At 36.4% G+C, this 57671-nt stretch carries 61 protein-coding genes and 1 other RNA gene (1 of these 62 running past the window's edge); 31 read left to right on the top strand and 31 right to left on the bottom strand.

Annotated features, from left to right (window positions below):
* From J2Y40_RS21395 to J2Y40_RS21320, 16 genes are all read right to left on the bottom strand, one after another.
* Positions 1-697, bottom strand: partial view of a glycosyltransferase family 4 protein gene (locus tag J2Y40_RS21395; protein WP_153394956.1) — the 5' portion only. Its footprint begins 374 nt before the window's first position; 697 of the gene's 1071 nt are visible here — the first part of the coding sequence; it begins with the start codon at positions 695-697; its stop codon lies off the left edge, out of view.
* On the bottom strand, positions 697-1860 hold the full coding sequence (locus tag J2Y40_RS21390; protein WP_153394959.1) for an EpsG family protein: 1164 nt from the start codon (positions 1858-1860) through the stop codon (positions 697-699). Before J2Y40_RS21390 ends, J2Y40_RS21395 begins: the two co-directional genes overlap by 1 nt.
* A 4-nt stretch (positions 1861-1864) precedes the next feature.
* On the bottom strand, positions 1865-2710 hold the full coding sequence (locus J2Y40_RS21385; RefSeq protein WP_153394961.1) for a glycosyltransferase family 2 protein: 846 nt from the start codon (positions 2708-2710) through the stop codon (positions 1865-1867).
* Positions 2707-3432, bottom strand: coding sequence for a hypothetical protein (locus tag J2Y40_RS21380; RefSeq protein ID WP_153394963.1), 726 nt, complete (start codon positions 3430-3432; stop codon positions 2707-2709). The genes J2Y40_RS21385 and J2Y40_RS21380 overlap by 4 nt, the downstream gene beginning before the upstream one ends.
* Positions 3422-4678: a flippase gene (locus tag J2Y40_RS21375; RefSeq protein ID WP_185151962.1), complete on the bottom strand. Its 1257-nt coding sequence runs from the start codon at positions 4676-4678 to the stop codon at positions 3422-3424. The genes J2Y40_RS21380 and J2Y40_RS21375 overlap by 11 nt, the downstream gene beginning before the upstream one ends.
* 12 nt (positions 4679-4690) lie before the next feature.
* Positions 4691-5767 carry a GDP-L-fucose synthase gene (locus J2Y40_RS21370; protein WP_153394966.1) on the bottom strand — a complete coding sequence of 359 codons (1077 nt, stop codon included), beginning with the start codon at positions 5765-5767 and terminating at the stop codon, positions 4691-4693.
* Positions 5768-5773: 6 nt separating this feature from the next.
* Positions 5774-6832, bottom strand: coding sequence for a GDP-mannose 4,6-dehydratase (gmd, locus tag J2Y40_RS21365; protein ID WP_153394968.1), 1059 nt, complete (start codon positions 6830-6832; stop codon positions 5774-5776).
* 76 nt (positions 6833-6908) lie between these two features.
* On the bottom strand, positions 6909-7907 hold the full coding sequence (locus tag J2Y40_RS21360; protein WP_153394970.1) for a mannose-1-phosphate guanylyltransferase: 999 nt from the start codon (positions 7905-7907) through the stop codon (positions 6909-6911).
* 3 nt (positions 7908-7910) lie between these two features.
* On the bottom strand, positions 7911-10274 hold the full coding sequence (locus J2Y40_RS21355) for a polysaccharide biosynthesis tyrosine autokinase (RefSeq protein ID WP_310001236.1): 2364 nt from the start codon (positions 10272-10274) through the stop codon (positions 7911-7913).
* A 62-nt stretch (positions 10275-10336) separates the two neighbouring features.
* Positions 10337-11638, bottom strand: a complete 1302-nt coding sequence (locus J2Y40_RS21350; RefSeq protein ID WP_153394974.1) for a nucleotide sugar dehydrogenase — start codon at positions 11636-11638, stop codon at positions 10337-10339.
* A gap of 46 nt (positions 11639-11684) precedes the next feature.
* Positions 11685-12503, bottom strand: a complete 819-nt coding sequence (locus J2Y40_RS21345; RefSeq protein ID WP_310001232.1) for a polysaccharide biosynthesis/export family protein — start codon at positions 12501-12503, stop codon at positions 11685-11687.
* Positions 12504-12536: 33 nt separating this feature from the next.
* Positions 12537-14465: a nucleoside-diphosphate sugar epimerase/dehydratase gene (locus J2Y40_RS21340; RefSeq protein WP_153394977.1), complete on the bottom strand. Its 1929-nt coding sequence runs from the start codon at positions 14463-14465 to the stop codon at positions 12537-12539.
* Positions 14466-14594: 129 nt separating this feature from the next.
* Positions 14595-15677, bottom strand: a complete 1083-nt coding sequence (locus J2Y40_RS21335) for a DegT/DnrJ/EryC1/StrS aminotransferase family protein (protein ID WP_153399855.1) — start codon at positions 15675-15677, stop codon at positions 14595-14597.
* 43 nt (positions 15678-15720) lie between these two features.
* A complete protein-coding gene (locus J2Y40_RS21330) occupies positions 15721-16185 on the bottom strand; it encodes a regulatory protein RecX (RefSeq protein WP_185151963.1) in 465 nt (154 codons plus the stop codon).
* Positions 16186-16244: 59 nt separating this feature from the next.
* Positions 16245-17513, bottom strand: coding sequence for a serine hydroxymethyltransferase (gene glyA / locus J2Y40_RS21325; protein ID WP_310001294.1), 1269 nt, complete (start codon positions 17511-17513; stop codon positions 16245-16247).
* Between the two features lie 141 nt (positions 17514-17654).
* A complete protein-coding gene (locus J2Y40_RS21320; protein ID WP_310001230.1) occupies positions 17655-18554 on the bottom strand; it encodes an NAD(P)/FAD-dependent oxidoreductase in 900 nt (299 codons plus the stop codon).
* Between the two features lie 107 nt (positions 18555-18661).
* Here J2Y40_RS21320 and J2Y40_RS21315 point away from each other — a divergent pair, with 107 nt between their 5' ends.
* On the top strand, positions 18662-19045 hold the full coding sequence (locus J2Y40_RS21315) for a transcriptional repressor (protein ID WP_310001229.1): 384 nt from the start codon (positions 18662-18664) through the stop codon (positions 19043-19045).
* Between the two features lie 168 nt (positions 19046-19213).
* Here J2Y40_RS21315 and J2Y40_RS21310 read toward each other — a convergent pair whose 3' ends face one another.
* The 7 genes from J2Y40_RS21310 to J2Y40_RS21280 all read right to left on the bottom strand — a co-directional run bounded on the left by J2Y40_RS21310 (position 19214) and on the right by J2Y40_RS21280 (position 26560).
* Positions 19214-20737: a glycosyltransferase family 39 protein gene (locus J2Y40_RS21310; RefSeq protein WP_310001228.1), complete on the bottom strand. Its 1524-nt coding sequence runs from the start codon at positions 20735-20737 to the stop codon at positions 19214-19216.
* An 11-nt stretch (positions 20738-20748) separates the two neighbouring features.
* Positions 20749-21312, bottom strand: coding sequence for a hypothetical protein (locus tag J2Y40_RS21305; protein WP_310001225.1), 564 nt, complete (start codon positions 21310-21312; stop codon positions 20749-20751).
* 139 nt (positions 21313-21451) lie between these two features.
* Positions 21452-22645, bottom strand: coding sequence for an efflux RND transporter periplasmic adaptor subunit (locus tag J2Y40_RS21300; protein ID WP_310001223.1), 1194 nt, complete (start codon positions 22643-22645; stop codon positions 21452-21454).
* A 102-nt stretch (positions 22646-22747) separates the two neighbouring features.
* The gene (locus J2Y40_RS21295) at positions 22748-24019 is read right to left on the bottom strand and encodes an ABC transporter permease (RefSeq protein ID WP_153394991.1); all 1272 of its coding nucleotides are present in this window, start codon (positions 24017-24019) and stop codon (positions 22748-22750) included.
* A 48-nt stretch (positions 24020-24067) separates the two neighbouring features.
* Positions 24068-25297, bottom strand: coding sequence for an ABC transporter permease (locus tag J2Y40_RS21290; protein ID WP_153394993.1), 1230 nt, complete (start codon positions 25295-25297; stop codon positions 24068-24070).
* A gap of 130 nt (positions 25298-25427) precedes the next feature.
* Entirely contained in the window at positions 25428-25778 is a 351-nt protein-coding gene (locus tag J2Y40_RS21285) for a four helix bundle protein (protein WP_153394995.1), read from the bottom strand.
* Positions 25779-25870: 92 nt separating this feature from the next.
* Positions 25871-26560: an ABC transporter ATP-binding protein gene (locus J2Y40_RS21280; protein WP_153394997.1), complete on the bottom strand. Its 690-nt coding sequence runs from the start codon at positions 26558-26560 to the stop codon at positions 25871-25873.
* A 426-nt stretch (positions 26561-26986) separates the two neighbouring features.
* Between J2Y40_RS21280 and J2Y40_RS21275 the strand changes: the two genes are divergently transcribed.
* From J2Y40_RS21275 to J2Y40_RS21245, 7 genes are all read left to right on the top strand, one after another.
* Positions 26987-27961, top strand: coding sequence for a ribonucleotide-diphosphate reductase subunit beta (locus J2Y40_RS21275; RefSeq protein ID WP_153394999.1), 975 nt, complete (start codon positions 26987-26989; stop codon positions 27959-27961).
* 105 nt (positions 27962-28066) lie between these two features.
* Positions 28067-28354: a hypothetical protein gene (locus J2Y40_RS21270; protein WP_153395001.1), complete on the top strand. Its 288-nt coding sequence runs from the start codon at positions 28067-28069 to the stop codon at positions 28352-28354.
* 45 nt (positions 28355-28399) lie between these two features.
* Positions 28400-30067 carry a ribonucleoside-diphosphate reductase subunit alpha gene (locus tag J2Y40_RS21265; RefSeq protein WP_262885797.1) on the top strand — a complete coding sequence of 556 codons (1668 nt, stop codon included), beginning with the start codon at positions 28400-28402 and terminating at the stop codon, positions 30065-30067.
* A 490-nt stretch (positions 30068-30557) separates the two neighbouring features.
* Complete coding sequence (locus J2Y40_RS21260) at positions 30558-31130, top strand: hypothetical protein (RefSeq protein WP_153395005.1); 573 nt, start codon at positions 30558-30560, stop codon at positions 31128-31130.
* Positions 31131-31136: 6 nt separating this feature from the next.
* Positions 31137-32705 carry a hypothetical protein gene (locus tag J2Y40_RS21255; RefSeq protein ID WP_153395007.1) on the top strand — a complete coding sequence of 523 codons (1569 nt, stop codon included), beginning with the start codon at positions 31137-31139 and terminating at the stop codon, positions 32703-32705.
* 164 nt (positions 32706-32869) lie between these two features.
* Complete coding sequence (locus J2Y40_RS21250) at positions 32870-33760, top strand: DUF72 domain-containing protein (protein WP_153395009.1); 891 nt, start codon at positions 32870-32872, stop codon at positions 33758-33760.
* Between the two features lie 140 nt (positions 33761-33900).
* Complete coding sequence (locus tag J2Y40_RS21245; protein WP_153395011.1) at positions 33901-34131, top strand: hypothetical protein; 231 nt, start codon at positions 33901-33903, stop codon at positions 34129-34131.
* 43 nt (positions 34132-34174) lie between these two features.
* Here the strand turns inward: J2Y40_RS21245 and J2Y40_RS21240 are convergent, their stop codons facing one another.
* From J2Y40_RS21240 to J2Y40_RS21215, 6 genes are all read right to left on the bottom strand, one after another.
* On the bottom strand, positions 34175-34693 hold the full coding sequence (locus tag J2Y40_RS21240; protein WP_231128666.1) for a hypothetical protein: 519 nt from the start codon (positions 34691-34693) through the stop codon (positions 34175-34177).
* 263 nt (positions 34694-34956) lie between these two features.
* Positions 34957-35601 (bottom strand): HD domain-containing protein, encoded by a 645-nt coding sequence (locus J2Y40_RS21235; protein ID WP_310001218.1) that lies wholly within the window; start codon positions 35599-35601, stop codon positions 34957-34959.
* Entirely contained in the window at positions 35598-36443 is an 846-nt protein-coding gene (locus tag J2Y40_RS21230; protein WP_153395017.1) for an alpha/beta fold hydrolase, read from the bottom strand. Before J2Y40_RS21230 ends, J2Y40_RS21235 begins: the two co-directional genes overlap by 4 nt.
* Positions 36444-36534: 91 nt before the next feature.
* Positions 36535-37422: a PfkB family carbohydrate kinase gene (locus J2Y40_RS21225; RefSeq protein ID WP_153395019.1), complete on the bottom strand. Its 888-nt coding sequence runs from the start codon at positions 37420-37422 to the stop codon at positions 36535-36537.
* Between the two features lie 66 nt (positions 37423-37488).
* Entirely contained in the window at positions 37489-38124 is a 636-nt protein-coding gene (locus J2Y40_RS21220) for a DUF4241 domain-containing protein (RefSeq protein ID WP_153395021.1), read from the bottom strand.
* Positions 38125-38202: 78 nt separating this feature from the next.
* On the bottom strand, positions 38203-40818 hold the full coding sequence (locus tag J2Y40_RS21215) for a valine--tRNA ligase (RefSeq protein WP_310001215.1): 2616 nt from the start codon (positions 40816-40818) through the stop codon (positions 38203-38205).
* A gap of 128 nt (positions 40819-40946) precedes the next feature.
* Between J2Y40_RS21215 and J2Y40_RS21210 the strand changes: the two genes are divergently transcribed.
* From J2Y40_RS21210 to J2Y40_RS21115, 20 genes are all read left to right on the top strand, one after another.
* Positions 40947-41411 (top strand): DUF1573 domain-containing protein, encoded by a 465-nt coding sequence (locus J2Y40_RS21210; RefSeq protein ID WP_153395025.1) that lies wholly within the window; start codon positions 40947-40949, stop codon positions 41409-41411.
* A gap of 150 nt (positions 41412-41561) precedes the next feature.
* A complete protein-coding gene (locus J2Y40_RS21205; RefSeq protein ID WP_310001213.1) occupies positions 41562-42431 on the top strand; it encodes a polyphosphate kinase 2 family protein in 870 nt (289 codons plus the stop codon).
* A gap of 150 nt (positions 42432-42581) precedes the next feature.
* On the top strand, positions 42582-42956 hold the full coding sequence (locus J2Y40_RS21200; RefSeq protein WP_153395029.1) for a hypothetical protein: 375 nt from the start codon (positions 42582-42584) through the stop codon (positions 42954-42956).
* Positions 42957-42959: 3 nt separating this feature from the next.
* The gene (locus J2Y40_RS21195) at positions 42960-43511 is read left to right on the top strand and encodes a hypothetical protein (protein WP_153395031.1); all 552 of its coding nucleotides are present in this window, start codon (positions 42960-42962) and stop codon (positions 43509-43511) included.
* A gap of 21 nt (positions 43512-43532) precedes the next feature.
* Entirely contained in the window at positions 43533-44060 is a 528-nt protein-coding gene (locus J2Y40_RS21190; RefSeq protein WP_153395033.1) for a hypothetical protein, read from the top strand.
* A 131-nt stretch (positions 44061-44191) separates the two neighbouring features.
* A complete protein-coding gene (locus J2Y40_RS21185; RefSeq protein ID WP_153395035.1) occupies positions 44192-44569 on the top strand; it encodes a hypothetical protein in 378 nt (125 codons plus the stop codon).
* A gap of 6 nt (positions 44570-44575) precedes the next feature.
* Complete coding sequence (locus J2Y40_RS21180; RefSeq protein ID WP_153395037.1) at positions 44576-45118, top strand: hypothetical protein; 543 nt, start codon at positions 44576-44578, stop codon at positions 45116-45118.
* Between the two features lie 10 nt (positions 45119-45128).
* Positions 45129-45659: a hypothetical protein gene (locus J2Y40_RS21175; RefSeq protein WP_153395038.1), complete on the top strand. Its 531-nt coding sequence runs from the start codon at positions 45129-45131 to the stop codon at positions 45657-45659.
* Positions 45660-45691: 32 nt separating this feature from the next.
* Positions 45692-46069 carry a hypothetical protein gene (locus J2Y40_RS21170; RefSeq protein WP_310001210.1) on the top strand — a complete coding sequence of 126 codons (378 nt, stop codon included), beginning with the start codon at positions 45692-45694 and terminating at the stop codon, positions 46067-46069.
* Between the two features lie 6 nt (positions 46070-46075).
* Positions 46076-46639 (top strand): hypothetical protein, encoded by a 564-nt coding sequence (locus tag J2Y40_RS21165; RefSeq protein ID WP_153395042.1) that lies wholly within the window; start codon positions 46076-46078, stop codon positions 46637-46639.
* Between the two features lie 42 nt (positions 46640-46681).
* Entirely contained in the window at positions 46682-47059 is a 378-nt protein-coding gene (locus J2Y40_RS21160) for a hypothetical protein (RefSeq protein ID WP_153395044.1), read from the top strand.
* A 6-nt stretch (positions 47060-47065) separates the two neighbouring features.
* Complete coding sequence (locus tag J2Y40_RS21155) at positions 47066-47623, top strand: hypothetical protein (RefSeq protein WP_310001207.1); 558 nt, start codon at positions 47066-47068, stop codon at positions 47621-47623.
* Between the two features lie 37 nt (positions 47624-47660).
* Positions 47661-48038, top strand: coding sequence for a hypothetical protein (locus tag J2Y40_RS21150; protein WP_310001204.1), 378 nt, complete (start codon positions 47661-47663; stop codon positions 48036-48038).
* 6 nt (positions 48039-48044) lie between these two features.
* Positions 48045-48605: a hypothetical protein gene (locus J2Y40_RS21145; RefSeq protein WP_153395050.1), complete on the top strand. Its 561-nt coding sequence runs from the start codon at positions 48045-48047 to the stop codon at positions 48603-48605.
* 38 nt (positions 48606-48643) lie between these two features.
* Positions 48644-49021 (top strand): hypothetical protein, encoded by a 378-nt coding sequence (locus J2Y40_RS21140; protein ID WP_153395058.1) that lies wholly within the window; start codon positions 48644-48646, stop codon positions 49019-49021.
* Positions 49022-49086: 65 nt separating this feature from the next.
* A complete protein-coding gene (locus tag J2Y40_RS21135) occupies positions 49087-49623 on the top strand; it encodes a hypothetical protein (protein ID WP_153395060.1) in 537 nt (178 codons plus the stop codon).
* Between the two features lie 23 nt (positions 49624-49646).
* Positions 49647-50192, top strand: coding sequence for a hypothetical protein (locus J2Y40_RS21130; RefSeq protein ID WP_153395062.1), 546 nt, complete (start codon positions 49647-49649; stop codon positions 50190-50192).
* A 77-nt stretch (positions 50193-50269) separates the two neighbouring features.
* Positions 50270-50647 carry a hypothetical protein gene (locus tag J2Y40_RS21125; protein ID WP_153395064.1) on the top strand — a complete coding sequence of 126 codons (378 nt, stop codon included), beginning with the start codon at positions 50270-50272 and terminating at the stop codon, positions 50645-50647.
* Between the two features lie 5 nt (positions 50648-50652).
* Positions 50653-51210: a hypothetical protein gene (locus J2Y40_RS21120; protein ID WP_153395066.1), complete on the top strand. Its 558-nt coding sequence runs from the start codon at positions 50653-50655 to the stop codon at positions 51208-51210.
* Positions 51211-51222: 12 nt separating this feature from the next.
* Entirely contained in the window at positions 51223-51753 is a 531-nt protein-coding gene (locus J2Y40_RS21115; protein WP_310001199.1) for a hypothetical protein, read from the top strand.
* 131 nt (positions 51754-51884) lie between these two features.
* Here J2Y40_RS21115 and rnpB read toward each other — a convergent pair.
* Positions 51885-52209, bottom strand: an RNA gene (gene rnpB, locus J2Y40_RS21110) — RNase P RNA component class A.
* A gap of 391 nt (positions 52210-52600) precedes the next feature.
* Here rnpB and J2Y40_RS21105 point away from each other — a divergent pair.
* The 3 genes from J2Y40_RS21105 to J2Y40_RS21095 are packed head-to-tail and all read left to right on the top strand — an operon-like array spanning position 52601 to position 55445.
* The gene (locus J2Y40_RS21105; RefSeq protein WP_062702945.1) at positions 52601-53092 is read left to right on the top strand and encodes an RNA polymerase sigma factor; all 492 of its coding nucleotides are present in this window, start codon (positions 52601-52603) and stop codon (positions 53090-53092) included.
* Positions 53085-53759, top strand: coding sequence for a beta-carotene 15,15'-monooxygenase (locus tag J2Y40_RS21100; protein ID WP_153395070.1), 675 nt, complete (start codon positions 53085-53087; stop codon positions 53757-53759). Before J2Y40_RS21105 ends, J2Y40_RS21100 begins: the two co-directional genes overlap by 8 nt.
* A 60-nt stretch (positions 53760-53819) precedes the next feature.
* The gene (locus J2Y40_RS21095) at positions 53820-55445 is read left to right on the top strand and encodes an AMP-binding protein (protein WP_310001195.1); all 1626 of its coding nucleotides are present in this window, start codon (positions 53820-53822) and stop codon (positions 55443-55445) included.
* Between the two features lie 532 nt (positions 55446-55977).
* On the opposite strand, the gene rpoN is transcribed toward J2Y40_RS21095, so the two are convergent.
* Positions 55978-57441: an RNA polymerase factor sigma-54 gene (gene rpoN, locus J2Y40_RS21090; protein ID WP_153395074.1), complete on the bottom strand. Its 1464-nt coding sequence runs from the start codon at positions 57439-57441 to the stop codon at positions 55978-55980.
* Positions 57442-57671: the final 230 nt, after the last annotated feature.

Raw genomic sequence — 57671 nt, 5'->3', positions numbered from 1 at the left:
CTGGCTTCGGAAAAGTTCCAAATAAATTTACCTGTAATTCTGGTATTTCTTTTTTTACAAGGTCTAAAGATTTAAATCCATTTGCAACACCTTTATTGGGCGAAGTATGATAAAGCATTAAAACATTTGTATTTTGCCTGCTTTCCACAGGAACATCAAGATCAAAAACATTAAAATCAAATCCGTTTTCTACCAAATAAACTATTTCATTATTTTTTTTGATCAGTTCCATAAGCCATTCCGAAATAGTAACTTTTTTCATATTAAACTTCCATGTCTCATGAACCATATCATTCCCCCATTTCCAGTTTTCATAGCCCTGTATAAAATAGATTTTATCTGAATTTTTGCATTTGAATTCATTTAGATAATAAGCCGTTTCTATACTTGTACAAATATATTTATCTGCTTTTAAGATCCTCCGTTCTTCTAAATTCCAATTAAAATATAGTTTTATACTTCTATCAAGATCAAACCAGCCATAGGGTCTAAAATCACCAATTGTTTTAAAATAAATATACCTAGCTAGAGATTTTATTTTATTCTTAAAACTCTCTTTTCCAAAAAGACAACTTGAACCATATACTATAGAAACTTCATGTCCTTCCTTCACAAAATAATTCGCGTATTCATAGATAATTTTGTGCCCACCGATTGGCTTTTTGCCGTGTCCAGGCAATAAAAACATAATATGCATTAGTCTAAAAGTTTTCTATAATAAAACTCAATGATTTTAGTTCTTTCTTCAAAACTAGTTATTCCAAAAATAACATTATCATACTTGTTAAGTATAGGAGTATTTGTAAGTACTAATTTACTAACAAAAACTACTAATAAAAAATTAACAATCAGTATTCTATTGATCTTAATTCTGTTAAATAAATACATTAACGGAAATAATACACACAAGCTAAATGAAAACAATGCCGAAAATCTTGCTCTAAATACCAATACTTCTGAAAAATATAAGGTTGAAAAGCAGTACAAAAAAAATAGGTTTACAAAAATCAAATTATTTTCATTGATATTGATAATTTTTTTATAATTTTTAAAAACCCAATAGAGAGGAATTAATATATATAAAACCCCAAAAGTTATACCGGAAGATTCTGAAGTAATATAATGATCATTTTTTTTAGCAAACATTCCTCCAAGAAAGCCTGCCATTGCATTCGTAATAGTATTTAAATAATGGATCTGGAAAAAATAAATTATTAGTCCAATAATGGTAAATATAAAATATACTTTCTGATTATTTTTATGAATAAAAAAATAAAGCGGGAAATAAAAAATCGCAGAATTATGAAATGACAACCCCACAAGATTAATCAACATGAAAGGTAAAATTTTTCTTTCACTAATATATTTAATAGACAGCAGAAAAAGAAATATGGCTTTGATATTTCTAAGCATATTAATTTCTATTTCGCCACAGAATACAAAATATATAGTCAAAGCAAAAATAAAATATCCCTGACAATATCGTTTAATAAGTATTCTAAGTAAAAGAAGATCAACAAGAGAATTTACAAAGGAATAAAATATATAATTATCAGAAAATGTTTTAATAAGGGAAGTGAACACTAAAAAGCCAGGTTCGTAAGTAATGGTTTTGAATGTTTTTAGCGAGAGCTGGTTTATTGGAACTATATCTCTGTATAAATGTGTATAAGATATCCAGTCACTTGCTACATAACCTCTTAATCCGAAGAAAAGCAGAACTAAAATAAAGGCAAAGTTTCTTAGTTTATTTCTGGAGATAATCCTATCAATATTCTTTTGTTCTAAAATTGCACAGGCAAATAAAATTAAAAATATGAAGACGTAGGGAATACTATATTCTATACTGCTAAATTTCATCACATCATTTATTATTATAGAATTTCATTAAGTCAGGAAACAAAACAAATAAATGAGTAATAGTAAAAGACTTTATGGCTTTACCAAGAGAATAATGCCTTTTTAAAAATGAAAACCGCATAAACGGGTCATCTCCAAGTGGAGTATAGAGATTTTTAAACCTTTTTCTTAAAGAATTTTTTTTATCATAGCATGCTTCAATCTTTTCATGATCTTCACACTCTCCTACATAGTCTTTTGATAAAACAACTTCTAAATTCTGTTTTATTGCTCTTAATCCATAATCATAATCTCCAATTGCATGCCAGAATGTGCTATCCAGCATTCCGATTTTTTCATATACATATTCCGGAACAAAAACAAGATTACCATTCATCCATTCAATCTTTTGCAGAGTTCCATCCGGGTCCAAATTAACAGTTTGTCCTTTCAGTCTCCCTCCATAAGTTGTACGATTAGTTGCTGCAGATTTAAATGCTCCGCTTATAACTGCCTTATTATTTTTCTCTTCTGATTGGTTAATAAGACTAATCAATGAGTTTGGAAAAATATAACTATCATTATTAAGCCAAAAATATCCATCGTATTTTTTTTCTGATTTTTCAGCATACTTCCAGGAATTAATCATTCCTCTACACCAAAACAAGTCTCCTGTACCATCAAGTATTTTTACAGAAGGAAATAGCTTTCCAATAACTTCTTTTGTATTATCGGTTGAATGATCATCAGTTAAAATTATATCAAACTCACAATCCGGGCATAGAGCTATTGCCTCTTCAAGCTGTGAGAGACATTTTTTTGTAAAATCAATCCGATTAAAAACAGTTAACAATACTGCAAATTGTTTCATTTTAAAAAGTTTTTTAAATAAAAATTTTTAATCTTAAAAATAAGTAATTGTATAATATTATAGTTTTTGGTATATTCTTTCCCCGTAGACCCCGATATTCCTTCGATAATAACAGTTCTTTTCAAACCTAAAAAAGGGAAGCCTTTTTTATTCATATCCTTTATCTGTTCTGCAAGTAAATGTTCAAAATACATTCCTTTTGAATCATTAATATTTTCTTTTCTTTCTACAAAGGACTTCAAAAAATTATAATTACTTATAAAGAAATGAGAATATGCCTTATCTTTCTTCCACGTCATTTCAGCCATAATATAATTCTTATTCTCAACAGGAAGATCTTTAATGAGATTATTTAAGTTGATTACACATAACCTTCCTGTAATTTTAATGATATATGCTTTTTCATTTTTTAAAAAATAAGAATTTTGTAATGCATGTTCTATAATTAAAGCTTCACCATAACCTTTTCCTAAAGCTTTATCAAAATTATTGCCATCAAATGTCAGATATTCAATTCTTTCATTTTGTAAAAAAACAGGATCAATATTAAATAAAGTATTTTCAACTATTAAAATCTTATGATCAGTAGTATTTAAATAATAGGTAATTGCATTGTAATATTGTTTTATCCTTGTATTTTCATCATTAATCTTAGTAAAAGACATACCTGCCGGATTTACGCAACAAGTAAGAAGTATAATGATATCTTTTTTATGATTCATGTAGCAAGTTACTTTTCTTTATTGTAAATAACAATAAAATAAATATAATAATTTCTGTAAGTGTAGCACATATAACCGCTCCATTTTCTTTAAATATGATAACAAGAGGAGCAATAAAAGTTAAACTAAACACACAACCTATCATAACTATATTAAGCAGCTTCTTTTTCAAGCCAAATGTTATAAAAATGTTGATAGCAATAACACCATTAATTACAGAAAATAGAGGCAATAGTACCGAAAACCTTAACACTTCAGCTGATTTCATAAATTCTCCAGTTTTAAACATCAATGATATGATTAAATCAGAAAAATAAAAAATCCCAACTCCTAATACTAAACATATTACAGCAATTGCATAAACGATTTGATTTACAAATTGCAAACATTTTTTCTTCGAAGTATTATAGTAAACATTTACTCTCGGAAAAACAACTTGTGTAACGGAAGAAAGCAGTGCTATCAAAGCTCTTATAATTTTATCTGCTGCGGAATAAATTCCTACAGAAGTATTACCAGCAATTAAGCCTAAGATTATTGTATTAGTTGTTGTATAAAGATTACTAGAAAGACTGGTTGCAAAAATATGCCAGCTATTAGCAATTTGTTTTTTAACACTTTTAATGCTGGGCCTGATAAAGATTACTAATCTCAAGTAAAATAATAAAGCCAGACTTAAAATGGCAGATAAAAATGTTGATAAAACCTGAATTAACAGAGCTAAATTATAATCAGAAACTTTTTTCACCAACCAGAAAGTTATTAAACACATTACAACTCTTGGAATAGTATTAATAATTGTAATAAAGCCCATCTTTTCAGTTCCTTGAAAAAACCAAACAGGAAATAACACTGCAGATACTACATTAACAAAGCTTATAAAAAAAAGAGTACTATCTTCTCTAAATCTCCCAAACAGGAGTAATATTGCTCCAAAGACAATAAAACTGATAATAAGCAACAAGGACTTTGCAAACATTGTATTCCAAAATGTTTCACTTATTTTAATTTTATCTCCCAAAGCATCTGCAATTTCTTTTGTTGATGAAACATTAAAACCAAAATCGGTAAATAATGTAAAATATGCAACAAATGCTTGGGCAAACATAATTCGTCCAAAATTTTCTGATCCTAATACTGTTCCTAAGTACGGAAATAAAAAGAGAGGAATAATATAATTTGCAATTTGCAATACAAAAAGATACGAAAAATTTTTGCGAAGGACTTTATCAGAAAGAAGTTTCAATTTAATAAATAATTATTTAATACTCTTTAAATACCAGTTATAAATCTTATTAATTCCATCTGTAATTTCAATACGATTCTTCCATCCTAATGAATTTAACTTTGATACATCAACCAGTTTTCTCATTGTTCCATCTGGTTTAGAAGCATCAAAAAGAATATTTCCCGAAAATCCTATTTCCTTAGCAATCAGGTAAGATAGATCTTTTATTGACAAATCTTTCCCGGTTCCAATATTGATATGGGTGTTTCTTATCTCTTTTTTATTGGAAATAAGATCTGCAAAGTCTATATTTTCCATTAAGAAAATACAGGCATCTGCCATATCTTCACTCCATAAAAACTCCCTCATAGGTTTACCTGTTCCCCACAATTCTACTCTGTCTTTAAATATCCCGTATTTTGACAACGTTTTTTCTATCGTCTCATTAGTGTCGGCTCCTGAAACAGACTCTACAGGTCTTTTATGTAAATCATTCCGAACGGCATCCCAATCGTCATTCATTAATGAATTAGCTAAATAAATTTTCCTGATCATTGCTGGTAAAACATGGCTTTTTTCCAGATCAAAATTATCATTAGGACCATACAGATTAGTAGGCATTACCGAAATAAAGTTCGTTCCATATTGGATGTTAAAGCTTTCACATAACTTTATTCCAGCTATTTTAGCAATAGCATAAGGCTCGTTAGTATACTCTAATACATCTGTAAGAAGTTCATTTTCATCAATAGGCTGATGGGCTTCTTTAGGATAAATACATGTACTTCCTAAAAAAAGAAGCTTTTTTACGTTATGTTTATATGACTGGTAAATTACATTCTGCTGAATCTGGAGGTTATTGTATATAAAATCCGCCCTGTAAGTATTATTTGCCATAATTCCTCCCACATACGCAGCTGCCAAAAATACATATTCAGGTTTTTCTTCTTCAAAGAATTTTTGTGTAGCTTCTGCATCCATCAGATTGAGTTCTTTGGAAGTTCTCCCGATCAGATTTGTAAATCCATTTTCAGAAAGCTGTTTCCAAATTGCAGAGCCTACTAATCCTTTATGCCCTGCTATATATATCTTACTATCCTTTTTCATTAAATACTAACGTTTTTTTACATATTCCAGGTCATGTTTTACCATAATTTCTACCAATTCATCAAATGATGTCTGTGTTGGATTCCATCCTAACAGTGTTTTAGCTTTTGTAGGATCACCTAAAAGCTGTTCAACTTCTGCGGGTCTGAAATATTTTGGATCAACTTCCACCAAGATCCTGCCCGATTCCGCATCTATTCCTTTTTCATCAATATCTGTCCCCTCCCAGCGAATTTCTATATTTGCCACTTTAAAAGCTTTTGTAATAAACTCACGCACCGTATGCATTTCACCTGTAGCAATTACAAAATCTTCGGCCTTATCATGTTGAAGCATAAGCCACATACATTCTACATAATCTTTTGCATATCCCCAGTCTCTTAAAGAGTCTAGATTTCCCATATAAAGTTTTTCCTGAAGCCCCTGTACAATCCTTGCTACAGCCAATGTAACTTTTCTGGTCACGAAGTTTTCTCCCCTCCTTTCACTTTCGTGATTAAATAATATTCCGTTTACGGCAAACATATCATATGATTCTCTATAATTCTTGGTAATCCAAAAACCATATTGTTTTGCTACTCCGTAAGGGCTCCTTGGATAGAATGGTGTAGTTTCTTTTTGAGGAACTTCCTGAACAAGACCAAATAATTCAGATGTTGAAGCTTGGTATATTTTAGTTTTCTTCTCCATTCCTAAAATTCTTATGGCTTCTAATAATCTCAATGTTCCAACAGCGTCTGTTTCGGCTGTATATTCAGGTACATCAAAACTAACTTTTACGTGACTTTGAGCAGCCAAATTATATATTTCATCAGGCTGGGTAAGTTGTATGATTCTCATTAATGAACTAGAGTCTGTCATATCACCATAATGAAGGTTTACCAGCCTTGCCTGATGCATATCCCTCACCCATTCATCAAAATAAAGATGTTCTATTCTGTCTGTATTAAAAGATGATGAACGACGAATAATTCCATGAACTTCATATCCTTTTTCAATTAAAAATTCAGCCAAAAAAGATCCGTCCTGTCCTGTAATTCCTGTGATTAATGCTACTTTTCCCATATTTGTATTCTAATTCCTTTTATATTTGTTTCTGATATTATTATAAATCATAATTTATGTAGGTCTATTCTAAAAATTATGTTAGTGTAGATCCTGATTTTTCTAAATTTTCATATATATACTTAACATCCTGAGAGTTTTCTTTATTTAAAACCAATATTACATCTCTAGTATCTATAAGTATTGAATTTTTCATTCCTATAAACTGGGCAAACTTTTTTTCGTCCCCGATATACATATTTCCGTGCTCATCAACCGGGTGTCCATTTCTTAGAAGATAATCATATAATGAATCAAAAGCCCCTAAATCTGACCAAAAAAAGTCTGATTTAACCATTTTGATTTTTTTACTTTTTTCCATAACGGCATAGTCTATACTTTTGGAAGGAATTACTTTCATTAATTCTTCTGATATAGATGCATCTTCATTTCTATTTTCCCAAGCAGTTTTAGCCGTTTTGAATATTTCAGGATCATGAAGAAGCAATTCATCAAGCATGACACCTGCTTTAAAACAAAACATTCCACTGTTCCACATAAATTTTCCGCTTTTGACAAATTCAATAGCAGTTTCTCTGTTGGGTTTTTCCCGAAATCTTAATACTTCTCTTCCTTCATATTCAATATAACCATATCCCGTTTCAGGCTTGTCTGGATTAATTCCAAAGGTTGCAATGTATCCTTCTTTTGCAAGGCTTAAAGATTCATTGACAGCTTTCTCATAAAAGCTGTCTCCGTCTATTATATGATCTGAAGGAGTCACTAATAAGATATCTTCTCTATCGGCAGCAAAACACGCTAGAGCAATTGCGGCGGCAGTATTTCTTGGTAATGGTTCTGTAATGGACAAAACGGGTTTATCCATGTCTTTCAACCATTTTTCTCCAATTTTAGAATTTTCAGAATTTGATATAACAATTAAGCTTTCAACAAATCTCTTATTTCTATTAATTGTCAGACTGAACAAAGAATCTCCTTGAAAGATTTCAAGATATTGCTTAGGATTATGTTTTCTAGATAATGGCCACAATCTGGACCCCACCCCTCCACTTAAAATGACATTTTTTATGGACATTCTTTATTTATTAAGTATTTTTTGCCACCATTTTTTTTCTTCTACAGTATATCCGTAACCATATTTATTACCATAGCCAAAATAATCTTTACTAACATCATTTAGAACAAATCCTGTATTCTTAATTTTCTGAGAATCTATATTTCTATTGGCAAAATCAATCAATGTTTTTTCGGTATATTGGGATCTTGTTACATAGAGTGTGGCATCTGCCAGCTCTGCAAAAAGTAATGTATCTGTAACCAACATTAAAGGTGCTGTATCTAAAATAATATAGTCATATTTATGTTTTAGTTCCTCAATTAATACTTCATATCTTCCGTTGGTAAGAAGCTCTGTAGGGTTTGGAGGAATACTTCCTGAATATATTACATCCAAATAAGGATTAAATGTTGAAACATGAATAATTTCTTCAAGTTTAGTTTTATCAGAATATAAATACTCTGTAAGACCTGAAAGCCCCTTTCTAGCTTTATTATATCTCTGAAGTTGAGGATTTCGTATATCAGATCCAATAATAATAACTTTTTTACTAGGAGTTGCTAATGTAAGGGCCAGATTTACGGAAACAAAAGTTTTCCCTTCTCCCTTCACTGTTGAAGTAACAAACACAACTTTTGCTTCTTTTTTCTTTGGTAGCATAAAATTCATATTTGTAATAAGAATTCTAAATGCTTCTGCCAAAGGAGAAATATCATTAACTTTCACCAATTCATCCTGTCCTTTGTTTAAACTTGGAATCTCACCAATTATTGGCTTACCATGTGATAATTTTTCCAAGTCATGTTTAGATTTTACTTTATTGTTAATTAATTCTTTTATATATATATAAATGATAGGCGATACGATTCCCATCAACAAAGCAGCCATTAAAAAAACTAATTTTTTAGGAGCCACAGGTTTGGGAGATGCATATGCATAATCTACAATTCTTGCTTTATCTGCTGTTACTGCAAGGGATATTGCTGTTTCTTCTCTTTTTTGTAATAAAATTAAATATAAACTTTCTTTGATCTGCTGCTGTCTTTCTATATCTCTGAATAATTTCTCCTGTTCCGGAATCTTAGAAATCTTGGAAGAAACTTTTTGTTGCTCAGCCAGATACTGATTTTTCGCAAGCTGCAAACCTGTGCCATTTTTTCTAAGACTTTCAACAACAGAAGCTCTCAAAGAATTGATTTGTTTATTAAGATCAATTACTATCGGGTTTTGAGGAGTTGCGCTTTCCAGTAATCTGTTTCTCTCCAGTACTAGTTGATTGTAAGAACTTATACTTCTAACTGCTTCATCATTTTGCAATCCAACATTTGTAGGAAGCACTTCGCTATTCCCTTGTTTAGACATATAGCCTATTAAAGCATTTGTGAGATCAAGTTGAGCATCAACTTCTATTTGTTTTGAACGAGCTTCTGCTGAACTTTCTAAACCAATTTTAGCTTCAGTTACCAGATCTGTAATTTGATTTGAAGATTTAAATCGTTCTTTTTTATTTTCAACTTCACCTAAATCATTAGCAATGATATTTATTCTTTCATCTATAAAATCTCTCGTACTTGCAGATTCAGAATTTTTATCTTTAATAGCATCATTGTTATATACGGTTACAAGTTTATTTAAAATATCTTTTGCCTTATCTGTATTTGGATAATTTAATGAAAGTACAATAACCGTTGCATCTTTATCTGCAAGACCAACATTCAATATTTTTTGTACTCCATTTACAGCACCTTCTAATGTAGAATAAGTAAAATTTAAGTTTGATAGTTCTCCTGCTTTATCTTTATTAAATTTAGGATTTTTTAAAAACATGATATTCGCATAAGGCAAATTTACAGTCTTACCAAACGATGTTTGAATATCTTTTGGTAGTTCTTCAGATGATAAAGTAAGTGTGTTATTTGAAATTTTAATAAAAACAGGTTCTTTTGGTAAATCGGCAAGTGGTTTTTCGTTGATAACCTTTATAATGAAGGGACTTGTATCTTTGTATAGTTCTCTTGATGAAAAGCCTTCTCCCTCATGGATTGTTGTGTATAGGCCAAGAGAAGTAACAACATCTGTCATTAGCTTTTTTGACTTGAAAATTTCAATTTCATTTTCAATACTGTTTGTACCCATACCCCCAATTCCAGATAAGTCCTGTAATACGCCAAAATCACCACCGACAGTAGGAGTTTTTTTAGCATCTTTAATCAAAACAGATGATTGAATGCTATATACTGGTGTAACAAATTTTAAATAAAAGTAAACTAATATTAAAGCTATTACTGGCATAATAACAAACCATATCCAATTTCTTAAATACGGTTTAATTATTTCTAAAAAATTGATTTCATTTTCTGATTCCTCAACGACTGGACTATTCATTATTTAATTTTAAATTACAGTATCGATTGATTTTAAACTTTTGCTATTAATTTTTTTGTGTTTTATAATCTGGCATCCACCAAGTTTCTGTCTAAACATGCTTTTGCATCAAAAATAATTGCATTCTCTTTTTTCATATTCTTTATATCCATTGTCAAAAACTCATTATGAGCAACTGCAATGATAATAGAGTCATATTTTTTACTGGAAGGCTTTTCATTTAGAATTACAACTCCATATTCATGTTGTACTTCTTCTTTATTCGCCCAAGGATCAAAGATGTCAACCTCAATTCCATATTCTTTTAATTCTTTGTAAATATCTATAACTTTAGTATTTCTTACATCTGGGCAGTTTTCTTTAAATGTTACTCCCAAAATCAAAGCCTCAGAATTTTTTATCATATTTCCTTTAGCTATAAGAAGTTTAACTACTTTAGATGCAATAAATTTTGCTATAGAATCATTTACTCTACGCCCAGATAAAATAACATCGGGATGATATCCTAACTGTTCTGCCTTATGTGCTAGATAATACGGATCTACTGAGATACAATGACCTCCTACTAGCCCTGGCTTGTACTTTAAAAAATTATATTTGGTTCCTGCTGCTTCCAAAACATCATTAGTATCAATTCCTATTCGATCAAAGATGAGAGCTAGTTCATTGACAAATGATATGTTAACATCCCTTTGGGCATTTTCAATTGCTTTAGAAGCTTCTGCAACCTTAATACTTGGGGCTTTATGGGTGCCCGCCGTTATGATTTTTTTATATAAATTATCTACTTCGATTGCTATTTCGTCCGTTGAGCCCGATGTAACTTTTTTTATACTTGTTAATGTATTTATTTTATCTCCCGGATTAATTCTTTCAGGGGAATATCCTACATAAAAGTCTTTATTAAATTGCAATCCTGAGTATTTTTCTAATATAGGAACACATTCTTCTTCGGTACATCCTGGAAAAACGGTAGACTCATATATTATTATATCATCTTTTTTGATGATCTCACCAAGCATTTTAGAGGCATATATTAAAGGCTTTAGATCAGGAGAATTATATTTATCTATAGGTGTGGGAACTGTAACTATAAATATATTGCAGTCTAAAATTTCTTTCAGATCATCGACAGCCTTATATCCTATCTTTCCTTGGGATTCTTTATAATTGTTTAAAGCAGATTTTAGTTTTGCCTCATCAGATTCCAATGTGACATCCCTTCCTTCATTCAATTGAGATATTCTAACAGAATTCACATCAAACCCTAAAACAGGGAAATAATTCGAAAACTCTAGAGATAGCGGTAAACCAACATAACCCTGCCCGATTACTGCTATTCTATATGATTTAATTTCATTCATTTTTAGTATTTTTTTTGCAACCAGAAAGAATTTAATTATGGAACTGTTATTTTTTAATTAAACTCACAATGACAGCCGCTGCAGTAATAGCAATTGAAGCTGCAGTTAAATATAATCCTGTATTAGGATTTTGTTTAGACATCGCATCTTTAGTGTTATTTGCAGAAACTATAATAGCGTCTCCCTGTTTTAAGTTATAATATGGAGAATTAATAAGGTTAGCATCTCTTAAGTTTACTTTACCATGAGTTACCTGGCCGTTTTCTGTTCGGATTACCAAGATATCCTCTCTTTTTCCATACATAGTAAGATCTCCAGCTAAACCTAGCGCATTCCAAATAGTACCTTGTCCATTAGAAATTACATAATCTCCCTGCTTATTTACTTCTCCAAGAATTGTAATTTTAAAATTAGCAAGTCTTAGGTTAACAGTGGGATTAATGATGTATTGTGTCATCTTATTTCTCAGTTCATCTTTGAACTCTACTAATGTTTTGTTTGAGGTATTAAGTTTCCCAAGTATAGGAAAATCTATATCTCCATTAGCATCCACAACATAAGTAGGACCTGTAATAGAAGCAACGCCCTGGTTAGGAGTATTCCCTCCTGCAAATGCATTAGTCTGAACAATTTCAGATGAAGAATAGTTTTGGTTAAAAGGCTTTACAACATCCATATCTTTTGCAGTCACCAATATTACCAACTGATCTCCCGTTTGAATTGTATTATTCAGATTTTTTGAAGATGCTTCAAGAGCTATCTTCTCAATATTTTGCATATAGTTAAGGTCATTTTTTGCGTTAGGATTTGTCTTGCATGAAACTAACCAAAATGCGACCAATACAACCAATATCTTACTTTTCATATCTTAAAATTGTACAAATATACATTTATATTTTTATTTATCTAAAATCTCATAGATCGAGTTATTGCTCCTAAATTCAGGCACAATTGATTTCAAAATCTTAACAACTTCTACCTTATCTTTCATTACGGAAGCCTCTGTAATCAGGTTGATCAAACTCTCAATTTCCATAAACTCCATCGTCGGATCTTTAGAGATCATGATTTTTTCATTATGAGTAGGAAGTGTTTTTGCATTATCGCTCAACAGCTCTTCGTAGAGCTTCTCTCCTGGTCTCAATCCTGTATAAATAATCTTAATATCAATATTAGGTTCAAATCCCGAAAGTTTGATCATTCTTCTTGCCAGATCAAGGATTTTTACAGGCTCTCCCATATCAAAAACAAAGATTTCTCCACCCTGCCCCATTGTCCCGGCTTGCAGTACAAGTTCGCAGGCTTCCGGAATCGTCATGAAATATCTCACAATGTCCGGATGGGTAATGGTAACCGGACCGCCAGCTTCAATCTGCCTTTTAAAGTGCGGGATAACGGATCCGTTCGATCCTAAAACATTACCAAATCTCGTTGTAATAAACTTGGTTATATTACCGTCAACATGCTGTAAAGACTGAACAAATAATTCAGCAGCTCTCTTGGAAGCCCCCATTACATTGGTAGGATTCACAGCTTTATCTGTAGAGATCATTACAAACCGGTTGACCTTGTAGCGGCTAGACAACACCGCAATATTTTTTGATCCTAAAACATTGACACGTATTGCTTCATTAGGGTTTTCCTCAACCAAAGGAACATGCTTATATGCAGCAGCATGATATACCATTGAGAAATTATAGGTCTGGAATAAAGGTTCAACTCTGTGAATATTAGAAACATCAGCCAAAACAAACTTGAATCTGATGTGAGGAAATTTCTCTTTCATCTCCAGCTCAATGTCATACAATGGAGTTTCTGCCTGATCTAAAACAACAATTAAAGCAGGGTTGAACTGAGCAACCTGTCTGACAATTTCACTTCCGATAGAACCAGCTCCACCGGTTACCAGTACATTCTTATTAAAATGTCTGCTTTTTACCTCTTCATTTTCTATCTTAATAGGCTTTCTGTTAAGAAGATCCTCAATCTGAAGATTCCTGATGGATCCCCCCAGGTCACTGTCTCTTAATTTCTGTACAGAAGGAGCTTTGAATATATTCAGGTCTTTTTCTAAAAATAAATTCACCCAGGAATTCATTTCGTCTTTAGACATCATTTCTTTAACAATAATAACACCATCAATGATAAGATCTTCTTTTGTTGCTTCTTCTATTTTCCTTTTTTCGTAGATAGGTTTTCCTAATAACGAAGCTCTTTTCGAATCTGTCCTTTGAGTTAAAAATCCTACAACCTGATAAGGCAGACTTGGATTATCAAGAATAGCACGTGCTATAGCAATAGACTGTTCATCAATACCCAGTACCAAAATTCTTTTTTTCAGGGTACTTCTCCTGTATTCTCTTACAATATGAAAAAACTCTTTCACATAAAGCCTGAACAGAAAAAGTCCCATAAAGGAGATGATAAAATATAGGACAAGAAAAGGGGTTAAAATAAATTTCCCTCCTGTTACCCAGAAGTAAATAAGATTTACTACGCCTATAACTGTCATTGTACAAAAACAGGAAATCAGCAGTTTGAAAAGATCAATAAAGGTGGAGTGCCTTATAATCCCTGCATAGGTCTTGAAAAAATACATAAACATAGTATTCACCACAATAATAAAGGTAAAAACTATACTTTTATCTTCGTGATAAATAAATTCTTTCTGAGTAATTTTTTCTATAGTATAAGTAGAAAGGAATAGAGATATAACCAAAATGATAATATCTATTACAAGTATTATCCATCTGGGAAGATATCTTACATCAGAGAGATTGACAACATTGTCTCCTCCAAATACTTTTTTCCTAAAAGAGTTGTACATTGTCTGTATTTGTGTTCATATTTAAAACGGCTAAAACCAATTTTTAATTAATATTAATTCTTGAGATGGATACAAAATTAAAATAAAATCCCATCTTTATTTAATTTTATGGTATAAATTTAGGGAATTTCACATCCTAAGGATTTCAGCTATTCTTTCCTTGTCATCGTCCGTTAAATTAGTCCCCGATGGCAGGCACAATCCATGGTCAAAAAGTGTACCAGAAAGATTATTTCCAAAAAACTGATATTGTTTATACAACGGCTGAAGATGCATGGGTTTCCATAGATATCTGGTTTCTATATTATTCTGAGAAAATAGTTTCCTCAATTTTTCTTTTGAAAGATTATTTTTGAGAATAACCGTATTGAGCCAGTAGTTAGAAAAAAAATCACCATTTGGTGCAGAAAAAAGTTCAATATTTTCATGATCTTTAAGACAGATCTGATAAAAATCATGATTTTCTCTCCGTCCTGTGATCTTATTTCCCAGTGTTTCCAGCTGTCCGCGGCCTATTCCTGCTGTAATATTATCCATCCGATAATTATAGCCTATCTCAGAATGACAGTAATAATCTTCATCATCTTTGGCCTGTGTTGCCAGAAAAAGAGCTTTCTTTTTATCAGCTTCATTTCTCGAAATCAGAATTCCCCCGCCTGCCGTGGTAATAATTTTATTTCCGTTAAAGCTGATGACTGAAAGATCTCCGAAAGTTCCACACAACTGTCCTTTATAGCTGCTTCCCAGGGCTTCTGCACTATCTTCAATCAATGGGATTTCATATTTCCGCGAGATGCTGAGTATTTCGTCTGCTTTGAAGGGCATTCCATATAAAGAAACAACAATAATGGCTTTAGGCTTTTTTCCTTTCTGAATACAGAATTTAACAGCTTCTTCCAGTGCATCAGGGCACATATTCCAGGTATCTTCTTCACTATCTACAAATACGGGAACAGCATTTAAATAAAGTACAGGATTAGCAGAAGCTACAAAAGTGAACGACTGGCAGATTACGAAATCCCCTTCTTGAACATTCAGTAATCTCAGGGCAAGGTGAATGGCTGCCGTTCCGGATGATAAAGCTGTAACATGGGAAGTGCCTCCTAAATAATGCTCAAGACTGTTTTCAAATTCATCTATATTTGAGCCGTATTGGGAAATCCAGTTGGTATCAAATGCGTGTTGTATATATTGAAGCTCATTCCCTCCCATATGTGGTGGTGAAAGCCAAATCTTCTGTTTTTCCAATATCTATTTATGTTTCTCCAAAAGTATCATTTATTTTTTCATATTCAAAGCCTCTGCTCATCAAATATTTTATAGTTTTTACTTTTTTTTGATATTCTTTCAAGCCTTTCTGTTTAGAAGAATAATTTTCGTAAATTTTCCTGATCATTTTTTCATAATCATCTTCATCAATCTCATCAAAACAGCTATTGATAAGTCTTTCGGAAATCTGTTTCTGCTTCAGATTCATCCTGATCTTATTTCTCCCCCAATGTTTGATATAGAATTTACCCCTGATATAGCTCCGTGTAAAGCGTTCTTCATTCAGAAAGTTCTCCTTCAGAAGATAGAGCATAATTTCTTCCCTGGCTTCATCAATCAGTAAAAACTCTTTCATTTTCTGTTCTACCTCGGCATGGCATCGGTCCTGGTAAACACAATAATTTACCACCTTCTGCCTGATTTCCTCAAATGTGAAAGATTTCTTCTCCATAATCAATGAAAAAAGAATGGACAGGTGCCCATTCTTTATTTTGTATTTTCCGCTAACAATTAATAGTTGAACAGTGCTTTTCCTTCCATCAGTTCATTTACTTTTTTTCTGACAGATGCAAGAACTTCTTCGTTTTTGATATTGTCTACGACATCGGAGATCAGTCCTGCAATAGTATCCATATCATTTTCTTTAAGGCCTCTTGTAGTAATAGCAGCCGTTCCTAATCTGATACCAGATGTAGTGAATGGTGACTTATCATCAAAAGGAACCATATTTTTATTACATGTAATATCAGCAAGAACTAAGGCTTTTTCAGTCTCTTTACCGTTTACGCCTTTATTTCTAAGGTCTACCAGCATTAAATGGTTATCTGTACCTCCGCTTACAATATCAAATCCTCTGTCGATCATTGCTTTTGAAAGCGCCTGAGCATTTGCTTTAACTTGTTTAGCATAGGTTTCAAATTGTCCGTCTAATGCTTCACCAAAAGCTACTGCTTTACCGGCAATAACGTGCTCCAGCGGACCTCCCTGAATTCCTGGGAAAACGGCTCCGTCCAATACCTGGCTCATCATTTTGGTTTCTCCTTTCGGGGTTTTATGACCGTATGTATTTTCGAAATCTTTCCCCATCATAATCATTCCTCCTCTAGGACCTCTTAAAGTCTTGTGCGTTGTTGTTGTTACCACGTGGCAGTGCTCAAACGGAGAGTTCAACAGCCCTTTGGCTACTAAACCTGCAGGGTGAGCAATATCCGCCCAAAGTGTTGCCCCGATTTCATCAGCAATTTCTCTGAATTTAGCATAATCCAGATCTCTTGAATACGCTGAGAAACCAGCGATAAGCATTTTTGGTCTTTCTCTGAGAGCTACTTCTCTCATCTGGTTATAATCTATAAGGCCGGTTTCTCTTTCTACTCCATAAGACACTACCTGATACTGGATTCCTGAAAAGTTAACTCCTGAACCGTGGGTAAGGTGTCCTCCCATAGAAAGATCCATTCCCATGATTTTATCTCCTGGTTTCAAAACAGCAAGATAAATGGCAGCATTAGCCTGAGAACCGGAATGCGGCTGAACATTCACATAGTCCACACCGAAAAGTTTCTTGGCTCTGTTGATTGCCAACGTTTCAACCTCATCTACCACTTCACAGCCCCCGTAATATCTTTTACCCGGGTACCCTTCAGCATATTTGTTTGTCAGTACGCTTCCCATTGCTTTCATCACGTTTTCAGAAACAAAGTTTTCTGACGCAATAAGTTCTAATCCATGGGATTGTCTTTGTCTTTCTTTTTCAATCAGGTCGAAAATAATATCCATTATACTTTTAGTTTTTGAAATTTTCCACCCCAAATGTACGGAATTTCCGTTGAGATTTCAACAGTGGGAAAAATGATTTTTGAAAGCTTAGCAGCCGAGGGTGACAGCATAAATTCACCGGTAAAGTCTTTCAGAATATTTCATTTAAAATTGTTCTTCCGCCAATTCTTTGTTCACTACTGCTCCGGTAAAATTCCCTTGAGCAATCGCATTAGCTACGGATCTCATCATGGTTATATTATCTCCGCAGGCAAAAAGTCCGGGGATGTTGGTTTTCTGCATAAAATCAACTTTAATAAAGCCCTGTTCCGTCAGCTCACAGCCTAATTCTGAAGTATCAACGTTTTGTATAAAAGGTATTTTAGCATACAGAGCATTCAGGGAAATCTCTTTTCCTGTTTTAAAAATCACCTTTCTGATATGTCCGTTTTCATGTTCAATACTTTCAACCTGATCTTCAATTAACGAAATCTTATTCCCGGCTAGTTTTTCCTTTTGCTCTTCGGAAAGAGCAGATCTTCCATTGGTTAATAGAGAAAGGTTTTTCGTAAGATTGTATACCACTTTTGTGAAATCATAAGCCATATCTGCGTCCGAAAGAATTCCGGTGGTTTCATTTCTCACTTCATACCCGTGACAATATGGACAGTGCAGAACAGAAATTCCCCAACACTCTGCAAATCCGGGAATATCCGGCATCACATCTTTTACACCCGATGCAAGAATCAGTTTCTTAGCATGAAAACTGTTGCCATCCTGAGTCTCAACGGCAAACTCATCATTTTTACTGATCTTGGTTACGGTACCTTCATGAAATTTCACGGTATTATATTTTTCAACCTGCTCTCTGGCCAATGTTGCTATTTCTTTTGGTGCCTTACCGTCATGAGTGATGAAGTTGTGCGAATGTGGTGTCTGCCTGTTGCAGGGTTTACCGTTATCTATGATCAGTACGTTTCTCACTGATCTTCCCAGTGCCATTCCTGCTGATAATCCAGCATAGCTTCCGCCAATAATGATGACATCAAAGTCTTTATTTTCCATTATAATTAAGTTTGAATGATGATTTAAGTATCTGTTTGTCTGTACAAAGTTAAATCAAAATCTCATTATTGCAACACAGTCGCAATAATATTTTATATCTTTGCCTTATGAATAAGCGGAATACCAAAACAAAACAACTGATCCTGAATTCATTAAAAGATTCAAAATCAGCGGTAAGCCATGATATTTTACAGAAAGAGCTGGGAAATGAGATAGATAGGGCTACCATCTACAGAATTTTGAATAGTTTCTGTGATGACGGAATTGTGCATAAAGTGGTGAGTGATGACGGGAAGTCCTATTTTGCACCCTGTCGTGGATGCTCCGGAAAGCACCATAAACACAGTCATTTTCACTTCAGATGCCTTCAATGCGGAACGATAGAATGTATGCCGGAAGAGGTGGATATTACCATGCCGGAAGGTTATCAGCCTGTGAATTTTAATGGAATTATTTCAGGTTACTGCCCGGAATGTTCTTTATCAAAATAATCCTTACGTCTGGGTTTATTGTTTTTAAACCATTAAGAGCCATTTAAGTTTTAAGATTAATTAAGGAAAAAATCAAATATTTTCTTGATAAGCTTTATGCTTTAAAGAAAAACAGAAGACAGACTTAAACTTTACTATATTTTCAGAAGTTATTTACCCTCCACCTTTTTAATACTCTCCTTTTACTTCATCTATTTCTTCCTGCAGTCTTGGCCTGATATCTATTTTTGCATTTTTAAAACTGAAGATCATCGCTCCTTTTTCTCTTGCAAACGGATTGATAATAGAATCTGCCTTTTTGGAAGTTTCAAAGTAAGGGCCGGTCTCTTTCAGTTCATCATTATCTGAGAATGGATCTTTGATTCTGATCAGATGATCATACCGCTTACTCAGATCAAACCAATTAACATAATCCGCATTAAAAGAAACTGCCTCTATTTTCTGTTTTGAATAATAATTAATAGCTCCAGCCTGTCCGTAATTATCGCAAAGAACCAAGGTTTTCCCGGATTTCGACAATACTGCATATTCTTTATCTGTTTTCTCTGCAAGTTCCTTCCAGCCCTGCATATCGGCAAAATCCTGAGGCAGCGGATGATCTTTTCCGTCTTCCCAACGGAGAAGTCCTAGCTTTTTATATTGATCAGGGTGATGAATGATATATTCCGGGCTTTTATTGGGAAAAGCTACTTGATACAAAGGGATAAATAACAAAACAGGAATCAGTATGCTGACAGGCTTTAGTATCTTTTTCCAGCCATCCGCCAAAAGATAAGCGAGATACACTGAGCCCAATGCGATGAATACCGGATAAAGTCCAGCCGCATAATAATCCTTTGCTCTGAAAAACAGGAACAGCCCGATTGTGAATGCATACGCCCAAAAGAAGAATCTAAATTTTTCAAATGCCTTATAAAACAGTAAAGCATACAATCCGGCGAAAATTATAAAAACAGCACCTATGAAAAAAAGCATCTGGGATTTTAAAAACTCAAAGCGGCTAACATTTACCAGCTGAGTTTCTGAAAGTTCCTTCATATGATGAACCACGGGAAAGTTATTATGATATTGCCACAGCAGATTGGGAAAAATGATAACAAGAGCCAGCAATGCGGCTCCGTAAAGATGGGGCTGAAGAAATAGGGCTCTCTGTTTCGTCAGCAGTAAAGCCGGAATAATCCCCAATACAGAAAAGACGATATTATATTTATTCAGAAAACCGATTCCGAAGATCACTGCGCCAATGTATAACCATTTTACTTTTTCAGAATTAAAATACCGGATCAGGACGTAGTAAAGCATCGTCCACAACAACACTTCCAGAGAGGTGGGCTGAAAAAGCATATTCATCCGAAGAAATACAGAAAACAAAACTCCCGTTGACGCCAGTACTTTGGCATATAGATTTCCCTGCAATTCTTCGACAATTTTCCACACGGAAGCAATTGTGAGAGCACCCAGTAAAGCCGGAAAAAATTTAACCCAGAAGACAGACCCTCCCAACATTTTGATGAGCCAGGCCAACCAGGAATTCACAGGAGGAACGGAAACATATCCCCATGCCAGATGATTCCCCTGGTCGAGGTGCAGATATTCATCCCGGTGTAGTTCATATTCAGGGCTGATTAATATATATTGCAGTATGAATTTACCAATGATAAAGAAAAAGAGGATAAGGTAATTTTTCTTCATGAACGTTTGTTTTAAAATATTTCAAACCTCTGAAGGTTCATTTCTGCCTTTACATCAGAAATCTTTTCACTCCAATACTTAACCGCGTCCAATTTATCAGGACATTCTTCAATCGTTCTGTCCTGACACGCGGTCATCTGTTCTTGGTATTCACTCAGGATATTCCTTAAATACTGTTCGTAATCTTTCGGATTCTTTGGAATATAGCCAATCCCGTAACAACCACAGGTATTAAATACTTTTCCTGTTCTGAAAAGACCTTCTATAATTTCCCATTCTTTGACCGCTGTTTTTTTAGGAGCTTTAAACTCCCACCCAAGATGTGCCATGATGCTACCACATTCCGGGCATTTTACAGGTCTTGATTCTATTTCCTTTATCAGTAAATCCAGCTCTTCTTTATTAGCTTTCATAAAAAGATGTCCGATTTTTCTCACACTGCCGTCAGGAGCATGATATACGTTTTCTTTTTTTATTCTTAAAAAAATGTCATGAGAACCCTGTTGTTTAAATGATTTTCTGCATTTAAAACAAGCATAGTGAATTTTATAGCCCTTTCCCGCGTATCTGCACATGATTTTAATTTTGAACTCAAATATATGATTAGTTTTCAGAAAAACAGCGGTTTAAGAGTGGTTCTAGAGTTCTTTTCAATAAAAAAATCCTGAGAAAGTTTCCCAGGATTTCATCATGTAAATCTATAATGATTGTTTATTATTTTTTCTTCTCTTTAAGCTCTTCTTTGTCTTTATCAGAAGGGTTCCATACTTTCACTTCGGCATTTTTATCAATTCCGGAAAGGATCTGTACATTGATTCCGTCGCTGGCTCCCAGTTTCACATATACTTTTTTGAACTTACCGTCTTTCTGCTTCACTTCTACAAAAGGAGAATCCTTCCCTTTGACTTTCTCATACTGAACAAGAGATTCATCCAATAAAAGAGCATTCTTCTCAGATTTCAATACAATTTCTCCGTTAGCAGAGAAACCGGCTCTGATGTACTCGTTATTAGGATTTCTTACATCTCCTTCTACCGGGAATTTGATGGTTCCGCTGTTGTCTTTTCCTTTTGGAGCAATCATGGTAAGTTTACCCGGAAACGTTTTGTTCTGCAATGCACCAATCACGATTTTCATGTCCATTCCCTGCTTTAATTTTCCTGCCTGCGCTTCGTCAATATCTCCTTGGAAGATCAGTGAATTCAGATCTGCAATGGAACAGATGGTAGTCCCTGCGTTGAATGAGTTGGCCTCAATTACCTGGCTTCCTACTTTTACGGGAACTTCAAGCACGGTTCCGGAAGCTTTTGAACGGATCTGCGTAGTTGCCAATCCCTGAAGTTCAGGAGTTGCTCCTGTTTTTACAATCTGTAGTCTTTTTTCAGCCGTTACAAGCTGCTGTTGAGCATTTTTAAGGGTCTGCTGCTGAGAATAAAGTTGCTGCTGGGAATTCAGATATTCCTGCTTTGAGGCAACACCTTGCTTGTAAAGCTTTTCCTGCATAGCAAACTGTTTCTGCATATTATCAACATTCAACTTAGCATTATTGATCTGAAGCTGAGAATTAACCACTTCCTGCTGCGCGTTGTTCACATCAGCGATATTAGGAATAATCCTTACCGTAGCGATCAGCTGTCCTGCCTCTACTCTATCCCCTTCATCTACCAGAATTTTATCGATAATCCCTGCAATGTTAGGTTTGATCTCAATTTCTTCTTTCGGAACAATTTTACCTGTTGCCATGACCTTATCTTCCATATCCTTAATGACAGGCTTCCTGGTGAGGAAGGCTTCAGCCTGCTTGGAATTGGATTTCACAAGATACCCGATTCCTGAGAACAATGCCACTGCAAATAAAAGCCCCAATACAATATAAATGGCTTTTTTCAAAGTGAATTTCTTTTTCATATACCTAGTTTATTTTTTTACTATTTAATGGTTTAAAGATTGAAAATTAAAATGTCTGACAAACATTTTCAGATTTTCAAATTTTTCATTTTCAAATTATTACTACTCTGTCCTCAACGCTTCAATCGGCCTGATTTTTACCGCTCTCTGTGCCGGGATCATCCCGATAATCAGTCCCAGAATAACCATTACGGACATAGCGCTGAATACGTTTCCATAATTAACCGTAGGGTTGTAGAACGGGAAGGTATCCTGATTCTGGGTCGCTACATTAAGAATAATCAGAACAAAAATTCCGAACATGAATCCAAGCAGCCCCGATGAGAGTGTAATTACCACACTTTCCAACAGGATCTGGTTTCTTACTTCAGCAGGTTTTGCGCCTAAGGCTCTTCGTATCCCGATTTCTTTGGTTCTTTCTTTTACCGTGATCAGAAGGATATTGGAGATCGCAATTACACCCGCCAGAATGGTAAGGGTTCCTACGATAATCGTGAGAAGCTGCATTCCGGTAAGAAAACCTGTCAGCTTTTTAAATTCTTTCCCGATATTGAAACTCATAAAGGCATTGGTATCTTCAGGAGATACTTTATTTTTATCTTTCAATACCTGTTTTACGTCTTCCTCTACAACTCCTAAATCTGCCGTTGGCTTGCCTACAATAGCAAACAGGTCAATCTGCTCCCCGGCATTGTACATTTTGGTATAGGTTGAAAGTGGAATATAGGCACTCTGATCGCTTTCAAAACCTCCTCCTTTTTTCACACGAAACACTCCGATGACGTTAAAGAACATCCCTTTTATATTCACTGATTTCCCGATTGGGCTTTCATTTTTCTTGGAATCGAAAAAGTTCTTGTAGATTTCTTCCCCAATCACTACTACATTTTTATTCCCCATCACATCGGCATCATTAATGTAACGTCCGAAAATAAGTTTCTTTTCCGAAATTTTATTTCCTACCGGATAGTCTCCTGTAAGACCATAAGTTCCTTTTTTGCCATTTCTTGACATGAGTTCCCCGGCAGTTCCGGTAAAACTTCCCCTGGAATTCTGCGGCGAAATATAATCTATTGCAGGAACTTTCTGTTTCAGCATATCCATATCAGACAGCTTCAGATGAAGCTGACGCCCTTTCGGAAAACCGTCATACGGAATGGAGGTATTTCCAGCAAACAAGAAAATGGAATTGGTAGCAAATCCTGAGAACAATTTATCAAAACCGTTTTCCATTCCTTTGGCAGCCCCAAGAAGGCTTACATATAAAAACATTCCCCAACCCACACCAATCATGGTAAGGAACGTACGAAGCTTATTATTTCTCAATGAATAATAAATTTCCTGCCAGGTATCTTTTTTAAATAAAATATTCACTTCTCTGAGTTGTATTTTTATATTTTCTTTACTATATCCTAATTACCTTTATTCGGTTCTCAACGCTTCAATCGGTTTGATCTTTGAAGCTCTGTACGCCGGAACGAACCCTGCGATAAGTCCGGAGAAAACCAATGCTATGAAAGCCATAATAATTTCTGTCGTACCTACACTCGGATTCACAATGAAGAATTCTTCGAGACTGTCCCCCATTAAGCTAAGGGTCAAAACTCCCACACCAACTCCTACAATACCTGAAATTACGGTAATCACAACACTTTCCTGTACAATCAGTCCTACAATGCTTCCCGGTTTAGCACCGATAGCTTTACGTACTCCGATCTCTTTGGTTCTTTCTTTTACGATATACACCATGATATTGCTGATTCCGATGATTCCGGCAAGCAGTGTTCCCATTCCAATAAATCCTACGATAATGGTAAGTACAAACATAAACTGGAAGGTTCCTTCCATATTCTTGGCGTTATTCCATACTCCTACTCCATTTTCGTCATCAGGAGAGACATTTTTTCTTGATTTTAATTTATCTTTAAGCTCATCTCCGTATTTAATTGCTTCCTGAGGAGTAAGCTTTTCATTATAGGCAATATAGACTGTATTGACCGTATCTGATCCTTTCTTCATCTGCTGAAGGGTTGTAATAGGAACCGTAATATGTCTTTCATCCCGGTCTCCCCCATCATCAGAAAATACGCCCACCACTTTGAACATGGTACCATTGATATCAAGATCTTTACCTACCGGGCTTCCGTTTTTGATAAGGTCTCTTTGCACCATTCTTCCGATTACCGCTATGTTCTGTTTTCTGTTCAGGTCCATAGGATTCAGGTAGCGTCCTTCTATAACTTTTCTGTTTTCGATAATCTGCTCTCCCGGCTCCGCACCGTTTATCTGATACATTCCGCTTTCCTTACCGTACTTCACCATCATACTCGTAGTATATCTCGGGCTGGCATCTCCCACTTTTTCTTTATCGGTATTGATCAGAAAATCATAATCGTCGTTATCCATCGTTACATTCCTGTCCGACTGGAGACCTCTGTAGGCCACCGTCGTTTTCCCTGTATAAATAGTGATCAGATTTTGGGCATCTCTTGCAAAACCCTGTGTAAAAGCATTCTGCAATCCTTTACCAATTCCGAACAGCACAATAAAGATAAATAGTCCCAAAGCTACCGTAAACCCCGAAAGTACCGTCCGCAATACATTACTGCGGATAGAACTGAATATTTCCTGCCAACGATCTAGGTCAAACATATTTTTTATTTTTTACTATGTAAAAAGTCAATTAACGATGTTGTGAATTTTCTCTGAAGTCAATTAACAAAGTAGTCAATTTTACGGCATCCAAAAATTCATGACTGACTATTCACACTTACTTTTGTCTTTATTTCAACATTCCGCTTAACAGGATAAATGTTGTCTTTATTAAATTTCCAATTTTTGTTAACTCCTCTTGTTTTATATAATCACAATCTATAATTATGTCAAAACAGGAATCTAATTCTATTACTGAGCCTCTTGTAATCTCAAAATATCTTTTTCTTTCCAACTCTGATTTTCTGGAGCATCCTTCGGTAATATTCAAAACAACAGAAGTTGATGCCCGGCGTATTTGATCAATCAGATTAAATCTTTCACTATCCGGAATTTTAATGAAAGTTTTATAGCACTCTTTTCGCAGTTCTTTAGCTGAAATATAAACATCAAGTTTGTAATGGTTCAGATTTAAAAACATTTTTATTTTTTTTCAAATTCATTTGTTGTTTTTTTAAATTTCGGAAAAAAATCAAATTCACTTGCGAAGCAAACTGACCATTCACCATTCATTTATAAGACAATCTGCTTTATAAACTCATCACTTTCTATGATTCCGTCCTTCAGCACAACGTTTCTCTTGGTTTGTGCGGCTACGTCCGGCTCATGGGTTACGACGATGATGGTTTTCCCTTCGTTATTGATGTCCTGAAGAAGCTTCATAATATCGTGGGTTGTTTTGGAATCCAACGCTCCTGTAGGCTCATCCGCCAGAACAATTTTAGGATCTGTAATCAAAGCTCTCGCGATAGCGACTCTTTGTTTCTGTCCTCCGGAAAGTTCATTAGGAAGATGGTTAGCCCATTGTGCAAGACCTACTTTCTCCAGGTATTCCATAGCTTTCTGGTTACGTTCTTTTCTTGGAACATTCTGATAATACAGAGGAAGGGCTACATTTTCCAGAGCGGTCTTATAGCCGATCAGATTGAAAGACTGGAAAATAAATCCTAAGAATTTACTTCTGTATTCTGCTGCTTTTACTTCAGACAAATGTTCAATAGGAACACCATCCAGTTCATAGGTTCCTGAATCTTTTTCATCCAGAATTCCAATAATATTAAGAAGCGTGGATTTCCCGGAACCGGAACTTCCCATAATAGAAACAAATTCGCCTTCGGAAATATTGAGGTTGATTCCCTTGAGAACGTGCAGCTTACTTTTCCCGGTGTCGTATGATTTATGTAAATCCTGAATTACTAACATTGAGTGATCTATGATTTTATACCCAATAAGTAGATGATATTTTCAATTTGTTACAAGAACCCGAATTTATTCAAATATTTTATTGTTTAATAAATCAACCCTTTATTTATAGCACATTACAAAACATTGTTTAACTGTAACTATAGATTTCCATATATTTTTTGTCAATAACCCTGTCTAAGCCATTATCTGCGCTACTTTCATGTAAATGTGGAAAACTTTTAGAGTTAAAAGTCAGCCAATTAGTATTTAGGGCTTTCAAAATCAGTTCTTTTTTTCGAACTTTGTACTTAGTTCTTTACAAGAAACTGCTGCTTATCAAAGTGAATAACTTTCAAACATAAGCACCAAATAAACAGAAAGTTAACTGTTATACCAACGTTATCCACAGTGATGTAAATTATTTAATTTTAAAGATATTTTAATATGGGAATTTTTGATAAAAGAGTAAGCTACAAGCCATTTGAATACCCTGAGGTTCTTCAATTTGTAGAAGCGATCAACAAATCGTTCTGGGTACATTCGGAAGTTGACTTTACTGCAGATGTTCAGGATTTTCATTCGCAACTTGAACCACACGAAAAAAATGCTGTGAAAAATGCTCTTTTAGCTATTGCACAGATCGAGGTGTCTGTAAAGACATTCTGGGGAAACCTGTACAATCACCTTCCAAAACCTGAATTCAACGGACTTGGAGCTACTTTTGCCGAATGTGAGTTCCGTCATTCTGAAGCGTATTCCCGTTTATTGGAGGTATTAGGGTATAATGAAGAATTCCTTAGCGTTATAGAGATTCCGGCTGTAAAAAAGAGAATAGACTTCCTGTCGAATGTTTTAAAACACGCCAACTCTACAACTCCGAAAGAATATGTGTCCTCTCTTTTATTATTCAGCATCCTGATTGAAAACGTATCGCTTTTCTCACAATTTGCGATCATTCTTTCTTTCACAAGATTCAAAGGATACATGAAAAATGTTTCCAACATCATTGCATGGACCTCTGTAGATGAACAAATCCACGCCAATGCGGGAATTTACCTGATCAACAAGATCCGTGAAGAACAACCCAACCTTCTTACCGATTCAGATATTGAAGACATCTATACTTTAGTAGATCAGTCTATTGAGCTGGAAGGTGAAATCTTAGACTGGATCTTTGAGTTAGGAGAACTAAGCGTTTTCTCAAGAGAAGACCTTCTGAACTTCATGAAATACCGAGTAGACGACAGTCTGAAAAAAATCAATATGGAAACCCGCTACAACATTTCTCCTGAGCAATACCGCCCGATGAAATGGTTTGAAGAAGAAGTTTTCGCCAACTCTATGGATGATTTCTTTGCCAAAAGACCGGTTGATTACACGAAACACGATAAGAGTATTACAGCCAACGACCTGTTTTAATGAATGAGGCGCGAGCGAAGCGAGCGTCGAAACAGATAGTATTAGAGATATCATTCTGAGAATCCTTTTCTCAAAATAAATATACAATACCAAAACGCAAAGCAAATGATTAATGTAATTGTAACCTACACCGTAAGCCCTGAATTTGTTTCAGAAAATAAAGCCAATATTCAACAGTTTCTGGATGATTTTCAGAATTTAGATCAGGAAACATTTGAATATAAGGTGTATGTAAAAGAAGACGGTGTTACGTTTCTGCATTACTCCAATTACATCAATGAAGAGGCTCAGTATGAGGTTTTAAATGTTCCGTCTTTTAAGGAATTTCAAAGATTAAGAGACGAAAGCGGACTGAACGGGTCCCACAAAGTAGAAATTTTACAATCAATATAACAACAAAATTCCGGAGTATATAACCTTACTCCGGAATTCGAAAATATAACATCTATGGAAGAGCAAAATTCAAATATCTGGTGGCTCAATGAGGAATCTGAGCAAATGCTGAACAGAGGCTACCTGCTGAAAGGAGAAACAGTAGAAGGAGCTATTGACAGAATCACCACTGCAGCTGCTAAAAAACTATACAAGCCGGAACTACAGCCTGCTTTTAAAGAAATGATCACCAAAGGATGGATCAGTTTCTCTTCTCCTGTCTGGGCCAATATGGGAACACAGAGAGGTCTTCCTATTTCTTGTTTCAATGTTCATATCCCGGATAGTATTGAAGGAATTACCCACAAAATGGGTGAGGTAATTATGCAGACTAAGATCGGGGGCGGAACTTCAGGATATTTCGGAGAGCTTCGTAACAGAGGTACTGCGGTAACTGATAACGGTAAATCTTCAGGAGCTGTTTCTTTCATGAAATTGTTCGACACTGCTATGGATGTAGTTTCCCAGGGCGGTGTAAGAAGAGGAGCCTTTGCGGCCTATCTTGATATTGATCACGGGGATATTGAAGAATTTTTATCTATCAAAGATATCGGAAGTCCAATCCAGAACCTGTTCACAGGAATCTGTGTTCCGGATTACTGGATGCAGGATATGATTGATGGTGACATGGACAAGCGTAAGATCTGGGCTAGAGTTCTGGAAAGCCGTCAGCAGAAAGGCCTACCCTATATTTTCTTTACAGATAATGTGAACAGAAATAAGCCTCAGGTTTATAAAGATTTGGGAATGCCTGTGAATGCAAGTAACCTTTGCTCTGAAATCATGCTTCCTTCTACCAGAGAAGAATCTTTTATCTGCTGTTTATCTTCTATGAACTTAGAACTTTATGATGAATGGAAAGATACAGATGCTGTAAAACTTGCCGTTTACTTCCTGGATGCTGTTTTAACTGAATTTATCGAAAAAACAGAAGGAAACTATTACCTGCAGGGAGCAAGAAACTTTGCCTTACGTCACAGAGCGCTTGGATTGGGCGTTCTAGGATACCATTCGTATTTACAGAAAAATATGATTCCGTTTGAAAGTTTTGAAGCTACTCAGTTCAATGCAAGAGCTTTCAGACATATCAAAGAACAGGCGGAACAGGCTTCAAGAGAACTGGCTAATATTTATGGTGAACCGGAATTATTAAAAGGATACGGATTGAGAAACACCACAACAATGGCCATTGCTCCTACCACTTCAAGTTCTGCAATTTTAGGACAGACTTCCCCGGGAATCGAGCCTTTTGCATCTAACTATTATAAAGCAGGTCTTGCTAAAGGAAACTTTATGCGTAAAAACAAATACCTTGCAAAATTATTGGAAGAAAAAGGGTTAGACAATGAAGAAACATGGAGAACCATTATGCTGAACCACGGTTCTGTACAACATTTGACAGAACTTACTGACGAAGAAAAAGCAGTGTTCAAAACATTCAAGGAAATTTCTCCAATGGAAATTATTTCCCAGGCTGCGCAAAGACAACAGTATATTGACCAGGCACAATCTCTGAACCTTCAGATTCCATCTACAATGCCGGTAAAAGATGTTAACTATCTTTATATTGAAGCATGGAAGAAAGGAGTGAAAACTCTTTACTATCAAAGAAGTTCATCTGTATCCAAAGAAATGATGGTCAACTTTGTATCTTGTTCTTCCTGCGAAGCATAATTCACAAATAATAAACTTTTTATATACACAAAAGCACGCTATTCAGCGTGCTTTTTTTATGATAAATAAAAATTTAACAAATTTTAACATATTTAATATTTTTATTAAATATATACTCAATCATTTACCAACACTAAGAATAATCAATGTTCACTCTCCGACGGGTGAATCAAATCCTCCTATCGCAGAGATCAGGCCATTGTTATATCATAATTTTATCTACATTTGTTCAATATTACACTATGATTATTCAATTATACAGAAAAATATAAACTAAAATATCTCAATTAAATTAATATTTAACATAATAATAGAAATATTATAACCTGTATTGAAAAATCATATCAATATAAAAACACAGAAAAAAATTAATATTAATCAATAGTACCTTTTATTAGAAAAAACACACAATACTACCTTTAAGCAATTAACTTCTTACTGACATCTGGTTTGTCAATAAGATCAAAACACACAAAAAAATTATTTCGACATGTACAAAATTATTACCTTAGTTTTGGTGATGGCTTTCTGTTCCATTACTGCGCAGGTGGGCATTAATACCGCCTCACCTGATCAAAGTGCTGCTTTAGATGTTACCAGCACTTCAAAAGGAGTTTTACTCCCAAGAATCACCACCCTCACTTCAGTTACCAATCCCGCTACAGGACTTGTCATTTTTGACAGCAACAAGAAATGTATCAGTCAGAATGTGGGAACTCCCGCAGCCCCTGACTGGGTATGTCTTTCTCCCTATGCAGCTAGATTCTTCTATATGCCCAGCGTAGTTTTCGACACCACAACAACCGCTACCGGGCAGACAAAAGATTTGTATACCTTATACAAAAATCAGTTTTCGAACGTCGCTGCTAACGCAAGGAGCGCTTCAGCGCCGGCCTCCATTCCATTTTTCCCAAATGCTACCGATCTGTATTATTATGTAACAGGCTATGATCCGGCTGTATTTAAAATCAACAGCATAAGCAGTACAGGTGTCCTGAATTATGATATCCTGTCCAATGCAACCTCTGCATCTTTCATCAATATTGTTTTTGTTGTAAAATAAACAGTCATGGAAAAGATTTTTAAAAGACCATCATTGATGTGTCTGTTATTCAGCCTGCTCGCTCATTTCGCCTACGCACAGACAGACAGTACAGAAGTAGCCAGTATTTACGGATTTTATTCGTATTCAAGTTCATTGATGAATGCTTCTTCAGCATCTGAACTCAGCATCCAGGGAAATGCAACGCATACTTCAACAGGAGTACAGCTTACCCCAGCCAGCACAGGGCAATTCGGAGGATTATTTATCAATGGAAGAACATTCACTTCAGTTAATGGGCTGCATGTTGAATTTGAGTATGATATGAAAAATGGGGCACCCCTAAGCGGAGCCTATGGAGACGGACTTTCATTCTTTCTGTATGACGGTTCTGTGACTAATCCGGTTATCGGATCACCGGGTGCAGGACTTGGATATGCTTATAACAGAGCAAAAGACACGTATGCCTCCCAACGTAAAGCCGGACTTACCGGAGCTTATTTGGGTATTGCTTTGGATGAATTCGGAAATTTTAAAGCAAAACGGTTCCAGGGAGAATCCAGGGTAAATGGTATTTCGGGAGTCACATGGAGCCAGGGAGGGAGCCATGTAACATTAAGAGGAGCCAAGGGTGCAGCCATCAATACAACAGGTTTAGGAGACGGATATACAGGTTATCCGGTTCTGACAACCCGTACCACCTTAAGCAATTCCGGAACTGTTGGCAGAATATTACAAACCAACAGAAGTTACGCAGCATCCACCAATACGCTTTCCTCTGTATTTGATCTCAGAAATAACAGTGGCGAATTCAGGAAAGTATATCTTGATCTGATCCCGCATTTTACCAGTCCTACCACAACCGACGGATTTGATATCAAAGTGGATATACAGACCTTACAAAACGGAACACCGGTTAATGTGATCAATTATTATCATTATCCAACTTCAGTACCTTACACTGAAAATGCTAATCCGCAGACAAGTGATTTTAACAATTCTGATACTGAAGGAACCGCAACAAACCAGACCCTGAATGCAACCGTTCCTTCTTTTCTGAAATTAGGTTTTGCTGCAGCTACAGGAGCCGCTTATCAGCAGCATATTATCCGAAATGTAAAACTTACACTTCCCTATTCTGCAGTAGCTAATGATGATGTTGCTTCAACATGTAAATTTCAACCCGTCTCTATTCCGGTATTCAATAATGATATAGCATATAAAGGCCCGATCAGCATTGTAACACCGCCAGTAGGAAGCAAAGATAATATTGACTATTCAACCTTTAGTTTTACTAAAAATAATGATACAGATCTTACTCTGTACCGTAAAAAAATAACAGCACAGGGAACATGGAGCTATAATAAATCTACAGGTATTGTCACGTTCAGCCCTTCCAGCGGGTTTACCGGAACAACTACAATGACTTATACCATCAAAGGAAAAACTTTAAAAGACAGCAACGGAAAAATCGTTGAACCTTATGGAGATACTGCATACAGATCCGTTCCCGCAACCATTACGGTTAATTTGAAAACCTCAGGATGTATCTATGCTGTTGTTTCCAACAAAATGGTAACACAGGGTATCAAGTAAAACACAAATTCATCATAAAAAGCTGCACGTTTTGTTTGCAGCTTTTATTTTTAATAACCGCTTAAAAAACTTAATAACCTGATAAGCTGCCCCAATGATTTTATTAGTTTGAAGACATCAATCAGCAAAAAATTGTCTAATTTTAAACAATAAAATAAATTAATATGAAATTCGGACAAGTAGAGGATCCTTCAAAAATAGATTTCACACTACCAAAAGACCACCCGCGCACAAAAGATATTTTAAGCCAGAACAAAAAAGGACTGGATACTATTTCCATTGGATGTGCTAAATGGAATAAAACCGATCTGAAAGGATTTTACCCTAAAGGAACTAAAGACGAACTGACTTATTATGCCACTCAGTTTAATTCTATTGAGCTGAATGCAACATTCTATGGGATGCCTACACCTGAACAGGTAATGACATGGAAAGAAAAAACCCCCGAAAATTTTAAATTTTTCCCTAAAATAACCAATACCGTATCTCATTTCAGAAGACTAATTGATGTAACTGAACCGGTAACTCATTTTGCCCAGGCTGTTATGAATTTCGATGAAAAACTGGGTATGGCTTTCCTTCAGCTTCATGATAATTTCAAGCCAAAAGACTATGACAGACTTGAAAAGTTTGTAAAAGACTGGCCTAAAGAAGTTCCCTTGGCAATTGAGCTCCGGAATACCGAATGGTTTACTAATGAAGAAATTCTGAATACAACCTGCGAGCTGTTTGAGGCTCATAACATCACCAATATTATTGTGGATACTGCAGGAAGAAGAGATATGCTTCACATGCGCCTGACTACCCCAAACGCCTTCATCCGTTATGTGGGAGCCAACGCCGAAAGTGATTATAACCGACTGGATGACTGGATGGAACATTTAACCCGATGGAAAAAAGAAGGTCTTCAGAATCTGTATTTTTTTGTTCATCAGAATGTTGAGAAAGCGTCACCATTGCTTTCTGCTTACTTCATCAAGAAAATGAATGAAGCATGGAAAACAGATCTTCACATTCCTCATATGGCCGTTGAAAGTACAGGCAGTCTTTTTTAATCAGAACAAAAATTATTTCAGTATAAAACAGGCTTCCGAAAATAAAATCTTTCAAAACACTGGTTTATATTGAAAAAATTAGTATTTTAGAGTATACCGATGTTCCCATAGAGCGAGTATACTTTAAAATACGAAATGTCATGGAAAAAAAAATTTGTACAATCAGCATTGTCAGTGATTCGTTGGGCGATGAATATACTTTTTATGAAGATCATAAAATAAAAAGGGTTTACGACAATCATAGTTTAAATTCACACCAGACGGAATGGCTGGAACCTCAGCAGATCAGCAAGCAAAATAAAGATAAATTAATCAGAAGCTGCCCCGAAGAACACAAAGAACAGGTCATGCTTATTCTGGATTATCCTTAATATGAGTAATAGGCAATAGGTAATATACCTGAAAATGTATTACTTATTGCTTATCTTTTCTCAGCAGCAGCACTAAATTCAGAAACAGAAGAAGAAAATCCAGGCTTACCCAGATTCCCAATTTTGCATTTTCATAATTGTAGGCATCTACCTGCTTTTTTGCCATATCAGAGAGCTTTACACTTTGATTGATATAATTCTGCACTTCCACAATCTGATCCATATTTTTATTAGGTACAGAATGCTGGGAAAAATAGACCATATTCTTTTTGCCCAGATACCCTACAATCCAGTATTCATCAGACTTACTCATCTGCAGATATTCAATTCTGTAATATTCCGGACGTATTTTACCGATGTGTCTGGGAAGTAATTCTCCATTGGCATCATGATCAACACTAATCAGATAAAAATCCAGCGTTTGAGGAAGTTTATTAATCACCTGAAGTCCTACTGAATTATCAACAAACCCAACAGCACTTTTTTTAATAAACCAATAGGTAAAAATAGAAATAGAAAAGACTACCGTAAGAATACGAAAGAGTTTTGCCCATTTTGCCATCCTCCCCGATTTTACTTTAGACAAAACCAGAGAAAGCACACAAGCCCAAAAGATAACAAAAATGATAAATTCCATACTGCAAAGATACTGATTTCACCCGAGTTTGGTAAAAACAGAAGATAAAGGCCGGATATAAGGAAGCTTTGTGAAGCCTGAAAACCAATGAAAATTCATTATCAGGCTTATACCATTAGAAAAATTATAGTACGACGGATAATAAAAATGGTACCTTCCCTCTTCCGGCCTTAATTTAAAATATTATATTAGTCAACATTCCATTCTTTGTAGAACTGATCCAGGAACGCCTGCATAAAATCATGTCTTTCCTGAGCCAGTTTTTTACCCGTTTCGGTATTCATCATATCTTTTAAAAGCAGTAGTTTCTCATAGAAATGATTGATGGTAGTTCCGTTCGATTTTTTATACTGGTCTTTGGTCATCCCAAGATCAGGTTTAATTTCCGGATCATACATCGGATTGTTTTTATACCCTCCGAAGTTGAATGTTCTTCCGATCCCAATAGCACCTATTGCATCAATACGGTCTGCGTCCTGAACAATTTTAAGTTCAATGGACGGATTGGCAGGGATTTCAGCTCTGTTTTTAAATGAAATATTCCTAATAATAAACAAAACCTGTTCAATCACTTCTTCCGGAACCTTCTGTTCTTCCAAAAATGCTCTCGAAATTTTCGGAGCTATGGTTTCATCTCCGTTGTGAAATTTAGGATCTGCAATATCATGCAGCAATGCAGACAGCTCTACAACATCATGATTACAATCCTCTGTTGCTGCAATTTTTTTTGAAAGCTTCCATACTCTTTCAATGTGATACCAGTCATGTCCGGCTTCCGCACCTTCCAGTTTTTCTTTTACAAATGCTACCGTGTTTTCAATTACGCTTTTCATGAGTTCTTTAATTCGTTTAAAATAATACTCCAGAGTTTTTGATTATAGCTTCTGAAAAAATTAACATGCCCAATCTCTTTTTTATCAGATTCGGAAGTTTTTACCAGTCGGTAGGTGGGCTTAAGATTAGGATAGGTATCATTCAAAAGACTCAGAACGCCTTTTTCTGTCAGCCATATATCATCTTCAGCACGGATCACGAATGTTTTCTGGGTTAATTTTTTAGAATGATCATCAATTTTCTCCAGCAGCCTGTTGGTTGATTTCTTGTTTAAAATTAAGGTTCTCCAGTCAAATGCGCAATTTTTCGGGAGACTTTCTCCCAGTCCGAACCAATGTGCCGGAAAATATCCTAATAACCTAGTTGTTACAGGCTGTGCAATCCCGAATCCCAGATAGGCTTCAATTTTGGTCTTTCCTTTTAAATTTCCGACAAAAGCGTTTTGTGTACCTACAAAGATAAATTCATCAAACATCACTGAGTCTTCATTCATTCCCAGAATCAATGCTCCTACTGAATGCCCCAGACAATATTTTTTATATTCCGGGAACTTAGCTTTTATATACTGCGTCAATGTTTTATAATCTACTGATCCCCAGGTTCGCATTGAAGCTTTGAATCCTTTCATTTCGGCAGGTTTAGAAAGACCTATTCCTCTGTAGTCATAGGTAATTACAGTAAATCCCTGCTCTGAAAAGTACTGGGCAAAAGAAAAATAGACCTGCTGCTTTACCCCTGTTGCCGAATTAATGAGAAGAAGGCTTCCATTACTTTTTTCAGGCCGAAAAAGGTGTGCTGTAAGTGATATGTGATCCTTTGTAGTAAGCAAAAGTTTTTCCATACAGGTAAAAAGAAAAAATCCACTATAAAAGTGGAAATTTTACTTATCATTTTATACAAAATCTCAGAGTTTCGATATGTGGCAAATAGCTTTAAAAGAAATCTGACATTTGTGGCAGTCCTGTCTGTGATCCTTTTCCTCTGGAAACTCTTGATGAAACTTCATTTCCGAACTTTACACATTCTTCAATAGAATTCCCGTGGCAGAGTGCAATAGCAAATCCTGAGGTAAAAGCATCTCCCATTCCCATTTTATAAACGGTCTCATCTTTATCGTTCCTGTAGTACTTCATTGCCGTTCCATCAAAATAAATGGTGGAATTGGTATCATCTCTTACAAAAACCTTATTGAAATATTTCTTAAGTACTTCTTCCCGCTGTTCTTCACCAAAAAGAATATATAGCTCACTGCTTTTAGCGACAATAAAATCTGCATTTTCGATGAGTTCATCACTGATTTTCATCGCCGGTGAAGCGTAAAGCCCTACTTTCTTGCCATACTTTTTGGCTTTTTTTACAGTATATTCTACTGCTTCCATCGCTACTTCCAGCTGAACAAGCACGAGGTCTGCCGTATGGAAATAACGGTCTGCTTCTTCTATATGTTCTATACTCAAGCAGTTGTTGGCTGCGGGTACTACCACAATGGCTGCATTTCCATTACTGGTTGTTACATATGCTGTTCCGGTTGCTTCACGATCTGTTTCATGAACAAAACCTACGTTTACATTTTCGCTCACCAGGTTTCTCATGATTTGCTGACCCAGAGGATCCATTCCCACACACCCAACAAAGTATACACTGGCTCCAAGTCTTGCTGTTCCAACAGCCTGATTGGCTCCTTTGCCTCCGAAATAGCTGTCTGAATTGACGGCTAAAACCGTTTCATTCGGCTGGGGAAGTTTTTCAGTTTCTAAAACCAGATCAATAGATGAACTGCCTACAACAATAATTTTGGGTTGTTCAGATGAGAAATTCATTGGTGTTTTTCATTAATTTAATAAAAATTTCTTCCGGAAATATCGTTTCAAAAATAGCTAATTTAATTAACTTATTTCAATAAATTCTGTAATTATCTTAACTGGCTTTCCTTCCTTATCATACGCAATATAGCTGGCGTAAAATCCTTCTCCATATCCGGTTTCAAATGCAAAAATAGTTCCCGGATGATCTTCAGAAGGTTTCAGAAAAGCATACTGATCTATAGCTCCGTTTTCATCGAAAAAATATTCATGGAAGAATTCTTCATAAATGCCCATGAAGTCTACACCTTTGCTGTGATAAAGTCTTTTTTCCAGTTCGTTGAGGCTGTTCTGGGTATCTGCATCCATAAAGCATCCCATTCCGCTTTCTACCGGATATCCGAAGACTTCTTCATCTGTAAGATCTTTGATATTCTGGCCTGCAGTAACCGCCATTTTCCAATCTGTAACGGTTTCTGTGCTGAAAATAATTTCAGCATATGCCACACAGTTACTTTCTCTTTCTTTATGCAGCAGAACAGAGAAGTTTCCTTTTGGAAATTCTGTAGAGAAAGACAGCATATCATTGGTGATCAAAGGATCACAAGCCACCAGCTTCCCACTGGAAAGGTAGATCTTTCCGACTTCAAAGCTTTCAAGTAAAGGACTTTCTACAAACTCTTTTGAGAACAGCTTTTTTATATTTTCTATGTGTGTCATTTTAATTCTTCTTTTTAAATTGTCAGGCTGAACACGTTTTGTGCCCAGCCTGACATTTTGATAAAGCTATTGTCTAAGTTACAAACTTTTCAGTTTCTCTTCCAAAATAGCAATTTTATCCTGAGCATCTTTCTGCTTCTTACGTTCTACTTCTACCACTTCCGGTTTGGCGTTGGCTACAAACTTTTCATTGGAAAGCTTCTTTTCTACAGAGATCAGGAAGCCTTTAAGATATTTCAGTTCTTCTTCTGTTTTCTCTTTTTCTTCTCCTAAATCCAGGCTTTCACTTAAAGGAATAGAAACTTCTGTAGCTCCTACTAGGAATGTAAAGCTTGGTTTATCTGTTTTTGTTCCAAAATGAATTTCAGAAACGTTGGCCAGTTTTCTGATCACCGCTTCGTTCGCAAATTCAGTTGCATTGGTATAAATTTCAGCGGCTTCTCTAGGAGAAATCCCTTTAGTCTGACGGTAGTTTCTAATCCCGGAGATCAATTCTTCTGCTATTTCAAACTTTCGGATTACCTCTTCATTAAATTCACCTGCTTTTTTCTGCTGAGCAATGATTAATGCTTCTTCCGTACTTCTTTCTGAAATCAACTGCCAGATTTCTTCTGACTGGAAAGGCATAAACGGATGAACTAATTTCATTAATTCTTCAAAAAGTGCAACCGTTTTATGATAAACATCTTTAGAAATACCTTCTCCATAGTTAGGCTTAATGGCTTCAAGATATGACCCGCAAAAATCGTCCCAAATCAATTTATAGATCAGGTGCAAAGCATCAGAAATTCTAAATTTTGTGAACTGATCATCAATTTCAGCAATGGTTTTATTCAGTTTATTCTCAAACCACTCGATGGTCTGGTTTTCTGTATCATTAGCCGGTTTATCTTCATGATTCCACATATTGATCAAACGGAAGGCACTCCAAATCTTCGTCATAAAGTTTCTTCCCTGAAGCATCAGGTCTTCATCAAAAAGAAGGTCATTTCCGGCTGCAGAACTCAATAAAACTCCTACACGAACTCCATCTGCACCATATTTATCCATTAAATCAATAGGATCCGGAGAATTCCCTAAAGATTTAGACATCTTTCTTCTCTGTTTATCTCTTACGATCCCTGTGAAGTATACATTTTTAAAAGGAACTTCTTTTCTGTACTCCAATCCGGCCATGATCATTCTGGCTACCCAGAAGAAAATAATATCCGGACCTGTTACCAGATCAGATGTTGGATAATAATAATTGATATCCTTGTTTTCAGGATCAAGCAGCCCGTCAAACACAGACATTGGCCATAGCCATGATGAAAACCAGGTATCCAATGCATCATCATCCTGTCTAAGATTTTCTATAACCAGTTCTTGATTTCCGGTTTTCTGTTTTGCTAATTCTAAAGCATCTTCTTTTGTTTCAGCAACTACAAAATCTTCATCTCCGGTTCCATAATAATAGGCTGGAATCTGCTGCCCCCACCAAAGCTGGCGGGAAATATTCCAGTCGCGGATGTTTTCCATCCAGTGTTTATAGGTGTTTTTAAACTTCTCAGGATAAAATTTCACCTCATCATCCATTACTACATCCAAAGCTGGTTTGGCAATTTCAGACATTTTCAGGAACCACTGTACAGAAACTTTAGGTTCAATAACTGCCCCTGTTCTTTCGGATGTTCCTACTTTATTTACATAATCTTCAGCTTTCAGAAAAAGATCTTTTTCCTGCAATTCTTTGGCGATCTGCTTTCTTACCTCAAATCTGTTCTGACCTGCGTAATGAAGCCCGTGCTCATTAAGGTTTCCGTCATCATCCAAAGCATCAATCATCGGAAGATTATGCTTCTGCCCGATTTCGTAGTCATTGGTATCGTGAGCAGGGGTAATTTTCAATGCTCCTGTTCCGAATTCAATATCTACATATTCATCTTCAATAATCGGGATCACTCTGTTAACGATTGGTACAATTACATTTTTACCTTTCAGATGTGCATATCTTTCATCATTCGGATTGATACATATGGCAGTATCTCCGAAAATGGTTTCAGGACGTGTAGTAGCTACCGAAAGGAATTCTTCTGAACCTTCGATTTTATATTTAAGGAAATACAGCTTACCATTCTGTTCTTTAAAGATAACTTCCTCATCTGAAATATTGGTTTTAGCTTCAGGATCCCAGTTTACCATTCTGTAACCTCTGTAGATCAATCCCTTATTATAAAGGTCTACAAAAGATTTGATTACCTGCTGTGAAAGCTTGTCTTCCATGGTGAAACGGGTTCTGTCCCAGTCGCATGAACATCCTAATTTTTTCAATTGATCAAGAATTGTCCCTCCGTATTTATCGGTCCAGTCCCAGGCATGTTTTAAGAATTCTTCACGGGTAATATCAGATTTATTGACCCCTTCAGACTTCAGTTTAGCAACAACTTTAGCTTCAGTAGCAATTGAAGCGTGATCTGTTCCCGGAATCCAGCAGGCATTAAAGCCCTGCATTCTTGCACGACGGACCAGAACATCCTGAATGGTATTGTTAAGCATATGCCCCATGTGTAAGATCCCCGTTACGTTTGGCGGAGGAATTACAACAGTATACGGCGGCTTGTCATTCGGTTCTGAATGGAAGTACTTGTTTTCCATCCAGTAATTGTACCACTTTTGTTCTGTTTCCTGTGGATTGTACTTTTCTGAAATCTGCATAAATTCTATTTCTTTAATTTACAATTTGCAAAAATAGTCTAAAGAAAAAAAATTTTAAGTATGAATTAAAATAATTTTTAACTTTGTTTCTCAAAATTTATCTAACAAACATATTAACATTCAAGAATATGAAAAAATTAATTGCAGGAATTGCATTATTTGGGACATTTGCTCTGGCATCTGCACAGACTATTACATTTGACAGAACTGTTTTTGATTACGGAACGATCAAAACCAATGCTGACGGGACAAGATTCTTCACAGTAACGAACACTGGTGATAAACCTCTGATCATTTCAAATGTAAAACCTTCTTGCGGATGTACAACTCCTGAATTCAGCCAGGACCCGATTATGCCAGGAAAATCTGCTAAAATCAAAGTTGGATACAATACTGCATCAAACGGACCTTTCAATAAAATGATTGAAGTATTTTCTAATGACCCGGCTAACAGCAGAAGTGTAATCCACATTCAAGGGACTGTAGATCCAAACGCTCCTGAACCGAAGCCGTTAACACCTGCAGAGCAGAAAGCTGCTGCTAAGGCTGAGAAAAAAGCTGCTAAACTTGCAAAAAGAGCTGCTGCAAAGTAATCTCTACTTAAAAAAATAAAAGAACCGTCTTCATTTGGAGACGGTTTTTTTATTACATTTATAGTACTGTAGACATAAGATATACGGAATTCTGTTTCAAAAATCCGGATCTACAAGAAATTTAAGACACTTTTTAATCTTTAATACAATATGGACACCAATTTCTCAGACGATTTTCAGATAAATGGAAAATTCTCAATAAAAAAAACATCAACAGCCTATAAAGGAAAGCTCACTAAAGAAGAAGGCGCACAATTGCTGATCAAAGAAAAGGAAAAGCTTCGTGAGCTTCAGGAAAAACTATATGCTGATGGCAGCCAGTCCCTTCTGGTTGTTCTTCAGGCTATGGATGCTGCCGGAAAAGACAGCCTTATTGAGCACGTTTTCGGAGGAGTAAATCCGCAGGGATGTAATGTTACCAGCTTCAAAACACCAAGTTCCAAAGAATATTCCCATGATTTTTTATGGAGGCATTATCTTGCTCTTCCTCAGAAAGGGATGATAGGAATCTTCAACAGATCCCATTATGAAAGTGTTCTGGTGTGTAAAGTACATCCTGAGTATAACCTCAGTGAGAAAACCTGGTCTTCGGTAAAAGATTTTGACAACCAGTTCTGGGAAAACAGATATGAAAGCATCCGGAATTTTGAAAAACATCTGGCTCAAAACGGAACAACGATTGTCAAGATATTTTTAAACGTTTCTAAAGATGAGCAGAAGAAAAGGCTTCTGGACAGAATCAACGAGCAGGAGAAAAACTGGAAATTTTCTACGGGAGATCTTCCCGAAAGAGCTTTATTCAGTCAATATATGGAAGCTTACGAAACGGCGATTAATGAAACCTCAAAAGACCATGCTCCCTGGTATGTGCTTCCTGCAGACAATAAATGGTTTGCAAGAGTAGCCGCTATACAGATCATTATTGATACTCTGGAAAGGATGAATCTAAAGTATCCTCAGCTGGATGAAAAAGAAAAAGCAGGGTTAGACCAAGCTAAAATAACACTTGAAAGTGAATAATCTACTAATGTAACATACTAATTCATAGTTAAATAAAATAGTTAAATTTTATATAAAAATCCCTATTCCATGAATAATATATTGTTCATGTCAGTTTTTTTTATAATTTTATCAAAAATTAAGAACACCAAACCTTATTAACTATTAACTATGAAAAAATTATTATTATCAGCAGCCGCTGTGATATGTCTTGTTTCCTGTAACAATGAAAATGCCTCTGCAAATACTGTACAAAGTATGAAAACACCGCAGATGGAAAACTTCGACAAAGCTTTCAAAAGCCTGGGTGATCCCCAAAACAGACCTACTGAAGAGGAGAAAAAAAGAAATACCTCTGAACTGAGCGACAGAAGAAAAGCACTTCTGGTTCCGGCTTCTAAAGAACTGATCCTTTCCACCGGAGTAACTGAAAACGAACTCATGAGAAAAACAGGTGGTGATATGAGCCAGATCATTGTCTGGGCTACCCAGATCTATATGAAAAAAAGTGATGAGATCCGTAAGAATATCAAATCTGAAAAATAAGTCATGAAAAAGCTTTTATCACTATTAGGAATTCTATCTGTTTCTTTAATGTACGCACAGGGAGGTCCTCTCATCATCATGAACCAGTCTGTGAATTATGATTACCGGGGAAACATTTTTGCCAATAATTTTGCAGGAGCAGGCTGTAACCCAGTTGTAGCCTCTAACAATCCCACCATGTTACGGGTGCCAGCCGGGACTACGGTACAATACGATAATTTCCGGGACCAATATATTCCTGGATCTCAAAGTTCTGTGGCTACCTGGTCGGTTCTTCTTGCGACAGGAGGTACGCCTAGCTTACGCCCCTGGAACCATCCCAGCCTGGTGCCGGGAGGAGTTATTTCCAACAACACGAAATGGTCTATGTCTAAGTTTCAGATGTTTCATGCCGGAACACTTGATCCGGAGACTTATTTTTACGGAAATATCGGAGATGCAGCCAACCCTTGTGTCAATAATGTAGATTACATCAATGCACTTCCAATGGGCGATGCATCGTGGTTTACCATTACTACCGGAGGTACGGTCTATACATATCTGCTCATCAACTAAAACTAATAACCCATATTATCTATGAAAAAAATAGCATTACTTTTATCAGTAGCAGCAGGAGCTCTTGTTTTTGCTCAAAGTTCACCTATTATCATACAGAATTACAGTGTCTCAGATGCAGTGGGCAGATTCCGGACAGGAATGCCGGGAGGGGCTCCGGGACCTCTGATGTATGCGGCACCTAATCCGCCCTATGGTTCTTATACGATTCCGGCCGGAGGTTTTACCCAATATGACTCCTTCAGTACTACGGGAACAGCAACGTTCCCTATTGTCAAATGGTACGTTACAGATTATACCAACCCAGCCAATAATGGAGGATATGACTATAATCATCCGTTTATAACGACAATGAACTCTGTGAATGAATGGGCGGGCTTCCATTTCTGGCTTCACGATCCGGTAACCGGAGCTGCTGATATTTATGAGCTGGGAGATCCTACGATTTATTCAGGATTCAGTAATTCGCTGACCGGTACTTTTTCCAGTGCTGACTGGTTTACGATTACTACGCCTAGTGGCCCCACCACTTATCTGCAGATCTTTTAAAAGAACAACTGCTTTATAGCAGTTTATTTAATTGAACACTATCTATACGGAAGCTTAAATTTTAGACTTCCAAGGTTTTTTAATGTCAATTTCCAAAACATATTCAAGACTTATTTTAATAAAAAGTAATTATGAAAAAGCATTTTTTTATGGCGGCTTTTGCTGCTTTGATTCTGGCTTCATGTAACAACGAAAGTACAGCTGTAAACACAGTAGAAAGCATGAAAACTCCGCAAATGGAGAACTTTGACAAAGCATTCAAGAGTTTGGGAGATCCACAGAACAGGCCTACTGAAGAGGAGAAAAAAAGAAACACCTCTGAACTGAGCGACAGAAGAAAAGCACTTCTGGTGCCTGCTTCCAAAGAGCTGATTCTTTCTTCCGGAGTAACTGAAGCCGAACTGATGAGAAAAACAGGCGGCGATATGAGCCAGATCATTGTTTGGGCCACCCAGATCTACATGAAGAAAAGTGATGAGATCCGTAAAAATATCAAAGCTGAAAAATAATAGTTCATGAAAAAAACATTAGCATTATTAGGTTTAACCATCTCTTCATTAGGATATTCTCAGGGAGGTCCTCTTATTATTAAGAATCTTTCTACAAATTATGATTTTCACGGAAATATTATTGCCAATAATTTCGCGGGAGGCTGTCTGCCTTTCGTAATGTCCCAAGATCCGGAGCAGGTTATAGTACAGGCGGGTAATACGGTACAGTATGATAATTTCCGTGACCAGTATAACGGATCTCTAAGTACAGTAGCTACGTGGTCTGTCAGCGTAAATTCGGGTTTGTTTGGTCCTCGTACATGGAATCATCCAACGATGGTACCTGGAAGCATTATTTCCAAAAACACCCAATGGTCACATTCCAAATTTCAGATGTATCACGCCGGAACTTCTAATGCGGAAACCTATTTTAACGGAAATATTGGTAACAAGAATAATCCCTGCTTATCAGCTTCTGAATATATTGATGCTCTTCCAATGGGAGATGCTTCCTGGTTTACCGTTACGTCCAACGGAACCGTATACACTTATCTGGTCATTAATTAATTGAAATACTATGAAAAAAGTTTCATTTATTTTATTGATAACGGCAGGAGTATTCACTTTTGCCCAAAGCTCGCCTATCATCATACAAAACTATAGTGCTTATGATGCTGCCGGCAGATTCCGGACGGCACCAGCCGGTGGTGTAGCAGGGCCTTATATGTTTGCTTCTCCCAACGCACCCTACGGAATGTATACAGTACCTGCAGGAGGTTTTACCCAATACAATTCATTCAGTACTACGGGAACAGCAACTTTTCCTATTGTCAAATGGTATGTTACAGATTATACCAATCCCGCCAACAATGGAAGCTACGCCTATAATCATCCGTTTATTTCCACGGTAATGAATTCTGCCAATGAATGGGCAAGCTTTCATTTCGTTATTCAGGACCCTGCAACCGGAGCCAGTGATGAGTATAAATTGGGAGATCCAACTATTGACCCGGCATTTAGTAACTCTATTACGGGTTCTATTTCAAGTGCCGACTGGTTTACGATTACTACCCCAAGCGGGCCCACAACTTATCTGCAAATTTTCTAAACCAACTAAAATCTATTTTAATAAAAATAATTATGAAGAAACATTTTCTAATGGCAGCTTTTGCTATTTTAACACTGATCTCGTGTAACAACGAAGGCAATGCCGTCAATACGGTGGAAAGCATGAAAACGCCACAGATGGAAAACTTCGACAAAGCGTTCAAAAGCCTTGGAGATCCTCAAAACAGACCTACTGAAGAGGAGAAAAAAAGAAACACCTCTGAACTGAGCGACAGAAGAAAAGCACTTTTAGTTCCGGCCTCCAAAGAGCTGATTCTTTCTTCCGGAGTAACTGAAGCCGAACTGATGAGAAAAACAGGCGGCGATATGAGCCAGATCATTGTTTGGGCAACCCAGATCTACATGAAGAAAAGTGACGAAATCCGTAAAAATATTAAATCTGAAAAATAAAATACCATGAAAAAAGTTTTAGCATTACTAAGTTTAGCAGCCTTTTCTTTAGGCTATGCACAGGGAGGAACTCTTATTCTCAACAACTATTCCAAGTATGATTTTTATGGATATATCATCGCTAATAATACCACGGGAAACTGTTATCCTCACATAAGTTCAGCTAACCCTGAAATGGTCCGGGTTCCTTATGACTCCCACATGGGGAATGGTAAAGCTCTCGTTTACGAAAATTACAGAGATCAATATACTTCATCTTTATATCCTATGGCCACATGGTCAGTAGCTTTGGCAAGCGGAAGTTCAAGTATCACCCCGAGAGCATGGAACAATCCTTCTATGGCACCGGGCCTTGTTCTTTCAAACAACACTAAATGGGCCACTACTAAATTTGTGATGTATTATCCGGGTACCACAGACCTCGCTCCGGATAACTTCAACGGAGCAGTTACTCTATTTAACAACTGTTACAGTGCACCAAGCAACTTTACTACCCCATCAGGAAACGGCGCAGAAATATTTAGCATAACCAGTGGAACGGATACGATCACTTACATCCAGCTTTTCTGATGCCATCAGGTTTTAAACAATTATACTTACATCTTAATTACTATGAAAAAACATTTTTTACTCACGGCATTTGCTGCTTTAACGCTCATCTCGTGTAATAACGAAGGAAGTACAACCAATACAGTGGAAAGCATGAAAACGCCACAGATGGAAAACTTTGACAAGGCGTTCAAAAGTCTGGGAGATCCACAAAACAGACCTACTGAAGAGGAGAAAAAAAGAAACACCTCTGAACTGAGCGACCGAAGAAAAGCCCTTCTGGTTCCGGCCTCCAAAGAGCTGATTCTTTCTTCCGGAGTAACTGAAGCCGAACTGATGAGAAAAACAGGCGGCGATATGAGCCAGATCATTGTCTGGGCTACCCAGATCTACATGAAGAAAAGTGAGGAGATCCGTAAGAACATTAAATCCGAAAAATAAATAATCATGAAAAAAGTTTTAGCCATATTAAGTTTAGCGGCCTGCTCTTTAGGTTATGCTCAGAAGGGACCTCTTATCCTTAACAATTATTCTGTTTATGAGTTTAGAGGAGTTATTTTTGCCAGTAATGAACTCGGAACAAACTGCTATCCTTATATAACTTCCCAAGGTCCTGACGAAATTATTATTCCGGCCGACTCGCATATGGGAAATGGAAAAGCACTCATCTACGATAATTATAGAGATCAATTTACCAACTCTTTATATCCTACTGGAATCTGGAGGGTAACCCTTTCGAATACATCTTCAACACAAAGCCCTTGGAACGCACCGTCTTTACTGCCTACCGGGGTTATTTCAGCCAACACAAGATGGTCAGGCACCAAATTCGGAATGTTTCATCCAGGAACCAATGACGGTGTCTGGGGCTTCGGCGGTCCATTAGTGCTTCCCAACAGCTGTTATGATGCTCCTAGTAATATTACCACTCCTGATGGAAACAGTGCGGAAATCTTTACCATCACCGTTGACAAAGTTACAACCACTTATATTCAGCTTTACTGATCTCATCAGGTTTTAAACAATTATACTTAAATCTATTATGAAAAAACATTTTTTACTGGCAGCTTTTGCCACTTTAACACTGATCTCGTGTAACAACGAAGGCAATGCCGTCAATACGATGGAAAGCATGAAAACGCCACAGATGGAAAACTTCGACAAAGCGTTCAAAAGCCTTGGAGATCCTCAAAACAGACCTACTGAAGAGGAGAAAAAAAGAAACACCTCTGAACTGAGCGACAGAAGAAAAGCACTTTTAGTTCCGGCCTCCAAAGAGCTGATTCTTTCTTCCGGAGTAACAGAAGCAGAACTGATGAGAAAAACAGGTGGTGATATGAGCCAGATCATTGTCTGGGCTACCCAGATCTACATGAAGAAAAGTGATGAGATCCGTAAAAATTTAAAATCTGAAAAATAAAATACCATGAAAAAAGTTTTAGCCATATTAAGTCTGGCTGTCTGCTCTTTAGGCTATGCTCAAAAAGGCCCTCTTATCGTCAACAATTATTCTATATATGATTTTAAAGGGGTTGTTTTTGCCAGTAATGAATCAGGAGCAACCTGTTCTCCTTATGTTACTACCAGAGATCCTGATGAAATTGTAATTCCGGCTGATTCTCATATGGGAAATGGGAAAGCACTCGTTTATGACAATTATAGGGATCAATTTACCAACTCTTTATATCCTACAACAACCTGGACTGTAAGCCTGTCAGCCACATCCGTAACTCCAAGAGCCTGGAACCATCCATCTTTATTACCTACCGGAGTTATTTCAGCTAATACAAGGTGGTCTGGCACAAAATTCAGAATGTTTTACGCAGGAACCAATGATCTTGCTCCAGGCGGCTTCGATGGTCCATTAGTGCTTCCTAACAGCTGCTATAACGCTCCAAGCAGCATTAGTACTCCCTTAGGAAACACCGGGGATATTTTTACCGTAACCAGCGGAGCAACAACAATCACTTACATTCAGTTTTTCTAACACTACTCCCAACTTAAAAAAAATTTTAATCTATTATTATGAAAAAACATTTTTTACTGACAGCATTTGCCGCTTTAACTCTATTGTCATGTAACAACGAAAGTTCTGCTGTAAACACTGTGGAAAGTATGAAAACGCCACAAATGGAAAACTTCGACAAAGCATTCAAAAGTTTGGGTGATCCACAAAACAGACCTACTGAAGAGGAGAAAAAAAGAAACACCTCTGAACTGAGCGACAGAAGAAAAGCCCTTCTGGTTCCCGCTTCCAAAGAGCTGATTCTTTCTACCGGAGTAACTGAAAGCGAACTGATGAGAAAAACAGGCGGTGATATGAGCCAGATCATTGTCTGGGCTACCCAGATCTATATGAAGAAAAGTGATGAGATCCGTAAGAATATCAAATCGGAGAAATAATCATCTGCTTCTCCGTAATACTTACTCTCATCCCTATTTTAACTCTAAAATACATATTTAATTCTATGAAAAAATTAACCATTATACTTAGCATTGCAGCAGGAATCTCTGCTTCAGCACAATCAACTCCTTTACAGGTAAATAATTATAATCCTGATTATATTGCAGTAGGCAGACTGATGACCAAAAGTACAACTCCTTACGCCCCTTATATGTATGCCATTGGTACCTACCCTTCTACCAATTATACCATTCCTATTAATGGTGACAGCTACTACGATCATTTCGATACTACCGGAACAGCCAACATCCCGATCCTTTATTGGAATTATGTGGATCCTTTAAACCCGGCCAATTCAAACACTTACCCTTACAACCACCCTCTTATTACTGCAATTAATTCTACTAATGAATGGGAAGGTTATGCTTTTAGTCTCAGGGATAGCAACGGGCAATCTGTAGATTCTTTTGAAGTAGGTGATCCGGTACTTTCAGGAGGGTTTTTACAGCCCAATCAAAGCGGGTATAATACGCCATCTTTTGCAGAGTGGTTCACGATAACCTCCGGAACAGGCAATATAACCTACCTCCAGATTTATTAATCCCAATGATAAAATAAAAAAGTATGAAGAAAATCCTAACATTATCCGGCATCATTATCTCTTCGTTTGCTTTTTCACAGGGAACACTTATTGTTAATAATTACTCACCCTATGAACTTCGTGGCCTTGTTATGGCAGATAACGCCAATAATGCGGGCAACAGCTGTTTTCCGCGTGCAGGTAATAATATTACTGTACCGGCTAATGCCAATATGGGTAACGGGCTTCAGCTTGAATATACGAATTATCGGGATCAGTTCAATTCTTCCTTATATCCTATGGCGACCTGGAATTATGCATTCAGCGCTACAAACGGAAGCCAGGGGGTATCCTGGAACGATCCTGTCTTTGATCCTGCCGGACCTCTTTCCACCACTACCAGATGGAGCACCATTAAATTTCAAACATTTTACCCGGGAACCAACAACAATGTGATTGGTCTCATAGGTAATTTAAGTGTTGCCAATAATCCGTGCCAACCCCTGATGCCGTGGTATATAGATTATCCTTCCGGAAATTATGCGGAAATGTTCAGAATAGGAGACATAACCTATATCAGTCTTTATTAGAAAATTAATCTTTTTAACCATGTTGAAATAAGGTATTCCTGCCTTATTTCAACATTAAAAATAAATCTAAAATAATTATGAAAAAACATTTTCTGCTGGCAGCATTTGCCTCCTTAATACTGACCTCATGTAACAACGAAGGCTCAGCTACCAATACGATGGAAAGCATGAAAACTCCGCAAATGGAAAACTTCGATAAAGCATTCAAAAGTTTGGGAGATCCACAAAACAGACCTACGGAAGAGGAGAAAAGAAGAAACACCTCTGAACTGAGCGACCGAAGAAAAGCACTTTTAGTTCCCGCTTCCAAAGAGCTGATCCTTTCTACCGGAGTAACTGAAAACGAGCTGATGAGAAAAACAGGCGGTGATATGAGCCAGATCATTGTCTGGGCTACCCAGATCTACATGAAGAAAAGTGATGAAATCCGTAAAAATATTAAATCTGAAAAATAATAGATATGAAAAAAGGACTCGCATTACTAAGTCTTGCTGCTTTTTCTTTTGGATCTGCTCAGAAAGGCCCTCTCATCCTGAACAATTATTCCAAGTATGATTTTGAAGGATATATTATAGCCAGTAATTCTGATGGAGGCTGCTATCCGTTGGTTACTTCTGCTGATCCCGACCTTGTTAAAATTCCTGCCGACTCTCATATGTACAACGGACATGAACTGAGATATAATGATTATCAGGATCAGTTTAACAATTCTTTATATCCTATGGCTGCCTGGTCTGTTATGTTATCAGCAACCAATACGACTACAATCCCATGGAATGATCCGTCTTTAAGTCTTGGAGGATTTATTTCCGACAATACAAAGTGGGCTGCATCAAAGTTTGCCATGTATTATCCGGGAACCCATAACAATGCTCCTGACAACTTCGGAGGTACCGTATCTATTTTCAGCAACTGTTATAATACAACACCTAATTTCACTACTCCTTCAGGAAATATGGCAGAAATATTCACCATAGACGACGGAGTAACACTCTATACTTACATTCAGCTTTACTAAAATGATTTACTCATGAAGAAAGTTTTAATACTATCCGGGCTGGCAATGACTTCACTGGCTTACTCACAGGGAATACTTATTATCAATAATTATTCGAAATATGATTTTTCCGGCACTTTGATAGCAGGAAGTACCTCAGCTGCTAATGGATGCTATCCAAGGGTTGGAAATACAGATATCGTTAAGATACCTGCTGATTCCCATACAGGAAACGGAAAAGAACTTATGTATAAAGATTATCAATCTCAATTTACAAATTCCCTCTATCCTACAACTACCTGGGAAGTTTACCAGAATCCCTTGAACCACACCGTAATGTCATGGGATGATCCAAATCTGGCACCCGGAGGTACAATTTCTACGACCACCCAATGGTATGCTACCAAATTCAGTACCTCATTACTGGAGTTCCATGCTAATTTAGCATTAATCACCCCATGTAACCCTAATTCTATGGATACGTATACCACTCCTTCCGGTAACGAATTCGCAGAGATCTTTACCATTAACGGCACTACTTATCTACAGTTGTATTCACTTTAAACCTTACATTCATGATTTGTGGTCGTAAAGAATGCAGATCATTATCTATAAGGCCGGAATCAGTTCCGGTCTTTTTCAAGTAGCTGGAAGTTTGAAAAAAAAGACATTTTATAAGGAAATGGGCCAGGAAAAATACGAGAAAATCTATAAGCCGGATTTTGTACTTCCGAAGAAGTGCCTGTTATTTATCTACATTTTACATTACTGCAAAATTTGAGCTGATTACCCCTCGGCTTTCAGGACGAGCCGCCCCTATTTTCATTGCTGAAAAGAACCGATATACTTATCATTGCACCACAAAGAGTTTACCTGGTTTCACTACAGCCGAACTGTACCTGCTTTCTGTTGCACTTGTCCTACCCTCACGGGTGACGGATGTTATCCGCTTTGCTGCTCTACGGTGTCCGGACTTTCCTACCTCCCGTAAAACGGGAAATCAACAAGCCGATTTTCTCGCGAATGCAAAGATACAGGATAATTTGAAAATACAGCCATGCTCTGATTTGAAAATTAAACTATTCTCAATTCATGATCAGAAGGTTTGAAGCTGGGAGCCGGAATAGGGAAGTTATAAAAGTCATTAAGAATAACTGTTTATTTGTTTTTATTCTTTTTATGACATTAAAATTTTATAGTGATTGTCAATAGATATAACCAAAAGTAACTTTCGGCTTCCATCTAACTTCATTAACCCAAACTCAGATTAAATTAAAAACAGGAACGATATTTCAAAGGTTTCTTTAATTATTTTTATGAATTTCAACAAAAATTTTCAAATTTTCAAATTAAACCATTTTCAAATTAATAAATTACCGCATTATTATTATCTTCGTGCCATTATAAATTTATGAGTTCAAGAGAAAAAGAATTTGCGCAGCTTATTAAAGATAATCAGGGCCTGATTATTAAAGTTTCGCGCTTGTACACCAATTCTCTCGAAGATGAAGAAGATCTTTTTCAGGAAATTGTTCTCCAGCTTTGGAGAAGTTATGATTCCTTTAAAGGAAACTCCAAAATTTCTACATGGATGTACCGTGTAGCCCTTAATACAGCCATTACCCTTTTTCGGAAAAAAAGCAAAAGTCTTCCTACCAATGAACTGGACATTAACCATAAAGATTTTGTGGAAGATGATGATGAAAAACAGCAGCAGATCTCGCTTCTGTACACCGTAATCAAAACGTTACCGAATGTAGAAAGAGCAATTGTAATGATGTATCTTGACGACCTGCCCTATAAGGATATTGCAGAAAACCTTGGGATCACCGAGGTCAATGCCCGTGTGAAAATGAACAGATTAAAGAAAACCCTTAAAGAACAGATGGAAAAATATGCCTGATTTTGATTTAGATAGCTTTAAGAAAACATGGCAGGAGCAGCCTGTTCAGCCGAAATATGACAGCACCGAAATCCTTCAGATGCTGAACAGAAAATCACGTAATTATGTGAAATATATTTTCTGGATCAGTGTTGTTGAATTTTTATTCTTTTCTGTACTTGGAGTATTTTATTTTTTCCAGGGGGACGAATCTGACAGTTTCCGCAAAATTCTTGAAAAACTGGGAGCACAGGAATCTCCTGAACTGGAAAACAATTTCGACTTTGCTTATTTAGCCATTAAAATCATAGGCCTCATGATCACCGCTTATTTTGTTTTCAAATTCTACCAGAATTACCGTAAAATAAAAATAGAAGAAAACCTTAAAGGGTTGATTACACGAATTATCAAGTTTAAAAATACGGTGAATGCTTTTATTCTGATCAGTATTGTTCTGCTTATAGCTTTTACTCTGGTTTTCTCGGCATTTATCTTTTATATTCTGAATTCCCAAAATATACAGCCTTCCAATTCTAACCTTGCGATTGTTATTATAGGAACCATTGTCAGTATGATTTTGTGCATACTGCTGATCTGGCTGTATTACAGACTTGTTTATGGTATTATCATCCGGAAACTCGACAAAAATTTAAAACAGCTTAAAGAAATAGATTCTCAGGAAAATTAACTGGTATAGGCTCATAATTCAGGATTTATTCATTAATTTTATTCCACCAAACCTTGAATTATGCCATTATCTTATGTCTATGGGACTTCTGAGACTCCGCTATTGGGACAAACGATCGGAGGAAATCTTAAAAACACCGTTGAAAAATATCCCCGCCAGGAAGCATTAGTCTGTGTTCATCAGAATTACAGAGCAACTTATCAGGAATTTTATAATCAGACCACTGCTGTTGCAAAAGCACTGATCTTTTTGGGAGCAAAAGCCGGAGACAGAATTGGTATCTGGTCTTCCAACCGCTATGAATGGGTGCTTCTACAATATGCCACTGCCCGTATCGGAACCATTCTCGTGAATATTAATCCCGCCTATAGAACGCACGAGTTGACCTATGTCATCAACCAATCTGAGATACGGTTCATCTTTTCTTCATTAAGCTTTAAAAGCAGTAATTATAAAGAAATGGTGGAATACGCCAAAGAAGTCTGCCCTTCTCTGGAACACGAAATATTTTTCGATCATAACTGGGAAGATTTTCTCAATAACGGGCAGGATACTTCAGACGATACCCTGCACAGCTTTGAGGAACATGTACAGTTTGATGATCCTGTCAATATCCAATATACCTCCGGAACGACAGGTTTTCCGAAAGGAGTAACGCTTTCCCATCATAATATTCTTAATAATGGTTATTTTATTGGTATTCGTCTGAAATATTCATCAAAAGACCGGGTTTGTATTCCTGTTCCGTTTTATCACTGCTTCGGAATGGTGATCGGTAATATTTGCTGTACGGCCCATGGCGCCTGTATGGTGATTCCCAATGACAGTTTTGACCCGGACCTTACTTTAAAAGCTGTTTCCGATGAAAAATGCACTTCTCTCTATGGAGTTCCTACCATGTTTATTGCAGAACTGGCTGTAAAAGATTTTAACACCTATGATTTTTCAAGTCTGAGAACAGGAGTTATGGCAGGTTCAGTCTGTCCGCCGGAGATTATGAAAAAGGTTGAAAGCCTGATGAATATTAAAGAAATGAGCATCTGCTACGGAATGACTGAAACCTCACCCGTTTCTACACAAACCCTGATTGGTACTCCTTTAGAAAAACAGGTAAGCACGGTAGGAACCGTTCAGGATCATCTCGAAATAAAGATCATTGATGAAAACGGAAAGATTTTAAACCGGGGCGAGCATGGAGAACTCTGCACCAGAGGCTATTCTGTTATGCTGAAATACTGGAATGATCCGGAAAATACCCGAAAAGTTCTGGATGATGCCCGCTGGATGCATACCGGAGATATGGCTGTAATGGATGATGACGGCTACATCACCATTTCCGGAAGGATCAAAGACCTGATTATCCGCGGTGGTGAAAATATTTCTCCTAAAGAAATTGAGGACTTTTTATATACCTACCCCAATATCCTCGATGTCCAAATCATTGGAGTTCCCAGTGAAAAATTCGGAGAAGAAGTTATGGCGTGGATCAAAATCAGAAAAGGTTTTGAGGTGACCGAATCCGAACTTCTGGAATACTGTAAAGGAAGAATTGCCCATTATAAAGTCCCGAAATACTGGAAATTTGTGGATGAATTCCCGATGACCATCTCCGGAAAAATACGAAAAGTTGAAATGCGGGAAATTTCGATGAAAGAACTGGGACTGGATGGTTTTAAACGGTCGTAATACCCAGCAATTCTCTCTGATTCTGATACTTTTTATAGGTTTTGGCTAAAGCCAATGGATTGTCTTTTTATTTAGGCGGGCTTTAGCCCGCCTCTATTGAATAAATTCTACAGAATACATTAAAAGATTTTTCAGAAGAGATTGTTTTGGATGTTTTTTATGACAGATTTTGCGGGTTGAACAGATCTATTCTCACCCAATAAAAATCGTAGATTTTTATTCTTTTATGAACTTCTATGCGTGAAGCTTTAAACTTAAAAATTTAAGGTGTTAAATTCTCTTGTGTCTTTTGTGGTTTTAAAAATTCATTGCACGGGTTTCCCACAGATAGCTCAGATTTACACAGATTGCTGTAGTATATTCTGTTGAAAACCTTTGGTTTTCTTGCGCCTTAAAAACAGTTAGCTATTAAAAACATTGCGGCATTGAGTTTACCGACATTCAGAACATTATTTTTTTATTACTCTGTAAAATTGATATAAACCCGGAGTACAATAATAAAGGCTGTCTTTTGAGGACAGCCTTATGTATTTTAAAGTTCTTTTCTTAATCTCGCTACCGGAATATTGAGCTGTTCACGGTATTTGGCGATGGTTCTTCTGGCGATGTTGTACCCCTGTTCTTTAAGGATCACTACCAGCGCATCATCAGTAAGCGGTTTTCTCTTATTCTCTTTATCAATAACCTCCTGAAGGTGGGTTTTAATTTCTTTGGTAGAAACTTCTTCACCATCATCATTGGTAAGGCTGTCTGAGAAAAGGTCTTTCAGATAAATAATTCCATTTGGTGTATCGGCATATTTGCTTTTTACCACTCTTGAAATGGTAGAAATATCGAATCCGGTAATGTCTGCAACATCTTTCAGGATCATTGGTTTAAGAGATTTCTCATCACCCGTGATGAAATAGTCCTTCTGGAACTTTACAATAGCTGTAATCGTCTGAAGAAGGGTATTCTGACGCTGATTAATCGCATCAATATACCATTTGGCAGCATCAAGCTTTTGCTTGATAAACAGTGCCGCCTGTTTGTGCTCAGAAGAGTTTTTATCGTGTGAATAAGTCGTCAGAATGTCTTTGTATTCTTCAGAAACTCTTAAAGTAGGTGCATTTTTGCTGTTCAGCATAGGGATAACCAAGCCGTCTTTCACCTGGATCACAAAATCCGGAATAATTTCCTGATTAATCGTGATGGTCTGGGTATCAAAATTCCCGCCTACTTTCGGAGACAATTTGGAGATCTCCTCCAGGGCATCTTTAAGATCTTCTTCTTCAATATCATATTTCTGGATGATCTTATTATAGTGCTTGTTGGTAAGGGCATCAAACTGATGTCTCAGAATATTGGCAGCTAAAGAAACTGCTTTATCAGAGCTTACTTTCTTTTCGATCTGAAGCAGAAGACATTCCTGAAGTCCGCGTGCGCCAACGCCTGGCGGATCCAGTTTCTGAACATAATTTTCCAGAATATCATCCACTTTTTCTTTGGTAGTATAGATTCCCTGTGAAAATGCAAGATCGTCCACAATAGATTTGATTTCTCTTCTCAGATATCCATCTGTATCAAGGTTTCCAATGATATATTCAGCAATTTTCAGATCTTCTTCACTGATGTTGATCAGATGAATCTGCTCCGTCAGATAATCATACAGCGATTGTCCTTCTGTCAGAAGGCTTTCGTTATCAAATTCCTCGTCATCCGGAGAATAGTTGCTGGATGCTGTTTTATAGCTGGGTTCGTCGTCATAAAGATACTCGTTAACATCAAAATCTGTTTCAATGCTTTCCGTACCTTCATCCTGATAGGCTTCTTCCAGAGAAGAATAATCATCTTCTTTAGAATCTTCTTTTACAATTTCCAAAGCAGGATTCTCTTCAAGCTCTCTTTCCAGCTCCTCTTCAAATTCCAGGGTATGCAGCTGTATAAGCTTCATCAGCTGGATCTGCTGAGGAGCAAGCTTCTGTCCTAATTTGAGTTGTAAGTGTTGTTTAAGCATATTTGTATTTGTGTTTTAACATAACATATTCCACGAATTTAATAAATTTATTTGATAAAAAACACCCCTAGCATGATTTTTGCTGTATACTTTCCTAGATAATAAACTATAAAAAAATAAAAAAGCCTTAATTTTTATAGACTGCACCCAAAAGTTTAGACAAAATTAAACAATATTATTATATGAAAGAGTTCGGTACTGTACCGGACTCTTTCCTTTTAGATTAAGTC

The organism is Chryseobacterium sp. 2987 (assembly GCF_031456375.1).
GTDB classification, from domain to species: domain Bacteria; phylum Bacteroidota; class Bacteroidia; order Flavobacteriales; family Weeksellaceae; genus Chryseobacterium; species Chryseobacterium vaccae.
This window is presented reverse-complemented; position numbering and strand designations above follow the sequence as displayed.

What these genes read in the sequence shown, in the direction of transcription:
- J2Y40_RS21390 (WP_153394959.1), bottom strand. Translation starts at nt 1,860, where the DNA reads ATGAAATTTAGCAGTATAGAATATAGTATTCCCTACGTCTTCATATTT.
- J2Y40_RS21385 (WP_153394961.1), bottom strand. Translation starts at nt 2,710, where the DNA reads ATGAAACAATTTGCAGTATTGTTAACTGTTTTTAATCGGATTGATTTT.
- J2Y40_RS21380 (WP_153394963.1), bottom strand. Translation starts at nt 3,432, where the DNA reads ATGAATCATAAAAAAGATATCATTATACTTCTTACTTGTTGCGTAAAT.
- J2Y40_RS21370 (WP_153394966.1), bottom strand. Translation starts at nt 5,767, where the DNA reads ATGAAAAAGGATAGTAAGATATATATAGCAGGGCATAAAGGATTAGTA.
- gmd (WP_153394968.1), bottom strand. Translation starts at nt 6,832, where the DNA reads ATGGGAAAAGTAGCATTAATCACAGGAATTACAGGACAGGACGGATCT.
- J2Y40_RS21360 (WP_153394970.1), bottom strand. Translation starts at nt 7,907, where the DNA reads ATGTCCATAAAAAATGTCATTTTAAGTGGAGGGGTGGGGTCCAGATTG.
- J2Y40_RS21355 (WP_310001236.1), bottom strand. Translation starts at nt 10,274, where the DNA reads ATGAATAGTCCAGTCGTTGAGGAATCAGAAAATGAAATCAATTTTTTA.
- J2Y40_RS21350 (WP_153394974.1), bottom strand. Translation starts at nt 11,638, where the DNA reads ATGAATGAAATTAAATCATATAGAATAGCAGTAATCGGGCAGGGTTAT.
- J2Y40_RS21345 (WP_310001232.1), bottom strand. Translation starts at nt 12,503, where the DNA reads ATGAAAAGTAAGATATTGGTTGTATTGGTCGCATTTTGGTTAGTTTCA.
- J2Y40_RS21340 (WP_153394977.1), bottom strand. Translation starts at nt 14,465, where the DNA reads ATGTACAACTCTTTTAGGAAAAAAGTATTTGGAGGAGACAATGTTGTC.
- J2Y40_RS21335 (WP_153399855.1), bottom strand. Translation starts at nt 15,677, where the DNA reads ATGGGAGGGAATGAGCTTCAATATATACAACACGCATTTGATACCAAC.
- J2Y40_RS21330 (WP_185151963.1), bottom strand. Translation starts at nt 16,185, where the DNA reads ATGGAGAAGAAATCTTTCACATTTGAGGAAATCAGGCAGAAGGTGGTA.
- J2Y40_RS21320 (WP_310001230.1), bottom strand. Translation starts at nt 18,554, where the DNA reads ATGGAAAATAAAGACTTTGATGTCATCATTATTGGCGGAAGCTATGCT.
- J2Y40_RS21315 (WP_310001229.1), top strand. Translation starts at nt 18,662, where the DNA reads ATGAATAAGCGGAATACCAAAACAAAACAACTGATCCTGAATTCATTA.
- J2Y40_RS21310 (WP_310001228.1), bottom strand. Translation starts at nt 20,737, where the DNA reads ATGAAGAAAAATTACCTTATCCTCTTTTTCTTTATCATTGGTAAATTC.
- J2Y40_RS21305 (WP_310001225.1), bottom strand. Translation starts at nt 21,312, where the DNA reads ATGTGCAGATACGCGGGAAAGGGCTATAAAATTCACTATGCTTGTTTT.
- J2Y40_RS21300 (WP_310001223.1), bottom strand. Translation starts at nt 22,645, where the DNA reads ATGAAAAAGAAATTCACTTTGAAAAAAGCCATTTATATTGTATTGGGG.
- J2Y40_RS21290 (WP_153394993.1), bottom strand. Translation starts at nt 25,297, where the DNA reads ATGTTTGACCTAGATCGTTGGCAGGAAATATTCAGTTCTATCCGCAGT.
- J2Y40_RS21285 (WP_153394995.1), bottom strand. Translation starts at nt 25,778, where the DNA reads ATGTTTTTAAATCTGAACCATTACAAACTTGATGTTTATATTTCAGCT.
- J2Y40_RS21280 (WP_153394997.1), bottom strand. Translation starts at nt 26,560, where the DNA reads ATGTTAGTAATTCAGGATTTACATAAATCATACGACACCGGGAAAAGT.
- J2Y40_RS21275 (WP_153394999.1), top strand. Translation starts at nt 26,987, where the DNA reads ATGGGAATTTTTGATAAAAGAGTAAGCTACAAGCCATTTGAATACCCT.
- J2Y40_RS21270 (WP_153395001.1), top strand. Translation starts at nt 28,067, where the DNA reads ATGATTAATGTAATTGTAACCTACACCGTAAGCCCTGAATTTGTTTCA.
- J2Y40_RS21260 (WP_153395005.1), top strand. Translation starts at nt 30,558, where the DNA reads ATGTACAAAATTATTACCTTAGTTTTGGTGATGGCTTTCTGTTCCATT.
- J2Y40_RS21255 (WP_153395007.1), top strand. Translation starts at nt 31,137, where the DNA reads ATGGAAAAGATTTTTAAAAGACCATCATTGATGTGTCTGTTATTCAGC.
- J2Y40_RS21250 (WP_153395009.1), top strand. Translation starts at nt 32,870, where the DNA reads ATGAAATTCGGACAAGTAGAGGATCCTTCAAAAATAGATTTCACACTA.
- J2Y40_RS21245 (WP_153395011.1), top strand. Translation starts at nt 33,901, where the DNA reads ATGGAAAAAAAAATTTGTACAATCAGCATTGTCAGTGATTCGTTGGGC.
- J2Y40_RS21240 (WP_231128666.1), bottom strand. Translation starts at nt 34,693, where the DNA reads ATGGCAAAATGGGCAAAACTCTTTCGTATTCTTACGGTAGTCTTTTCT.
- J2Y40_RS21235 (WP_310001218.1), bottom strand. Translation starts at nt 35,601, where the DNA reads ATGAAAAGCGTAATTGAAAACACGGTAGCATTTGTAAAAGAAAAACTG.
- J2Y40_RS21230 (WP_153395017.1), bottom strand. Translation starts at nt 36,443, where the DNA reads ATGGAAAAACTTTTGCTTACTACAAAGGATCACATATCACTTACAGCA.
- J2Y40_RS21225 (WP_153395019.1), bottom strand. Translation starts at nt 37,422, where the DNA reads ATGAATTTCTCATCTGAACAACCCAAAATTATTGTTGTAGGCAGTTCA.
- J2Y40_RS21220 (WP_153395021.1), bottom strand. Translation starts at nt 38,124, where the DNA reads ATGACACACATAGAAAATATAAAAAAGCTGTTCTCAAAAGAGTTTGTA.
- J2Y40_RS21215 (WP_310001215.1), bottom strand. Translation starts at nt 40,818, where the DNA reads ATGCAGATTTCAGAAAAGTACAATCCACAGGAAACAGAACAAAAGTGG.
- J2Y40_RS21210 (WP_153395025.1), top strand. Translation starts at nt 40,947, where the DNA reads ATGAAAAAATTAATTGCAGGAATTGCATTATTTGGGACATTTGCTCTG.
- J2Y40_RS21205 (WP_310001213.1), top strand. Translation starts at nt 41,562, where the DNA reads ATGGACACCAATTTCTCAGACGATTTTCAGATAAATGGAAAATTCTCA.
- J2Y40_RS21200 (WP_153395029.1), top strand. Translation starts at nt 42,582, where the DNA reads ATGAAAAAATTATTATTATCAGCAGCCGCTGTGATATGTCTTGTTTCC.
- J2Y40_RS21195 (WP_153395031.1), top strand. Translation starts at nt 42,960, where the DNA reads ATGAAAAAGCTTTTATCACTATTAGGAATTCTATCTGTTTCTTTAATG.
- J2Y40_RS21190 (WP_153395033.1), top strand. Translation starts at nt 43,533, where the DNA reads ATGAAAAAAATAGCATTACTTTTATCAGTAGCAGCAGGAGCTCTTGTT.
- J2Y40_RS21185 (WP_153395035.1), top strand. Translation starts at nt 44,192, where the DNA reads ATGAAAAAGCATTTTTTTATGGCGGCTTTTGCTGCTTTGATTCTGGCT.
- J2Y40_RS21180 (WP_153395037.1), top strand. Translation starts at nt 44,576, where the DNA reads ATGAAAAAAACATTAGCATTATTAGGTTTAACCATCTCTTCATTAGGA.
- J2Y40_RS21175 (WP_153395038.1), top strand. Translation starts at nt 45,129, where the DNA reads ATGAAAAAAGTTTCATTTATTTTATTGATAACGGCAGGAGTATTCACT.
- J2Y40_RS21170 (WP_310001210.1), top strand. Translation starts at nt 45,692, where the DNA reads ATGAAGAAACATTTTCTAATGGCAGCTTTTGCTATTTTAACACTGATC.
- J2Y40_RS21165 (WP_153395042.1), top strand. Translation starts at nt 46,076, where the DNA reads ATGAAAAAAGTTTTAGCATTACTAAGTTTAGCAGCCTTTTCTTTAGGC.
- J2Y40_RS21160 (WP_153395044.1), top strand. Translation starts at nt 46,682, where the DNA reads ATGAAAAAACATTTTTTACTCACGGCATTTGCTGCTTTAACGCTCATC.
- J2Y40_RS21155 (WP_310001207.1), top strand. Translation starts at nt 47,066, where the DNA reads ATGAAAAAAGTTTTAGCCATATTAAGTTTAGCGGCCTGCTCTTTAGGT.
- J2Y40_RS21150 (WP_310001204.1), top strand. Translation starts at nt 47,661, where the DNA reads ATGAAAAAACATTTTTTACTGGCAGCTTTTGCCACTTTAACACTGATC.
- J2Y40_RS21145 (WP_153395050.1), top strand. Translation starts at nt 48,045, where the DNA reads ATGAAAAAAGTTTTAGCCATATTAAGTCTGGCTGTCTGCTCTTTAGGC.
- J2Y40_RS21140 (WP_153395058.1), top strand. Translation starts at nt 48,644, where the DNA reads ATGAAAAAACATTTTTTACTGACAGCATTTGCCGCTTTAACTCTATTG.
- J2Y40_RS21135 (WP_153395060.1), top strand. Translation starts at nt 49,087, where the DNA reads ATGAAAAAATTAACCATTATACTTAGCATTGCAGCAGGAATCTCTGCT.
- J2Y40_RS21130 (WP_153395062.1), top strand. Translation starts at nt 49,647, where the DNA reads ATGAAGAAAATCCTAACATTATCCGGCATCATTATCTCTTCGTTTGCT.
- J2Y40_RS21125 (WP_153395064.1), top strand. Translation starts at nt 50,270, where the DNA reads ATGAAAAAACATTTTCTGCTGGCAGCATTTGCCTCCTTAATACTGACC.
- J2Y40_RS21120 (WP_153395066.1), top strand. Translation starts at nt 50,653, where the DNA reads ATGAAAAAAGGACTCGCATTACTAAGTCTTGCTGCTTTTTCTTTTGGA.
- J2Y40_RS21115 (WP_310001199.1), top strand. Translation starts at nt 51,223, where the DNA reads ATGAAGAAAGTTTTAATACTATCCGGGCTGGCAATGACTTCACTGGCT.
- J2Y40_RS21105 (WP_062702945.1), top strand. Translation starts at nt 52,601, where the DNA reads ATGAGTTCAAGAGAAAAAGAATTTGCGCAGCTTATTAAAGATAATCAG.
- J2Y40_RS21100 (WP_153395070.1), top strand. Translation starts at nt 53,085, where the DNA reads ATGCCTGATTTTGATTTAGATAGCTTTAAGAAAACATGGCAGGAGCAG.
- J2Y40_RS21095 (WP_310001195.1), top strand. Translation starts at nt 53,820, where the DNA reads ATGCCATTATCTTATGTCTATGGGACTTCTGAGACTCCGCTATTGGGA.
- rpoN (WP_153395074.1), bottom strand. Translation starts at nt 57,441, where the DNA reads ATGCTTAAACAACACTTACAACTCAAATTAGGACAGAAGCTTGCTCCT.